The organism is Cognaticolwellia aestuarii (genome assembly GCF_002000025.1).
GTDB lineage: Bacteria > Pseudomonadota > Gammaproteobacteria > Enterobacterales > Alteromonadaceae > Cognaticolwellia > Cognaticolwellia aestuarii.
Genome location: NZ_MUZV01000007.1, coordinates 173015 through 230685 on the forward strand (window position 1 = coordinate 173015; position 57671 = coordinate 230685).

The 57671-nt window shown below is 39.1% G+C and carries 55 protein-coding genes and 1 tRNA gene (2 of these 56 running past the window's edge); 41 read left to right on the forward strand and 15 right to left on the reverse strand.

Annotation, left to right across the window (positions count from 1 at the left end):
* A protein-coding gene (locus B0169_RS12375) for an isocitrate lyase (RefSeq protein ID WP_077286293.1) crosses the window boundary here: on the forward strand, positions 1-527 show its end. The gene continues 1063 nt to the left of window position 1, outside the view; 527 of the gene's 1590 nt are visible here — the last part of the coding sequence; its start codon lies off the left edge, out of view; the stop codon is at positions 525-527.
* A 536-nt stretch (positions 528-1063) separates the two neighbouring features.
* Here the strand turns inward: B0169_RS12375 and B0169_RS12380 are convergent.
* The 8 genes from B0169_RS12380 to B0169_RS12415 form a co-directional block, all read right to left on the reverse strand.
* The gene (locus B0169_RS12380) at positions 1064-1843 is read right to left on the reverse strand and encodes a DUF481 domain-containing protein (protein ID WP_077286294.1); all 780 of its coding nucleotides are present in this window, start codon (positions 1841-1843) and stop codon (positions 1064-1066) included.
* Complete coding sequence (locus B0169_RS12385; RefSeq protein WP_077286295.1) at positions 1833-2663, reverse strand: mechanosensitive ion channel domain-containing protein; 831 nt, start codon at positions 2661-2663, stop codon at positions 1833-1835. The genes B0169_RS12380 and B0169_RS12385 overlap by 11 nt, the downstream gene beginning before the upstream one ends.
* A 190-nt stretch (positions 2664-2853) precedes the next feature.
* Positions 2854-3918, reverse strand: a complete 1065-nt coding sequence (fba, locus tag B0169_RS12390) for a class II fructose-bisphosphate aldolase (RefSeq protein WP_077286296.1) — start codon at positions 3916-3918, stop codon at positions 2854-2856.
* A 275-nt stretch (positions 3919-4193) separates the two neighbouring features.
* Complete coding sequence (locus B0169_RS12395) at positions 4194-5372, reverse strand: phosphoglycerate kinase (protein WP_077286297.1); 1179 nt, start codon at positions 5370-5372, stop codon at positions 4194-4196.
* Positions 5373-5448: 76 nt separating this feature from the next.
* The gene (epd, locus tag B0169_RS12400; RefSeq protein ID WP_077286298.1) at positions 5449-6468 is read right to left on the reverse strand and encodes an erythrose-4-phosphate dehydrogenase; all 1020 of its coding nucleotides are present in this window, start codon (positions 6466-6468) and stop codon (positions 5449-5451) included.
* A gap of 155 nt (positions 6469-6623) precedes the next feature.
* The gene (tkt, locus tag B0169_RS12405) at positions 6624-8603 is read right to left on the reverse strand and encodes a transketolase (RefSeq protein WP_077286299.1); all 1980 of its coding nucleotides are present in this window, start codon (positions 8601-8603) and stop codon (positions 6624-6626) included.
* A gap of 550 nt (positions 8604-9153) precedes the next feature.
* Positions 9154-9229: transfer RNA gene (locus B0169_RS12410), tRNA-Arg, on the reverse strand.
* Positions 9230-9394: 165 nt separating this feature from the next.
* Complete coding sequence (locus B0169_RS12415; protein ID WP_077286300.1) at positions 9395-10558, reverse strand: flagella assembly protein FlgT; 1164 nt, start codon at positions 10556-10558, stop codon at positions 9395-9397.
* Between the two features lie 362 nt (positions 10559-10920).
* On the opposite strand from B0169_RS12415, the gene B0169_RS12420 reads away from it, so the two are divergent.
* A complete protein-coding gene (locus tag B0169_RS12420) occupies positions 10921-11565 on the forward strand; it encodes a FlgO family outer membrane protein (protein ID WP_077286301.1) in 645 nt (214 codons plus the stop codon).
* A gap of 23 nt (positions 11566-11588) precedes the next feature.
* Positions 11589-12053 (forward strand): LPP20 family lipoprotein, encoded by a 465-nt coding sequence (locus B0169_RS12425; RefSeq protein WP_077286302.1) that lies wholly within the window; start codon positions 11589-11591, stop codon positions 12051-12053.
* A 187-nt stretch (positions 12054-12240) separates the two neighbouring features.
* On the opposite strand, the gene flgN is transcribed toward B0169_RS12425, so the two are convergent.
* From flgN to flgA, 3 genes are all read right to left on the reverse strand, one after another.
* Positions 12241-12672 (reverse strand): flagellar export chaperone FlgN, encoded by a 432-nt coding sequence (gene flgN / locus B0169_RS12430; protein WP_077286303.1) that lies wholly within the window; start codon positions 12670-12672, stop codon positions 12241-12243.
* A 25-nt stretch (positions 12673-12697) separates the two neighbouring features.
* Positions 12698-13015, reverse strand: coding sequence for a flagellar biosynthesis anti-sigma factor FlgM (gene flgM / locus B0169_RS12435; RefSeq protein ID WP_077286304.1), 318 nt, complete (start codon positions 13013-13015; stop codon positions 12698-12700).
* Between the two features lie 74 nt (positions 13016-13089).
* Positions 13090-13782, reverse strand: coding sequence for a flagellar basal body P-ring formation chaperone FlgA (gene flgA, locus B0169_RS12440; protein ID WP_158077089.1), 693 nt, complete (start codon positions 13780-13782; stop codon positions 13090-13092).
* Positions 13783-13948: 166 nt separating this feature from the next.
* On the opposite strand from flgA, the gene B0169_RS12445 reads away from it, so the two are divergent.
* The 24 genes from B0169_RS12445 to B0169_RS12560 all read left to right on the forward strand — a co-directional run bounded on the left by B0169_RS12445 (position 13949) and on the right by B0169_RS12560 (position 36615).
* Complete coding sequence (locus tag B0169_RS12445; RefSeq protein ID WP_077286306.1) at positions 13949-14884, forward strand: chemotaxis protein CheV; 936 nt, start codon at positions 13949-13951, stop codon at positions 14882-14884.
* A gap of 39 nt (positions 14885-14923) precedes the next feature.
* Complete coding sequence (locus B0169_RS12450) at positions 14924-15754, forward strand: CheR family methyltransferase (RefSeq protein ID WP_077286307.1); 831 nt, start codon at positions 14924-14926, stop codon at positions 15752-15754.
* A gap of 66 nt (positions 15755-15820) precedes the next feature.
* Positions 15821-16216, forward strand: a complete 396-nt coding sequence (flgB, locus tag B0169_RS12455) for a flagellar basal body rod protein FlgB (RefSeq protein WP_077286308.1) — start codon at positions 15821-15823, stop codon at positions 16214-16216.
* Between the two features lie 5 nt (positions 16217-16221).
* Complete coding sequence (flgC, locus tag B0169_RS12460; protein ID WP_077286309.1) at positions 16222-16641, forward strand: flagellar basal body rod protein FlgC; 420 nt, start codon at positions 16222-16224, stop codon at positions 16639-16641.
* A gap of 19 nt (positions 16642-16660) precedes the next feature.
* Positions 16661-17350: a flagellar hook assembly protein FlgD gene (locus tag B0169_RS12465; protein ID WP_077286310.1), complete on the forward strand. Its 690-nt coding sequence runs from the start codon at positions 16661-16663 to the stop codon at positions 17348-17350.
* A 45-nt stretch (positions 17351-17395) separates the two neighbouring features.
* On the forward strand, positions 17396-18748 hold the full coding sequence (flgE, locus tag B0169_RS12470) for a flagellar hook protein FlgE (RefSeq protein ID WP_077286311.1): 1353 nt from the start codon (positions 17396-17398) through the stop codon (positions 18746-18748).
* A 177-nt stretch (positions 18749-18925) separates the two neighbouring features.
* Positions 18926-19669 (forward strand): flagellar basal-body rod protein FlgF, encoded by a 744-nt coding sequence (gene flgF / locus B0169_RS12475; protein WP_077286312.1) that lies wholly within the window; start codon positions 18926-18928, stop codon positions 19667-19669.
* Positions 19670-19691: 22 nt separating this feature from the next.
* Complete coding sequence (flgG, locus tag B0169_RS12480; protein WP_077286313.1) at positions 19692-20480, forward strand: flagellar basal-body rod protein FlgG; 789 nt, start codon at positions 19692-19694, stop codon at positions 20478-20480.
* A gap of 16 nt (positions 20481-20496) precedes the next feature.
* The gene (gene flgH / locus B0169_RS12485; protein WP_077286314.1) at positions 20497-21204 is read left to right on the forward strand and encodes a flagellar basal body L-ring protein FlgH; all 708 of its coding nucleotides are present in this window, start codon (positions 20497-20499) and stop codon (positions 21202-21204) included.
* Positions 21205-21216: 12 nt separating this feature from the next.
* Positions 21217-22311 carry a flagellar basal body P-ring protein FlgI gene (locus B0169_RS12490; protein ID WP_143323540.1) on the forward strand — a complete coding sequence of 365 codons (1095 nt, stop codon included), beginning with the start codon at positions 21217-21219 and terminating at the stop codon, positions 22309-22311.
* A gap of 16 nt (positions 22312-22327) precedes the next feature.
* Complete coding sequence (flgJ, locus tag B0169_RS12495) at positions 22328-23323, forward strand: flagellar assembly peptidoglycan hydrolase FlgJ (RefSeq protein WP_077286316.1); 996 nt, start codon at positions 22328-22330, stop codon at positions 23321-23323.
* A 52-nt stretch (positions 23324-23375) separates the two neighbouring features.
* Positions 23376-25373, forward strand: a complete 1998-nt coding sequence (flgK, locus tag B0169_RS12500; RefSeq protein ID WP_077286317.1) for a flagellar hook-associated protein FlgK — start codon at positions 23376-23378, stop codon at positions 25371-25373.
* Positions 25374-25384: 11 nt separating this feature from the next.
* Positions 25385-26590, forward strand: a complete 1206-nt coding sequence (flgL, locus tag B0169_RS12505) for a flagellar hook-associated protein FlgL (protein ID WP_077286318.1) — start codon at positions 25385-25387, stop codon at positions 26588-26590.
* A 134-nt stretch (positions 26591-26724) separates the two neighbouring features.
* On the forward strand, positions 26725-27543 hold the full coding sequence (locus tag B0169_RS12510; protein ID WP_077286319.1) for a flagellin N-terminal helical domain-containing protein: 819 nt from the start codon (positions 26725-26727) through the stop codon (positions 27541-27543).
* Positions 27544-27835: 292 nt separating this feature from the next.
* Complete coding sequence (locus B0169_RS12515) at positions 27836-28651, forward strand: flagellin N-terminal helical domain-containing protein (protein WP_077286320.1); 816 nt, start codon at positions 27836-27838, stop codon at positions 28649-28651.
* An 84-nt stretch (positions 28652-28735) separates the two neighbouring features.
* Complete coding sequence (locus B0169_RS12520; protein ID WP_077286321.1) at positions 28736-29200, forward strand: flagellar protein FlaG; 465 nt, start codon at positions 28736-28738, stop codon at positions 29198-29200.
* 22 nt (positions 29201-29222) lie between these two features.
* Complete coding sequence (gene fliD, locus B0169_RS12525; protein WP_077286322.1) at positions 29223-30584, forward strand: flagellar filament capping protein FliD; 1362 nt, start codon at positions 29223-29225, stop codon at positions 30582-30584.
* A 40-nt stretch (positions 30585-30624) separates the two neighbouring features.
* On the forward strand, positions 30625-31059 hold the full coding sequence (gene fliS, locus B0169_RS12530) for a flagellar export chaperone FliS (RefSeq protein ID WP_077286323.1): 435 nt from the start codon (positions 30625-30627) through the stop codon (positions 31057-31059).
* A 1-nt stretch (position 31060) separates the two neighbouring features.
* Positions 31061-31375 carry a hypothetical protein gene (locus B0169_RS12535; RefSeq protein WP_077286324.1) on the forward strand — a complete coding sequence of 105 codons (315 nt, stop codon included), beginning with the start codon at positions 31061-31063 and terminating at the stop codon, positions 31373-31375.
* Positions 31376-31436: 61 nt separating this feature from the next.
* Positions 31437-32423 carry an NAD-dependent 4,6-dehydratase LegB gene (locus B0169_RS12540; protein ID WP_077286325.1) on the forward strand — a complete coding sequence of 329 codons (987 nt, stop codon included), beginning with the start codon at positions 31437-31439 and terminating at the stop codon, positions 32421-32423.
* 23 nt (positions 32424-32446) lie between these two features.
* Complete coding sequence (gene neuC, locus B0169_RS12545; protein ID WP_077286326.1) at positions 32447-33607, forward strand: UDP-N-acetylglucosamine 2-epimerase; 1161 nt, start codon at positions 32447-32449, stop codon at positions 33605-33607.
* Between the two features lie 32 nt (positions 33608-33639).
* Positions 33640-34725, forward strand: a complete 1086-nt coding sequence (gene neuB, locus B0169_RS12550; RefSeq protein WP_077286327.1) for an N-acetylneuraminate synthase — start codon at positions 33640-33642, stop codon at positions 34723-34725.
* Positions 34726-34826: 101 nt separating this feature from the next.
* On the forward strand, positions 34827-35894 hold the full coding sequence (locus tag B0169_RS12555) for a nucleotidyltransferase family protein (protein ID WP_077286328.1): 1068 nt from the start codon (positions 34827-34829) through the stop codon (positions 35892-35894).
* Complete coding sequence (locus B0169_RS12560; protein WP_235838566.1) at positions 35881-36615, forward strand: acylneuraminate cytidylyltransferase family protein; 735 nt, start codon at positions 35881-35883, stop codon at positions 36613-36615. The genes B0169_RS12555 and B0169_RS12560 overlap by 14 nt, the downstream gene beginning before the upstream one ends.
* Positions 36616-36731: 116 nt before the next feature.
* Here B0169_RS12560 and B0169_RS12565 read toward each other — a convergent pair whose 3' ends face one another.
* The 4 genes from B0169_RS12565 to B0169_RS12580 are packed head-to-tail and all read right to left on the reverse strand — an operon-like array spanning position 36732 to position 42061.
* Complete coding sequence (locus B0169_RS12565) at positions 36732-39215, reverse strand: 6-hydroxymethylpterin diphosphokinase MptE-like protein (protein ID WP_077286329.1); 2484 nt, start codon at positions 39213-39215, stop codon at positions 36732-36734.
* A gap of 9 nt (positions 39216-39224) precedes the next feature.
* Complete coding sequence (locus B0169_RS12570) at positions 39225-40823, reverse strand: B12-binding domain-containing radical SAM protein (protein WP_077286330.1); 1599 nt, start codon at positions 40821-40823, stop codon at positions 39225-39227.
* Positions 40824-40834: 11 nt separating this feature from the next.
* A complete protein-coding gene (locus B0169_RS12575; RefSeq protein WP_077286331.1) occupies positions 40835-41851 on the reverse strand; it encodes a 6-hydroxymethylpterin diphosphokinase MptE-like protein in 1017 nt (338 codons plus the stop codon).
* A 27-nt stretch (positions 41852-41878) separates the two neighbouring features.
* Positions 41879-42061 (reverse strand): hypothetical protein, encoded by a 183-nt coding sequence (locus B0169_RS12580; RefSeq protein WP_077286332.1) that lies wholly within the window; start codon positions 42059-42061, stop codon positions 41879-41881.
* A 344-nt stretch (positions 42062-42405) separates the two neighbouring features.
* Between B0169_RS12580 and B0169_RS12585 the strand changes: the two genes are divergently transcribed.
* From B0169_RS12585 to fliO, 14 genes are all read left to right on the forward strand, one after another.
* Positions 42406-43881, forward strand: a complete 1476-nt coding sequence (locus B0169_RS12585) for a sigma-54 interaction domain-containing protein (RefSeq protein ID WP_077286333.1) — start codon at positions 42406-42408, stop codon at positions 43879-43881.
* A gap of 202 nt (positions 43882-44083) precedes the next feature.
* Positions 44084-45334 (forward strand): sensor histidine kinase, encoded by a 1251-nt coding sequence (locus tag B0169_RS12590; RefSeq protein WP_143323538.1) that lies wholly within the window; start codon positions 44084-44086, stop codon positions 45332-45334.
* On the forward strand, positions 45321-46661 hold the full coding sequence (locus B0169_RS12595) for a sigma-54-dependent transcriptional regulator (RefSeq protein WP_077286334.1): 1341 nt from the start codon (positions 45321-45323) through the stop codon (positions 46659-46661). The genes B0169_RS12590 and B0169_RS12595 overlap by 14 nt, the downstream gene beginning before the upstream one ends.
* A 237-nt stretch (positions 46662-46898) precedes the next feature.
* Positions 46899-47243: a flagellar hook-basal body complex protein FliE gene (fliE, locus tag B0169_RS12600; protein WP_077286335.1), complete on the forward strand. Its 345-nt coding sequence runs from the start codon at positions 46899-46901 to the stop codon at positions 47241-47243.
* A gap of 72 nt (positions 47244-47315) precedes the next feature.
* On the forward strand, positions 47316-49040 hold the full coding sequence (fliF, locus tag B0169_RS12605) for a flagellar basal-body MS-ring/collar protein FliF (RefSeq protein WP_077286336.1): 1725 nt from the start codon (positions 47316-47318) through the stop codon (positions 49038-49040).
* Positions 49033-50088, forward strand: a complete 1056-nt coding sequence (gene fliG / locus B0169_RS12610) for a flagellar motor switch protein FliG (RefSeq protein WP_077286337.1) — start codon at positions 49033-49035, stop codon at positions 50086-50088. The genes fliF and fliG overlap by 8 nt, the downstream gene beginning before the upstream one ends.
* Before the next feature lie 24 nt (positions 50089-50112).
* The gene (gene fliH, locus B0169_RS12615; RefSeq protein ID WP_077286338.1) at positions 50113-50907 is read left to right on the forward strand and encodes a flagellar assembly protein FliH; all 795 of its coding nucleotides are present in this window, start codon (positions 50113-50115) and stop codon (positions 50905-50907) included.
* Between the two features lie 41 nt (positions 50908-50948).
* Complete coding sequence (gene fliI / locus B0169_RS12620) at positions 50949-52304, forward strand: flagellar protein export ATPase FliI (protein WP_077286339.1); 1356 nt, start codon at positions 50949-50951, stop codon at positions 52302-52304.
* Between the two features lie 27 nt (positions 52305-52331).
* Entirely contained in the window at positions 52332-52766 is a 435-nt protein-coding gene (gene fliJ, locus B0169_RS12625) for a flagellar export protein FliJ (protein ID WP_077286340.1), read from the forward strand.
* Positions 52767-52905: 139 nt separating this feature from the next.
* Positions 52906-55059 carry a flagellar hook-length control protein FliK gene (locus tag B0169_RS12630; RefSeq protein ID WP_077286341.1) on the forward strand — a complete coding sequence of 718 codons (2154 nt, stop codon included), beginning with the start codon at positions 52906-52908 and terminating at the stop codon, positions 55057-55059.
* A gap of 131 nt (positions 55060-55190) precedes the next feature.
* Complete coding sequence (fliL, locus tag B0169_RS12635) at positions 55191-55730, forward strand: flagellar basal body-associated protein FliL (protein ID WP_077286342.1); 540 nt, start codon at positions 55191-55193, stop codon at positions 55728-55730.
* Positions 55731-55772: 42 nt separating this feature from the next.
* A complete protein-coding gene (gene fliM, locus B0169_RS12640; RefSeq protein ID WP_077286343.1) occupies positions 55773-56834 on the forward strand; it encodes a flagellar motor switch protein FliM in 1062 nt (353 codons plus the stop codon).
* Between the two features lie 111 nt (positions 56835-56945).
* Positions 56946-57338: a flagellar motor switch protein FliN gene (gene fliN / locus B0169_RS12645; RefSeq protein WP_077286344.1), complete on the forward strand. Its 393-nt coding sequence runs from the start codon at positions 56946-56948 to the stop codon at positions 57336-57338.
* 6 nt (positions 57339-57344) lie between these two features.
* Positions 57345-57671, forward strand: the 5' portion of a protein-coding gene (gene fliO / locus B0169_RS12650) for a flagellar biosynthetic protein FliO (protein WP_077286345.1). Its footprint extends 138 nt past the window's final position; 327 of the gene's 465 nt are visible here — the first part of the coding sequence; its start codon is at positions 57345-57347; its stop codon lies off the right edge, out of view.

A 57671-nucleotide genomic window follows, 5' to 3' on the forward strand; every position in this document is an offset into this window, starting at 1 on the left:
CCGTTCACGAAATTGCAGGCATGATGAATGACGTGCGTAAAGTACACCCAGATGCGAAACTTGTTTATAACAACTCACCATCTTTCAACTGGACACTAAACTTCCGTCAACAGACTTACGATACTATGGTTGAAGAAGGCAAAGACGTTTCTGCTTATGACCGTGCTAACTTAATGAGTGCAGAGTATGACGATACTGAACTATCAGCTATCGCTGATGAACGTACACGTACTTTCCAAGCTGATACTGCACGTGAAGCGAATGTATTCCACCATTTAATCACATTGCCGACTTACCATACAACAGCATTATCTGTTGATAACTTAGCGAAAGAGTACTTTGGTGAACAAGCTATGCTTGGTTATGTTAAAAATGTTCAACGTGAAGAAATTCGCCAAGGTATTGCCTGTGTTAAACATCAAAACATGTCAGGCTCTGATATGGGTGATGACCATAAAGAATATTTTGCCGGTGAGAATGCCTTAAAAGCAGGTGGTGCAAAAAATACTTCTAATCAATTTAGTTAAAAATTTATGACAAACTAATCATTTGTTAAACAAGTTCCAACCAAAGTAAAAGGCTCTACTGATTCAAGTAGGGCTTTTTTTATTTCAGGTGACATAGGCGAGTAATATAACGCTTTAATACGGTTATTAGATCTTAATAGTCGTTCTGAGTTGCAGTAATTAGTAAAGCTAAGGTGCGCCGGTAAATGGCCAAGAAACGATTAGAAATAATTGTTATAGACAGTAACTAATCCGAACTCGGATAAGTAGTTGCTTTACCATCTAAATTATTGATTTACTTTATAAGGCACTCATTATCCAGGGTTCAGGTTAACTATAAGTAGCCAGCATAACAATGAGACTTAGGTGTCACGAGTACAGCTCTTGCTATATAGCTGAAGTTAATGCGCTATAGTAGTGAGTGTGTTTTAGAGCATGGTGCTTGATGAGTCTAACGCAGCACTTTTCAATAACTGTAGCTATTAAAAAAGCCAGAAGAGCAACTCCACTGGCTTTTGTATTCACTATTTAGTGATGAGGTATTTAGTAAAGAAAAATTAGAAGCTATACACTAAAGTCATTGCTGTTTCAGTATTTAAGTTCTCTTTGTCTTCATCAACTTCGGTATTGTAATCCAAAGTAATGCTGAACTTCAGTTGTAATGTTTCAATTAACTTTGTTGAAATTGAAGTTTTAGCTTTATAAGTACTATTTTCGTCACTTTTTGGTGAGTACTTTGCTACTAATAACTGTTTAAACAATACATGTTCATTGATTTGGCGAGTGTACAATGCTTGTGCCTGAACGATAAAAGATGATTTAGTTTCTTCATCTTGGGTGTCAGTCTGACGAATAACATCGCGCTTAAAGCCTGGACCAATATCAGCATCTAAGGTTGCTTTCTCTGTTTCGAACCAACGACGACCCCAACCCGTTGAAATTGAGCTCTGGTTGTCAAAACTACTAAAGCGGTTGTCTTCATAAGAAACATTAGCATAAATGTAATTTGGGCTAGCTTTATCAAGTGTATAGTTAGTTTGACCTACTAGCGTCCACTTTTGATCACTAGTGTTGAAGTGCTCTTCGCCTTCTTCATCTTCTTGATCACTTTTCTTAACTAAAAGATCCAGTTGTACCGTTGATTTCCAAGCCGCTTCTTCGTGAGCAAAATCAAAGCCTGCTTTAACATCTGCACTGTTGGTATCACCGGTTTTGAAAAGCATACCTAATTCTGCTGATGCAGTGTATGGTGATTTTTCTTTCTGTGTGGTTGCTTCTTCTGCTACTGTTGCTAGTGAAACACAACACAACGCGGCTGATATTAACTTAAGACTCATTTTTTTCCTCTTTATTCATATGAACAGATAATTGTGGGAATGGGATTTCGATGCCTTCGTTGTCCAATTCAGTTTTAATTTTTTCAAGTAAATCGAAGTAAGTAGGCCAGTAATCAGAAGATTTAACCCAAGGTCTTACTACGAAATTAACACTGCTATCAGCTAGTTCTGAAACACCAACAGTGATCGCTTGATCTTTTAATACGCGTTCATCGGCACTGACAACTTTGTGTAAAAGTGCTTTAGTTTTCGCGAGGTCGGCATCATAACTCACGCCGATAATCAAATCTATTCTTCTTGTTGGTTTTGTTGAGTAATTAGTAATAGTGCCGCTAGTAATAGAGCCATTGGGAATAATAACGGTTTTATTATCACCAGTTCTTAACTCAGTTGAAAAAATTAATATTTTCTCAACAATACCGGTAACACCTGATACTTCAATAAAATCGCCAGACTTAAATGGCTTAAATACAATTAATAATACCCCTGATGCAAAGTTTGATAACGAACCTTGAAGTGCTAAACCAATAGCTAAACCAGCAGCACCAACGATAGCAACTAATGAGGTGGTGTTAAAACCTAGATGTGATATTGCCGCAACAATCACGATAAAGAATAACATACCGTATAGCAGGCTACTGATGAATGAAATTATCGCATCATCCATACCCTTGTGACGCATCACCTTTACGACACCTTTACGTACCATATTAGCAATAAATTTACCTATGATAACGATTGCTAAAGCGACAAGTAGTTTGATGGAAAAATCTATTAACATTTGCTGATTATCTATAAGCCAGTTTTGAGCTATATCCATTTTTTACCTTAAAAGCTATTTTAAAGGCTGAATTATAATCAACATGAAAAAAAATGACATTAAATTGTTCATCGCAAGATGGAAATTATTGGCCTAGCTTACAATTGGCATATTGAGAGAAATGTAGAAAACTAAAAAGGCGACCTAAGGTCGCCTTTAAAATAAATTTGTTGTTAGCTAATTAAAATATTTATTTAATTATAGCGTCTAATTTACCACTGGCATATTGCATAAACATATTGTCTAAAGAAATAGGTTTGATTTTTGATGCTTGGCCAACGGTACCGAACGCTTCGTAACGCGCTTTACAAATATCAGACATTGCTTGGGTTGATGCCTTCAAAAATTTACGTGGATCAAATTCACTTGGGTTTTCGGCTAAGAAACGACGAACAGCACCCGTAGAAGCTAAGCGTAAGTCAGTATCTATGTTAATTTTGCGTACGCCATTTTTGATGCCTTCTTGAATTTGCTCTACAGGCACACCGTAAGTTTCTGGAATTTTACCGCCAAATTCATTAATAACGGCTAACCAGTCTTGTGGTACAGAAGAAGAGCCATGCATAACTAAATGCGTGTTAGGAATGCGGTTATGAATAGCTTTAATGCGGTCAATAGCTAAAATATCGCCAGTAGGTGGGCGAGTAAATTTATAAGCGCCGTGCGATGTACCACAAGCAATAGCTAGGGCATCAACTTGAGTTTTTTGTACAAAATCAGCTGCTTCTTCTGGGTCTGTAAGCATTTGATCCATAGTAAGCTTACCAACAGCGCCAATACCATCTTCTTCACCAGCTTCACCAGTTTCTAGTGAGCCTAAACAACCTAATTCACCTTCAACTGACACACCACATGCATGAGCCATTTCAACGGTACGTCGAGTAACATCAACATTGTATTCATAGCTTGAAGGGGTTTTGCCATCATCCATAAGTGAACCGTCCATCATTACAGATGAAAAGCCTAACTGAATTGAGCGTTGACAAACACTTGGTGATGTACCGTGATCTTGATGCATAACGACAGGAATATGAGGGAACTCTTCGATTGCCGCTAAAATTAGGTGACGCAAGAATGGTGCACCTGCATATGCTCTAGCGCCTGCTGAGCCCTGAAGGATCACTGGGCTATTGGTTTCATTAGCGGCAAGCATGATGGCTCTAACTTGTTCTAAATTGTTAACGTTAAAGGCAGGGATACCGTATCCATTTTCGGCGGCATGATCTAACATTTGGCGCATAGAAACTAAAGCCATGAACTAACTCCTGTGATTATAATAATGGTAAAATTGTTTTGCATAAGTTTCACTGTGAAACTTAACGCTTTCATATCGTAATTGTATCAGATGGATTTGGTAATTTGCACTAGAAAAAATACCTAATCGCCCTGAGCAACATAATTTTTAAATGAGGTTTCAACTTTCTTTGCTAATGGGTCATATAATAGCAAGTAAATTAAATCCTACATGGTATTAATAGCTGACAGCAAAATGATAGAGCTATTGCTGTCAGCTTATTGTTTAAAAGTGAATTAGCCTTTTGCTCGGGCTTCTAAAATTTCTACTGCAGGCAATTTTTTGCCTTCTAAAAACTCAAGAAAAGCACCACCACCAGTAGAAATATAGGATACTTGCTCAGCAATGCCATATTTATCAACCGCCGCTAATGTGTCACCGCCGCCGGCAATAGAAAACGCTTTGCTATCAGCAATAGCGCGTGCGATGGTTTCAGTGCCTTGGCCAAATTGGTCGAACTCAAATACACCAACGGGGCCATTCCATACTACAGTACCAGCATTAGCGATAATTTCTGCTAAGGCTTTTGCGCTGTCTGGACCAATATCAAAAATCATATCGCCATCGGCAACCTCGTTGACATTTTTCAATGTTGCCTGAGCTGTCTCAGAAAATTCTTGGCCAACCACAACGTCTGTTGGCACTGGAATTGAGCCGTTGTTGTCATTAGCTTGTTTAGTTAGACGTTTTGCTTCATCAATTAAGTCTGCTTCGAATAAAGATTTACCCACGTTGTGGCCTTGTGAAGCAATAAAGGTATTAGCAATACCGCCACCAACAACTAACTGGTCAACAATACCCGCTAGCGAGTCTAAAACGGTAAGCTTAGTGGAAACTTTAGAGCCACCAACAATAGCAACTAATGGGCGGGCAGGGTTATCAAGTGCTTTTGATAATGCAGCTAACTCACCCGCTAATAATGGGCCGGCACACGCTGTTGGGGCATACTTTGCAACACCATGGGTACTGGCTTGTGCACGGTGAGCGGTGCCAAAAGCATCCATGACGAATACGTCACAAAGGGCCGCGAGTTTTTTAGATAACTCGTCGTTATTATTTTTTTCGCCTTCATTAAAGCGAATGTTTTCAAATAATACTAACTCACCAACGTTGACTTCTACGCCATCTAAATAGCTTTTTGCTAAACGAACCGGCACATTCAGCGCGGCTGCAAGGTAATCAGCTACCGGCTGTAAAGAAAATTCAGGATTGTATTCGCCTTCAATTGGGCGGCCTAAATGTGACATTACCATGACTTTTGCACCGGCTTCTAAAGCGAGTTTTAGTGTTGGTAAAGCCGCTCTTAAACGTGCATCAGACGTGATTTTGCCATCTTTAACTGGCACATTTAAGTCTTCACGAATTAGCACTCGTTGGTTGCTTAATGCTAAGTCGGTCATTTTGATTACTGACATGTTTATTCCCTGTTGGTAGAAGTTTAACTGTTAAGTAAATTTTAATAATGTAATGTTTTGATGATCTTGTGTCGAATTATTTTACCGTTGTCATAGCCATAGCTAAGGCAGTGTCGAGTAAGCGGTTTGCAAATCCCCATTCGTTATCGCACCATATTAGTAACTTAACTAAGCGCTTATGGCTGACACGGGTTTGATTACCATCAACGATGCACGAATGTGGATCATGGTTAAAATCAATAGAAACCAACGGCTCAGTGGTATAACCTAAAATACCCGCTAAACCATTATTTTGTGCTTCGACAATAGCTTGATTGATATCGTTAATGCTTACGTCGCTTGATAAATTTAAGCTTAAGTCCATCGCGGTGACATTGATAGTTGGTACGCGAACAGCGATGGCTTCGAAGCGACCGGCAAACTTAGGTAAAATGCGTTCAATACCTGCCGCAAGCTTAGTATCAACCGGAATTATTGATTGGCTTGCTGCGCGCGTTCGGCGTAAGTCAGGATGATATGCGTCGATAACTTGTTGATCGTGCATTGATGAATGAATCGTCGTTATTGCACCACTTTCAACACCAAAGGCTTTATCTAAAACTTGAATTACCGGTACAACACAATTGGTTGTACAAGAGCCGTTTGATACCACTTCATCTGTGGCAGTAAGTTGCTGATGATTGATACCATAAATAATGGTTGCGTCTAAGTCTTGTGCTCCAGGATGCGAAAAAAGCACTTTTTTTGCACCTTGTTCGATATGCGCTTGACCGTCAGCTTGAGTGCCAAAAATGCCAGTACAATCAATAACGATGTCAACATTATGTTGTTGCCATGGCAAGTTGCTGATGTCGGCTTCATGACTAAGTGCGACTTCATCACCAGCAATAAATAATGTATCCCCGTCTTGTTGCACCGCAAATGAAAATCGACCATGGGTAGAGTCATATTTTAATAAGTGTGCGATACCTTCGGGGTCAGCAAGTTCATTTATAGCGACTAACTTAAAATCATGGTTTCTGGCATTCTCATATAGCGCACGAACAACATTTCTGCCGATCCTGCCGAAGCCATTTATTGCAATATTAATTGACATATATTTCTGATTTATAGCGTTCTATGTTGAGTACAGTACGGATTTAATGTGAGTTAAGCGAAATGTACTCGACATGAATTGTGACTTTATTAATCATTTAATAGCCAGTTAAGCAAACTCAACTGGCTATAACATTATGATTATTGCATTAAGACTTAAAGGCTATTAACTGTTTTTACAACGTTTTCTACAGTAAAACCAAAGTGCTCAAATAAAACATTGCCCGGCGCTGATTCGCCAAAGGTTGTCATACCAACAACGTTGCCGTTTAGGCCAACATATTTATACCAAAAATCGGTATGAGCAGCTTCAATTGCTACACGTTTAGTAACGCTAGTAGGCAATACTGACTCTTTGTAAGCAGCGTCTTGTGCATCAAAAATATTGGTTGATGGCATAGAAACAACACGAACTTTATCACCTAATGCTTCTGCTGATTTTAATGCTAATGATACTTCTGAACCTGTTGCGATTAAAATCACTTCTGGTGTACCAACACTGTCTTTTAAGATGTAACCACCTTTAGCTATGTCAGCTACTTGAGCTGCATTGCGGCTAAGCGCCGGTAAACCTTGGCGAGAAAAGATTAACGATGTTGGGGCGTTTTGACGTTCAACAGCATTTTTCCAAGCTACAGCAGATTCAGTTGCATCTGCTGGACGCCATGTCACCATATTAGGTGTAGTACGCAAGTTAGTTAACTGTTCTATAGGTTGATGTGTTGGACCATCTTCACCCTGGCCAATAGAATCATGCGTATAAACAAAAATGTTTTGAATACCCATTAATGCTGACATACGCACTGCGTTACGAGCATACTCCATAAACATCATGAATGTTGCACCGTAGTTAATAAAGCCGCCATGTAGCGAAATACCATTCATGATACCGCTCATGCCAAATTCACGTACGCCGTAAAAAATGTAGTTGCCAGCAGCATCGTCTTGAATGCCTTTTGAACCAGACCAAAGCGTTAAGTTAGAGCCCGCTAAGTCGGCAGAGCCCCCTAATAATTCAGGTAAAATTGCACCAAATGCTTCAATCGTGTTTTGTGATGCTTTACGTGAGGCAACATTTTCAGCTTTTTCTTGGCAAGCTAAAATGTACGCGTTAGCTTTTTCTTCAAACTCTGCAGGTAAATCCCCTTTGATAACTCGGCGTTCATACTCAGTAGCTAACTCTGGGTATGCTGCTTGGTAAGCGGCAAATTTATCATTCCAGCTTGCTTGCTCAGCATTGCCTTTGTCTTTTTGATCCCAATCTGCATAAATATCGGCTGGAATTTCAAAAGGCGCATGAGGCCAATTTAATTTTTCACGGGTTGCGGCAATTTCATCGTCACCCAAAGGTGCACCATGACAATCGTGTGTACCTTCTTTATTTGGCGAGCCAAAGCCGATAATGGTTTTACAACAAATCATTGATGGTTTATCAGTGACTGATTTTGCTTCAACTATAGCAGCGGCGATAGCTTCTGGGTTATGACCGTCAACACTGACAACATGCCAACCATAAGCGGCAAAGCGGGCAGGCGTATCATCAGTAAACCAGCCTTCAACATCACCATCAATTGAAATACCATTATCATCCCAAAAAGCAATTAACTTGCCTAAGCCTAATGTGCCAGCTAGAGAACAGGCTTCATGAGAAATACCTTCCATTAAGCAACCGTCACCTAAAAATACATAAGTGTTGTGATCAACAATGTTGTGACCTTCACGGTTAAATTGTGCCGCTAAGGTTTTTTCAGCGATAGCCATACCAACAGCATTAGATACACCAGCGCCTAATGGGCCTGTTGTCGTTTCTACGCCAGGTGTGTAGCCGTATTCTGGATGACCTGGTGTTTTAGAGTGCAATTGACGGAAGTTCTGTAATTCATTAATCGGTAAATCATAGCCGGTTAGGTGCAATAATGAATAAATCAACATTGAGCCATGACCATTCGATAGTATAAAACGATCGCGGTCTGCCCAATTTGGATCTGTTGGGTTATGTTTTAGGAAGTCACGCCATAAAACTTCAGCGATATCTGCCATGCCCATCGGGGCTCCAGGGTGTCCTGATTTAGCTTTTTGCACGGCATCCATGCTTAAAACTCGAATTGCATTGGCCAGTTGTTGACGCGACGGCATAATTGCTCCAATTATTGTAAAATTTGAAAGGATGAAAATTGTGCTTATTTTCGCCTAGACTACCCCCCCACTGCAAATTTTATTGGCACTTTTCTATGATTATTTTTAACTTAATGCTCACTCAGCACATTTCTGTAATGTTAGTGGGATATTATTGCTTTTTTGCTCTGTGAATATGTTATTAGAAATTATATTTTTAAATTAACTCTTAAATTTTAACTAAGCTATTGAAATAAAAATGAAGATCCTATAGGGTGAATTGGTTGTATGTACAAATAATAATAAAAAGATATAACCTGACATAGGATTGAATAATGAACAGGTCGTCGTCACGCGGAATTAAACTGACTACCGTAATATTAGCAGTAGCAATATTAGCAGTGTCAGCCCTGTTGAGCAGCGGTTCATCAGCAGACGACAAGGACGTTGTAGTAGAGCAAACTAATACAGAGCTAGTTAACTAGTTCGAGACTAAAAAACAAACCTCGCAATTGCGGGGTTTTTTTATTGCTTGAAAAAGGCAAGAGGTCTGTTAGATGCATTTAAACGATGGCGTCCTCACCAGGACTCGAACCTGGAGCAGCGGCTTAGGAGGCCGCAGTTTTATCCAGTTAAACTATGAGGACTAATATATAACGGCGCTATTTTATAAACTATCCGTTAAAAATCAATATAAAAGATCATCTTTGCCGTAGTTTTATGATCTTTTATTGGCAAGGTTGTGCTCATATAGCGTTAATGATGTTTATCTCATTCAAATAAGGTTAATGATAATACTTGCGGCAATAGCCTTAGTACCTAACTGCTAAGTCGTTAATTTGAATATTATCGAGTATATGTTGCTCGGTAGTAGTTGCATGCGCGCTGTCTTGGCTAACAGAGTTAACAATAATTTTGTAAGGGCTGATATGTAAGCTAGGGTAACTGCGCTTATCATCACTAATGAAGTTATTTAAATGTAACAGCGAAAATTCGTCACCTACTTTTACACCGTGTCTTTTCCCTAAATTGAAGGTTAAAGAATTCCCCTTAACTTGCACAATTCTGCCCTGGGTTGGCTGACACATCATGCTTTCATCAATATCACTAACGATGTTGTCTAATGTAGTGCTAATTTTTTTGCCATATTCACTTTGCCAAAAATTCTTACTTGTAACGTCGACTTGCTTGCGTTTATCAAAGTCCCACGGTGCTGAGCTTTGATAATGCTTATCTAAAATTCGCTCTCCTGTTGCGCCATCATGAACATAAAGCGCAACATTGAATTGACGTTGGTAGATATTATTTTGCCAAAATTGCCAATGATTATTTTCGTCGTTGGCCATTGAAAGATCTTGAATCTCAGAAAATAAAACATATTGACTGTTCGACATGTTTGCTAATGACATAGCTAAATTTTTTAAACTTTGTATTTGTAAACTTTGATTAAGGCGTGAAAATTCTGTTTTAGATTTAAGGGCCAATTTTGTATCTAAATAAATACCTTGATGCTGTATTTTTTTAGCAAGTTGTTCGATCAATACTCCATCAATTGCGTAGATACTACCAATATTGGCTTGCTCACGATGTAATACATTGCTACGTGTTAGTAGCATTGATTTTTTGTAATCTGCAGCAAAGCACTTCTTTTCCTGTGAAAAAATATCAGCACGAATAGTAACTGTAACTACATTATCAGTGTAACTCTCGCTAATGAGTTCTAAAGAGTTCACACTGCCACTCGCTCGAATATTAATCTCGTCTTGAGTCAATAAACCGTTTACCACCTGACGAACACTTGACACTGATGCACCAGCTACTAATAGGGCTTTTTTTAATGCATTTTGCACTGCCTGGTTTTTTGCCGCTTTACTGTCATTGTGCTTTATTGTTGCTACACCCTGTGACTCATACCATTGTCCAAAAGTTGAGCCGCTATATATCGCAAAGCAAAGGCATAATAAACATAGACGCATAAGTATCTCTTTTTTAAAAATTGGTTCGATCAATATGTACAAATATGCAGGTTTTGTGCCTACTTATAAAGTCACTGGAACTAAGGCCAAGCAGCCAGAAAGCATAAGTTACATCATCAGGTGCTAAGGGGGTGGGGGCTAGAAGCGATTCCTTGTCATCTGGTCTGTATAACTAGAATCGCTGTTTGAAATAAACGTAATGTCGTTATTTTTACGTATAATCGTTATGGCGAAAGTTATTTTTTTAATTTCAAGGTTAAATTATCAGGCTAGAAAATAAACATAAAGTTTCATGTTGGCGTGAATCCTGCTTTAACATTTGCATATGATTTATGATGTTTTCACTATTTGAGGGGAGCTCAATGAAAAATTGGCTTATTGCAATATTAATACCGACAGTAATGTCTTGCTCTACGGGATCTAATGATGATTTTTATCGCTCTTCTTATGATGACAAGCAAGAAATTAACAGCTTTAAGTTACCTCGTCATGCCATTAATGATGTAGTAAAAGGACTCGCTTATCAAATGTTGAAAAGTAGTTCATTTGTTAGCCCTAAAACACCTATTGCTATTGCATCATTTGTAGATTTAAAGAATTTAGAATCAACAAATTGGCTAGGTAATCAACTTTCTGAAAGCTTTGTTCATGAGATGCAACGTCATGGGTTAGTTGTTATTGACTTTAAAACCACTGGTCATATTCGGGTTACGGCAGATGGCGATTATGTATTTAGTCGTGATTGGAAAGAGCTGCCTGAACGTCAGATAATTGACTATGTCGTTACTGGCACTATGATGCAGCAAGAGGAAGGTATTCTCGTTAATGCCCGTATGATCGGTATGCAATCTCGGGTTGTCGTGGCTACTGCCCAATCTTTTATTCCTGCTTGGGTGGTTGGTGATGATTTTAACCACCATGAAAATGTCAAAATGAAAGATGGCATGATTTTACGTGATAGTGCGATGTTGGTTGATGACGCTCGTGCTATTGAGATACAGCAATAGCATTAACTGAAAGAGTATTGGACATGAAAATTTTATTTAGTTGCGCTGGGGTTTTATTCAGTACGTTAGTGTTAAGTGCATGTTCTTCGGTATTTGATAAACATGTAGAGTGGCAAGCCGTTAAGCCGAAAAGTTTTCCAGTATTAACAGCTATTGGCCAAGCACCGATTAGTTTGCAAAAATCAGCGCATAAAACACAACGTATGTTGATGGCGATAAACGCTTCCAAGATTGCAGCTTATGCTGAATTAGCCGAACAAGTTTACGGGCAGAATATTGATGGTAAAACTACCATGTCGAATTTACTTATCGATAATCAGCAATTAAAAGCAACAGTGCAAGGGGTTATTCGCGGTGCAAAGGTAGTTAAAAGCTACCCTGTTGGTGATAGTTACACTACCGAATTGAGCTTGGACTTTAAAGACGTTTATGACATATATATTGCATCATCAAATCGTCAAGAGATAAAGAAGGTTTCATATTACTAACAAGTTAAACTGTGATACACCTATTTATAAGCCAGCACTTGCTGGTTTTTTTATATTCAGAGTAAAAAAATGCTATGGAGCTATTTAGGGAAAACGGTTTTCATGATGCTCAGGATCGAATCGTGATATTAAGTATATGTGTTGTGCTGAGGATTGGATAACAAGCTGGTTTTTGTTTGCTATTTAATTAGGCTTTTATGCCTAAGCTACTAAGACCGCTTGAGGTTTTACCTTTATTATCATAGGTCATTGACGACTTATTGTGGTTAACTAATAGTGAGGTTTTCATTCTATCAACCGCTATTTGTGATTGATGAATTATTAAGCCATTAACTTGGTTTTGTTTCTTACTACGCTCTAAACTGGCCTTAATTTCTGCGAGTTCATTACTAAAGTTACCGGCTAACTTTTCTTGCTTAAACTCAAAGCTTTGCCCAATAGCATTATCAACATCTTGTATTGCTAAAAGTAGGGCGTTCTTGTCAGCAGTAATTTTAATGAGTGCGTCAGGATCTTGCTGTTGGAGTATTTCTTTTTCTGTGTTTAACAATGCCTCTAATTGTGCCAATTGTGATAACTGATGAGTGACCAATTGTTGTGGCGTTACTTTTTCAGACATGTGTTTACTCCGCTATAGCGTTAAGTTAACCGAGCTCAAATTCGAAATTGGCGATACTTGAAGCAAGCTTTTCTGGGTTGATTTTGTAATCACCAGCGGTGATCGCACTTTTTAATTCATCTATTTTTTTCTGGTTAAGCGCGGGCGAAGAGTCAGTAGCTTTTTTTTGCAGTTCACTCATTTGCTTTGCTTGAGGGGTGATTGATACTGAATCACGTGTAGCTAATTTAGCTTGTTGTGAAATATCAGTACTTTGAGTAACTTGCTGTTTTGTCTGTACTTGCTGTTCAAGTTTTTGCTTTACTTGATTGGTGTTATTCAAGTTGTTGATATTTATAGCCATTATTATGTCCTATTTACAACAGTTATTGGTTTCTGACCCTTTATCGGCAAAACAGTATAAAACTTAAGAAATTATTATAAATTAATTATTACTTGGTTAATAGCGTTAACTTGTCCTTGAACTACGCGGCCTGATTTCTTATTTTTAACAGGGATCAGCTCACCTAAACTACCGTCTTTTAAAGCAATACCAAAAGATTTAATTTCGAAACTCGTTGATTTAGCAATAATGTTTACTGGCTGCCCTTTACAAACAAAACAAGTATTTCTATTTGTTATGGCACTACCTTGAGATAAGTTTCGTTTAATTCTCGCACCAGTAACAAGCTTGGGATCCGTTAATACTGTTCCTCTTACTTGACTACTGTCTTTAAAAATGACTTCCATATTGGAGCTGTCGAGCAAGGTACCTTTAGATACACGCATTCGAGTAACTAATATTGGCACGATAGTTTGGATTTTAACCGGAATAAATAGTTGCCAAGAGTCTTCGTCGGGGCAAACAATTTTAACATTTACGTTCCTACCATTATGTTTTTCAGGTATATTTGCCGTTAATGGTGATAGGCAAGGCTGTAATGAAATTCTTGGATCGATTGGAGATACTTCAACGTTTAGTTTTCCCTGAGCTGGTATGCTCACATTGCTTTCAACATAAGATTTGATGTAGTTGTAAAGATAATCACGGTCGAATGTCATGGCTGTACTTGAATTGAGTACAGCTAAGTAAATAACGGCAAACTTTACTAATATCTTTAATTTACTCATAATTTTTTTGATCTGGCTGCTAGGGAAATAAAAATACTCGTCTATGCTTAACTGAATACAATTTAACATATATAACGTCAAAACATTTACGTTATTGCTTAATTGGGAATACAATCAAGAATTGTGCCTTTGTTAATTTTTCATTGGCATAACTAAAGAGGTTTTTATGGCAGGTATATTAGACTCAGTTAATCAGCGTACTCAATTGGTTGGTCAGAACCGACTAGAGTTACTATTATTTAAACTTATTGGCAGGCAGCGCTTTGGGATAAATGTTTTCAAAGTGCGTGAAGTTATGCCTTGTCCTCGACTGACATTGTTACCGAAACAGGATAAGTTCATTAAAGGTGTGGCACATATTCGTGGTCAAACGATTTCTGTCATTGACCTAAGTAAAGCTACAGGTGGTCCTGAAATAGTTCAAACAGAAAGTAGTTTCGTTATTATTGCTGAGTATAATCGCAGTGTGCAAGGGTTTCTTGTTGCCGGTGTTGAGCGCATTGTTACCTTGAGCTGGAAAGATATTATGCCACCACCAGAAGGGGCTGGTAAATCAAGTTACCTTACTGCCGTTACCGAAATTGAAAATGAAATGGTATCGATTCTTGATGTTGAAAAAATTCTCAATGAAATTAGCCCTATCTCAACTGAGTTAAGTGAGGGGGTAGCTGATGTTACTGTTGGTGAAGATATTGGTGACCGCGTTATTATGATCGCTGATGACTCAACGGTTGCTCGAAACCAAGTTAAGCGAGCCCTAGAGCCTTTAGGCTTGAATATGTTATTGGCGAAAAATGGTCAAGACGCATTGAATCAATTACAAGGTATTGCTGAAGGGTGTCAAAATAGTATCACTGAAAAAGTTGCTTTGTTAATTTCTGATATTGAAATGCCTGAAATGGACGGCTATACCCTGACTGCTGAAATTAAGCAAGATGAACGCATGAAGGATATTCCCGTGATTTTGCATACGTCTTTAAGTGGTGTTTTTAATAATGCTATGGTAGAAAAAGTTGGAGCAGAAGACTTTATTCCTAAATTTCATCCTGATGAACTAGCTACAGCGGTTAAAAAATGGCTAAAACATGATGAAGTTTCTTAATATTTATTTAGGTTATTTACATAAGGTGGATTATAGCTAGTGTTAACTAAGCAACTTGATGATAAGAGTTATCATCAGTTTAGAACCTTTCTAGAGCAGCAATGTGGCATTGTTTTAGGTGAGAATAAGCAGTACTTGGTGAAAAGTCGCTTAGCGCCATTGATGATAAAATTTGACGTGCCATCGTTGTCTGATTTAGTTGCACAAACCCTTAACCCTGTTAAGCGGCAATTGCGTGCGGCAGTTATTGATGCCATGACAACCAATGAAACATTATGGTTTCGTGATGAATACCCTTTTGAGCTTTTGAAGAAACGCTTATTGCCTGAATTTAAGGGTCAGCGAACACCCTTAAAAATTTGGTCTGCAGCCAGCTCGTCCGGACAAGAGCCTTATTCAATTGCTATGGCTATTTATGAATACCAGCAAAGTAACCCAGGTGCATTTTCTGCAGGTGTTCAAATTATTGGCACTGATATCTCAAACACAATGTTGGAACATTGTAAATATGCGCATTATGACAGTTTATCGTTATCAAGAGGTCTATCTTTAGAACGGAAAAGGCAGTTTTTTGAAGCGGGTGATAATGGCATGTTAAAGGTCAAAGATATCATTAAGAAAATGGTCAGTTTCCGACAACTAAACTTACTAAATAGTTACAGTTTAATGGGACGGTTTGACTTGGTTTTTTGCCGTAACGTATTGATTTACTTCTCTCCTGAGCTAAAAAGGCAAATTATTTCTCAAATTCACGGTACATTAAATAATGATCGTTATTTATTTCTTGGCGCTTCTGAATCTCTTTCAGGTATTAGCCAAGATTTTAATATGATCCGTTGTAATCCTGGTATTGTTTACCAAAAAAAATAACACACCTCTAACACCTCTGGCATAAATATTGAATAAATACCTTCATTAACTTGGAGGTATTTTTTTATGGCTATTAGTTTTGAAAAAGCATTCGGCATTCATCCGCAAGGTTTACAAGTGCGTGCGCAGCGTGCTGAGCTGATTGCCAGTAATATTGCTAATGCGGATACCCCAGGCTACAAAGCTAAAGGAATGGACTTCCAGGCGGCGTTAGCCCAAGCAAGTTCCAAACAACAAACAGGTATGACTCGTACCAATGAGAAACATTTCGATGTTCGCATGGAGCTCAATAATGGCGTTGGTTTTAGAACGCCTAATCAACCTGATACAGGTGATGGAAATACCGTAGATGTACAAGTGGAACGAAACTTGTATCTAGAAAACTCTATGGAATACCAAGCAAGTCTGCAATTTCTTGATAGTAAAATTAAGGGCTTGAAGAAAGCCATCACTGGAGGGTAAGAATTATGAGCCTATTTAATGTATTTTCTGTTTCTGGTTCGGGGATGAGCGCGCAGTCTGTGCGCTTGAATACAACCGCCAGTAATATAGCTAATGCGGATAGTGTTAGTAGCAGTGTCGATAAAACTTACCGTGCACGTCATCCAGTTTTTGCCGCTGAGATGCAAAAAGCTGCCGGAGGGCAAAATGAGTCGGTTGGTGTGCAAGTGCTCGGTGTGGTGGAAAGCAATAAACCACTTAATGTTGAATATGCTCCAGATCATCCCATGGCCGATGGTGAAGGATATATTTATAAGCCAAATGTGAATGTTATTGAAGAGATGACCAATATGATTTCGGCTTCACGCTCATATCAAACCAATGTGCAATTAGCGGAGTCAGCGAAAAATATGCTGAATAAAACGCTAACACTTGGCAAAAGCTAAGTTTATATAGGAATTAAACATGGAAACTGTATCTGGTTCTAGTCCATTAGACAATATTCGTTGGCAGCAAGAAACATCAACACCTGAGGCCGATCCAAATCGCGGTATGCTAACGCAAGAAGATTTTTTCGCGTTATTAACACAAGAGCTTTCGCATCAAGATCCAACAAAGCCAGTTGAAAACAACGAAATGATATCTCAAATGACCGCCTTTTCAACTACTGATGGCGTGTCAAATTTAAATGATCAATTTACTAACTTTGCTGCTTCTATGTCATCTAGCCAAGCTTTACAAGCATCGTCTTTAGTCGGACGGAGTGTTTTAGTTGACGATAACGTATTTGGCATGGAAGAAGGGGAAGAAGTTAAAGGCAAACTTGTTACTGATAAAGCGGCAAGTAATGTCAATATTTACGTTGAAAATGTTGCTGGGGAGATCGTTCAAACGGTTCCTGTAGGTAACGTTAAAGCAGGTGAGTTTACCTTTACATGGGATGGGCAAGGGGCTAATGGCGAACCTGCTCCAGAAGGCGCTTATCGCTTTAGAGTCGCAGGGCTTGTTGAAGGTGAAGCTAATGAATTACAAGCGATGACCTACCGCAAAGTTGACAGTGTCACTTTAGCAGGTGCAGGCGGCAGTATTTTATTAAACCTTAATGGTGGCAGTTCGATGAAATTATCGGATGTTGTTGAAGTAACACAAGGCTAACTTTTACTGTAGTTAGCTTAACAAAATTTTTTACGAGGTGAAATTATGTCATTTAATATCGCATTGAGCGGATTGAACGCGGCTCAAAAAGACTTGGATGTTACATCCAACAACATCGCAAACGTCAATACAACAGGCTTTAAAGAGTCTCGTGCAGAGTTTGTTGATGTTTATGCTGCATCTTTATTATCATCAGGTAAAACGAAAGTCGGTGACGGTGTTTTGACGGCAGATGTTGCACAACAGTTTTCACAAGGTAGTATTCAGTTTACTAACAATGCTTTAGATCTAGCTATTACCGGTAATGGTTTTTTTGCTACGGTACCTGAGCTTGGTAGCTTAGAAACATCTTATACCCGTGCTGGCCAATTCAAATTGAATCAAGATAACTTCATTGTTAATTCGCAAGGCGGCCATTTATTAGGTTTCCCTGTTAATGCTGATGGAACTTCTGCTTCAGTAAGTTTAAGTACTGCAGAGCCTATTCGCATACCGACAGCTTCCGGTGCTCCGCAGAAATCGTCAGAGGTTGATATTAGAATGAACCTGCCTGCGGGTGATTCCTATATCACAGGGGCCCCTGGTAACTTTGATCAAGATGATCCACTCACCTTCAATCATTCAACGTCAGTAACAATTTTTGACTCATTAGGCGATAGCCATGTAATGACTTATTATTTTGTCAAAGATAACCCGTCAACAAATCCGAACGAATGGATGGTATTTGCGGGTGTCGACGGCACTATGGTTGATCTTGAGACAGATCCTGGGGCAACTAACCCTACTGCCGGTGTTGCAGGCATTGTAGGTGGTAGACTGACATTTAGTTCATCAGGTGATTTTATCTCTCAAATACCAAGCTTGGCAGATGGCGGCCTTATTACTACAGCGCTTGGTTCGTCAATTTTATCAAATGGTGCTGATGATACACAGACCATTAAAATTGATTTTAATTTAGATGTATTATCTCCTAACCCAAATGAGCCTACGCAGTTTGCTTCTAACTTTGAAGTAACTTCATTGCAGCAAGATGGTTTAGCTGTGGGACGATTAACGGGTATTGATATTGGAACAGATGGCTTAGTTAGAGCAACTTATAGTAATGGTACATCAGAGCCATTATCACGTATCGCTATGGTTAACTTTGCCAATGAGCAAGGTTTAACACAAGTTGGTAGTACGAGTTGGAAAGAAAGTATTACTTCAGGTGAAGCGTTAGCAGGTGAGGGGGGGTCAGGTACTTTTGGTACGATTAACTCATCAGCATTAGAGCAATCAAATGTTAACTTAACTACAGAGTTGATTGATTTAATTTCAGCACAACGTAACTTCCAAGCCAACTCTCGTGCATTAGAAGTTGATAACCAGCTGAACCAGACTATCTTACAAATTCGTTAATTTAACTGATAAATAACGACAAAAAAAGCCAGGTTCTCACATAGGGATAACTGGCTTTTTTCATTTTTATATCCCCCCTAATAACCTTCAACCGCAAGGTTAATACTTATTTTTTATTCTTTTGGCACTTTACTTGCTTTAGTTAAACTATGACTAATTTTATTGAGGAAGTTCATTATGGATAGGATGCTGTATATCGCGATGAGCGGTGCCAAGCAAAACATGCAAGCCTTATCAGTGAATGCTAATAACCTCGCTAATGCCAAAACTACTGGCTTTAAGGCTGATCTAGCAAATGCTAGAGCAATGCAAGCTTTTGGTGAAGGGCTGCCAACTCGGGTGTTTTCTATGACCGAACGAGCAGGCCAAAACTTTGACAGTGGCGCTTTACTGACCACAGGTCGTGACTTGGATATTGCGATTCAAGGTCAGGGCTGGTTAACCGTGCAAACTGAAGACGGTAGCGAAGCCTATACTCGTAATGGCCAATTAAAACTCAATGATAATGGCGCACTTGAAACATCAAGTGGTGATTTAGTTATCGGAGATAACGGTCCTATTTTCCTACCGCTGCCAGTTAATAATATTAATATTTCTGCTGATGGCACCATTATGGTACAGCCTGAAGGTGCACCCAGTTCGGTGCAGGAAGAAGTTGGGCGTATAAAATTTGTTAACCCAGACAACCGCTTGATTGAGAAAGGCAACGACGGCTTATTTCGTCGTAAAGATGGCAATATCGAACCGGCTGATGTCACGGTTCAAGTGGCAAGTAGGTCTTTGGAGTCAAGTAATGTCAATCCTATCGGTGAGATGACCGATATGATTGCGCTGCAGCGACAATTTGAGATGCAATTAAAAATGATGAAAACCGCCGAAGAAGTTGATTCAAGTGCATCTTCATTATTACGTGCGTTCTAAATAAATTATTTCGAGGTGATGTATGAACCCAGCATTATGGATCAGTAAAACAGGCTTAGATGCGCAAACGAAAGAGATTGCGGTTATTTCTAATAACTTAGCTAATGCCAGTACCGTTGGCTTTAAAAAAAGTCGAGCAGTATTTGAAGATTTACTTTATCAAACGATTAATCAACCAGGCGGACGCTCAGCACAAGATACTGAAATGCCATCGGGCTTAATGCTAGGTGCTGGTACCAAAGTGGTCGCGACACAAAAAATCCACACTCAGGGTGATATGCTCAATACTGATAACGCTTTGGATATGATGATTCAAGGTGAAGGCATGTTTGAAATTTTAATGCCTGATGGCTCTTCGTCCTATTCTCGTAATGGTCAGTTTACTATGGATGAAGAAGGTAACATCGTGACACCAGGCGCAGGTTATTTAATGCAGCCGCAAATCACCATACCTGAAGATGCCTTAAGTATTATTGTCTCGCAAGACGGTGAAGTTTCGGTGACCTTACAAGGGCAAGCTGAACCTGCTGTTGTGGGACAAATTAATACGGTTAACTTTGTTAACCCCACCGGCTTACAGCCGATTGGTCAAAATTTATATGTTGAAACCGCTGTCAGTGGCGCGCCACAACAAGGCGTACCCGGCTTAGAAGGGTACGGCATGATAGTACAAGGTGCGCTAGAAACATCTAATGTAAATACCACTGAAGAGTTAGTTAATCTTATTGAAAGTCAGCGGGTGTATGAAATGAATTCAAAAGTAATTTCAGCTGTTGACCAAATGCTTAGCTATATCAATCAACAATTATAAGATTGAGGAGCACATCATGAAAGGCCAACAAGTTTCGTTAACCTCAAAACTCATTACCTTAAGTATCGTGGTTATGCTATTCACTGGCTGTGCGAGTGTTGAACAAGCAAAAACGCTACCTAATGACCCTGATTTTGCGCCAATTCTGCCTGAAATGGAAGATGAGCCCTTAGTGCCAACCGGCTCTTTGTTCAGAGTTAACTACATTAATAACATTTACTCAGACTCTAAAGCTCATCGCGTTGGCGATATTATTTCTGTGGTTTTAAGTGAAAGTACACAAGCACAAAAGAGTGCCAAAACAGAATTAAAAAAAGCTAATAGTGCAACGCTCAATCCTATTACTGGTTTGGGTGGCGCAGCCATTAATATTAAAAATCAAGCAATACAATTTGGTTATGACCAAGAGTCTGATTTTTCAGGTGACTCAAAGGCTAATCAAGGTAACAGTTTATCCGGTAATATTTCTGTTCACGTATTGAGAGTACTGCCTAATGGTAACTTGATGATCCGTGGTGAAAAATGGATGTCATTAAATAATGGTGATGAATATATTCGCTTAACCGGTGTGGTACGTTCACAAGATATTAGTTCAGAAAATACTGTGACATCGAGCAAAGTGGCTAATGCACGTATCGAGTATGCTGGTACTGGCACTTTTGCTGATATACAAGAACAAGGATGGTTATCTAAATTTTTCAGTAGTTCGTGGTGGCCTCTTTAGCGGAACAATATGATGAAAAAATACTTATATAGCTTTTTATACTTAGTCATTTTGACCTTAACGTCAGAAGTAAATGCACAGCGTATTAAAGATTTAGCTGACGTTGCGGGTGTTCGTAGTAACCAATTGATTGGTTATGGCTTAGTCGTAGGCTTGCCTGGCACCGGTGAACAAAGCCCATTTACTGAACAGAGCTTTAAAACCATGCTGAGTAATTTTGGTATCAAAATGCCAGCTAATTTAAAACCAAAAATTAAAAATGTTGCAGCTGTTGCTGTTCATGCCGAACTGCCTGCATTTGCCAAACCAGGACAAAAAATTGATGTGACAGTTTCTTCTATGGGCAGTGCCCAAAGCCTGCGCGGTGGTACCTTAATTCAAACGATTTTGATGGGGCTTGATGGCAATGCGTATGCTGTGGCTCAAGGTAGTTTAATTGTCAGTGGTTTAGGTGCTGAAGGGCTTGATGGTTCGAAAGTAATAGCAAATACACCAACAGTGGGTCGGATTGCTAATGGGGCGATGGTTGAGCGAGAAGTCTTGTCGCCATTTACTTCGGGTGATCATATTACTTTTAATTTACATAATGCTGACTTTACTACTGCAAAACGCTTGTCAGATACCATTAATAATTTGATAGCCGGCTCTGCACGAGCTGTTGATGCTGCGTCGGTAAAGGTGACAGCGCCGCGTGATGCTGCTGACCGCGTTAGCTTTTTAGCTACCTTGGAGAATTTAGAATTTGAACCGGGTTCACCATCGGCAAAGATTATTGTTAACTCTCGTACAGGCACTATCGTTATTGGCGCTGATGTGCGTTTACTACCAGCGGCAATTACTCATGGTGGTATTACCGTGACAATAAATGAAATGGAGAATGTTTCTCAACCTAATGCTTTTGCACAAGGCGAAACGGTGGCAACTAACCAATCAATTATAGATGTAAAACAAGATGATTCGCGGATGTTTGTTTTTGATCCGGGAGTGACTTTAGATGCCTTAGTGAGAGCGATCAACCAAGTTGGAGCCGGTCCAGGTGATGTGATGGCCATTTTGGAAGCGCTAGATCAAGCAGGGGCATTACGTGGAGATTTGATCATTATTTAATGGTCTTATAAAACTTATGACGACACGTATTGCTGACGCACAAAACTTTTTAGATGTTAATGGCTTGAATTCAATTCGCCAAGATGCGAAGACTGGCGATAAAGCCAGTAAAGAAGCCGCGCTAGAACAAGCAGCAAAGCAATTTGAAGCTATTTTTGTGCAAATGTTAATGAAAAGTATGCGTAAAGCTCAAGATGTGTTGGAGTCTGACAGCCCGCTTAATTCAGAGTCGACAAAGTTTTATCGTGACATGCATGATCAACAAATGTCGTTAGAGCTGTCTAACAATGGTGCTTTAGGTCTTTCTGAGCTTATTGTTCGCCAACTAGGCGGTGATAGTGAGAACTTTACTCCACATTCCGTTTTACGTTCAGATGGTAACCTTGATAGCCGAGCGAATATTCGTGTTAGCGACTCATCAGTAATTAACACTATCAGTTTAGCCAATAACTCGACGGCTGAGCAGGATCCTAATAACGATCGTCAAACAAATGGCTCAATTGTTGCCCAAACGGCGACAAGTTTACTGCAAGCCCCTGTTTTTGAACAACCCAAAGACTTCGTTACAGCGTTAATACCAGAAGCAAAACGTGTGCAAGAGAAAATCAATGTCCCCTTTGAAGTTGTTATTGCCCAAGCAGCACTCGAGACAGGCTGGGGACAGAAAATTATTAAAACAGATAACGGTGAAAGTTCTAATAATTTATTTAACATCAAGGCTGATAGCCGCTGGGATGGCGAGCAAACACAAAAAGAAACACTTGAGTTTGAAAACGGCGCCATGGTTAAAAAGCGTGAACCGTTCAGAGTGTATGAATCACTGTCACAAAGCGTTAATGACTACTTAAAATTATTAACAGGTAGTGAAAGATATCAAGGTGCTTTGGAAAATTCGACAGATGTGGAGCAGTTTTTGCATAACCTACAAAGTGCTGGTTATGCAACCGATCCCAATTATGCTAAAAAAATTATGGGAACACTTCGGACAGTAACCAGCTTATTAAATAAATAAGTTTATCGATAATTTCACTGTTGAAATTAAGGTTACTGCGGGAGTTTAGGTCATGTCGATTAGTCTATATCAAACTGGTGTTAGTGGTTTATTAGCCGCACAACAGCAGTTAGCGACTGTAGGTCACAATATAGCCAATGTTAACACTGAGGGTTACAACCGCCAGAGAGCAGAGCAAGGCGCTTCTCAAGGGCTAATAAACGGTGGTAACTATATTGGTGGCGGAACCTACGTTCAAGATATTACTCGCATTTATGATCAATTTTCCCATAAAGAACAGCTACTAAGCCAAAGTAATCTTGGTAATGCTGACTCGCTAAGTATCAACCTAAACCAACTAAACGAAATCATGACATTTTCCGGTGATGCTATTGGTGGATCGATCGATCGATTTTATCAAGCCATGAATGGTATTGCTGATAATCCTAGTGATTTGGGCTTGCGTAATATTGCGTTAAGCCAAGCAGAAATAATGGCTAGTGACTTTAATACCTTAAATGCTAATTTTGATCAGTTAGAAAAGTCTACCAACGGCGAAATTGAGCAAATGGCCAGTAAGATCTCTCAAATATCTTTAGAAATAGCAAAGATCAATGAACAGGTTCTACAAAATAAAGATATAACGATAGCTGGCCAACCGAATGATTTACTTGATAAACGAGATCAGCTTGTTGGACAACTTGGTGAGTTTACCTCAGTTAATACTATTCAGGACACTCATGGTGTGATGACCGTGATGATCGGTAATGGCGCCACGCTTGTTGCAGGTATTACCCCTTTAACCGTCAGTGTGCAAGCGGGAGATCCAGATCCGCTACAAACGCAACTACAGATAAATAGCCGTAACGGCAGTGTTGCTATTGATGCTAGTAAACTTGGAGGTGCGATTGCTGCAAAAATGGAATATCGTGACGAACACTTAATGAGTGCTCGTAGTGAGATAAATCGTTTAGCTATGGCTATTTCAAACACCTTGAATGAAGCACAAGCACAAGGGCTTGATCTAGACGCCCAACAAGGTCGTGAAATATTTACCGATATTAACAGTAGTGGCTTGCAAGCAGCACGTGTATTAGAACATACAACGAATGCTGGTAACTTGAGTGGCGCTGTCAATATCACAGATGTGTCTTTAGTGCCAACAGATGAGTTCGAAGTTAAGTTTGATGGTACAGACTACATCATGACTAACAATAATAATGGCACTGAAACAAACTTAGGTGCTCCAGGATCTGGAACTTACGCAACGGCCTTTGGTTTTGAATTCAATGAATTATCAGGTACCCCTGCTACTAATGATAAGTTTACTATTCGCCCAACAGAGAATAGTGCTTCACTAATAAAAGTAACACTTACCGATAGTAAAGGTATTGCTGCAAGTGCTGCTGTAGATGTAAATGCAGATGCAAATAATGTCAGTGATGGTGCGGTTAATATTATTAATGTAACAGATCCTGTGATAGCAAGGGCGTACACCGAGGGTAGCAATACAAAATTAACCGTTGATGTATATGAGAGTGCTCCTGGAACATTTGACTATCGGGTTTATGATGCGGCTAATCCGCCACCTGCACCAGTGATTGCATCTGGAAACTTTGCTGCCGGTGCTTCAGCTGTCATTGATATGCCTCCAGCGCCTGCGACAGCAGCTTTTCAGATTGAAATTACAGGAGCACCTGTAGGGCAAGGCTCGTTGGCTCGTGAAAAGTTCACGATTTCCGATGTATTTGGCCCTGGTAATGGAAGCAATGCCGGTTTTATTTCTGCCACACAAGAGCAAGCTATTGTTGGCAACGGTACGCAAACATTTAGTCAAGGCCTAGCGGTAACAACTGCTGATATAGGATCGAAAGCAAGTTCAGCAGAGCTTGTTGCCAATACTGCCCAAGCCTTATTTACGCAAGCCTACAACCGTAATCAATCTACGTCAGGTGTTAATCTTGATGAAGAAGCGGCAAATATGATTAAGTTTCAACAAGCTTATCAAGCCTCATCACGCATCATATCGGTAGCCAATACCATTTTTGATACTTTATTAGCCGCGGTCTAAGAGGAAATATTATGAGAGTTTCAACAGCACAGTTTTATTTTCAAAATAGTCAACAGTTAACGAGTAAACAGTCTAGTGTCAATGAACAAGTTAACTACTTATCTAACGGTAAAAGGGTACTTACTGCTAAAGATGATGCTGTAGCTTACGGTACGCTTGCCGGTTATAAAGATGAGCTCGCAAGTATTGAAAAATATAAGCGTAATATTACTCAGGCTGAAAATAGAAATTCATTACAAGATACCTCTTTTGGCAATGCCGAAAATTTAATGCAAGAGCTTAAACGTATCTTCACACAAGCAAATAACGGAACGTTATCAAGTGCTGACCTTACATCCTTAGCCGAACAAGCAAAAAATTCTCAGTCGCAGTTACTCGATATTGCTAATACTAAAGATGAAACGGGAGGATACATATTTGCTGGTTTTCAAAACCATAAAGAACCCTTCGCTTTACAGCTCGATAATACAGTTATATATCAAGGTGATAGTGGCGTTAGAGAATTGCAAATAGCAAAAAATGTTTCTGTTGCAACTAGTCAAGCTGGTGATGTGGCATTTTCAAATATTCCAAATGAGATCGGTGATTTTAGCGCTAATTATATCAATAATCTTTCTGGTTTTAGTGTCAATAATGCGACGATCACAGATCCCAGTAGCTATGATACTGCTACAAATCCACCAGATTACAAGTTCGCTTTTAGCTTGCCTAATGACCTAACTGTAACTGATGGTAACGGAACTGTTGTTGTGCCAACAGCTACTTATGTCGCAGGGCAAACCATTGCCTTTAATGGAATAGAAGTTCAATTAAGTGGCAACCCTTTGCCGGGTGATGAAGTGGATATATCCCCAGAGCAAAATATCAACATTTTTAACACGATTAAACGCGCCATTGATTGGATGGCAAGTGGTAGTACACCTAGTAATCCACTGCAACATGAAGTTGATTATGCCGAGATTCTATCGCAGTTAGATCAAGGCCTTAACCACATGACAACACGTCGAAGTGAGGCTGGCATAAGGCTTCAACTTATTGAAAGCCAAGAAAATAACCACTTAGATGCCGAACTGTCGCTTGCCGCAGGCCAATCTAATATTGAAGACTTAGATTTTGCAAAGGCTGTTGCGAATTTTGAACAATCAAAAGTCGCATTACAAGCCGCTCAGCAAAGCTTTGTGCAAGTGAAAGATCTAAGTTTATTCAATTATATTTAATTCATTTAAATCAAAATAAACTTTGGCACGAGATATGCTTTATCTATGTTGTGTCAAAAAATTAGAAACGTGGTTCCACCAATGTGTTGTTATCAGCAATAGAGCCACACCCTAAAACCTAGGAGATGATAGCAATGGCTTTAGTCGTAAATAGTAATATCGCATCTTTAAATGCGCAACGTAATTTGGGCGGATCGACCAACGATTTGCAAACTAACTTTGAGCGTTTATCTTCTGGTAAACGAATCAATAGTGCGAAAGATGATGCTGCTGGTTTGCAAATATCCAGTCGTCTGACCGCGCAAATCAATGGTTTAAATCAGGCTGCACGTAATGCCAATGATGGTATTTCATTATCACAAACCGCAGAAGGGGCATTGGATGAATATACTAATGCCTTGCAACGAATGAGAACACTGTCGGTACAGTCATTAAATGGCTCTAATAGTGATGCAGATAGGAAGGCGCTTGATGCTGAATTTACCGAGTTGGAAACAGAGCTAACACGTATTTCTACTGATACTGGCTTTGCTGGTGAAAAACTATTAAATGGTAGTTATACATCTAAGTTCTTCCAAGTGGGAGCAGATGCGGGTCAAAAAATAGAAGTGAGTATTGGTCAAAACTTCGCTGCAGCATCAACGATATCAACCGTCGGTATTTCTGCCGCGAGCCAAGCTTCACGGGCACTAGTAAAAATTGATAGTGCTTTAGCATTAGTCACCAGTACACGAGCTGATTTAGGTGCTAAGCAAAACCGTTTTGCATCTGTTATTAGAAGTAATGATAATACTGCGCAGAACTTATCAGCTTCACGCTCGCGTATTGAGGATACCGACTATGCATCAGAAAGTGCGCAGCTTGCCAGAAGTACAGTACTACAACAAGCATCAAGCTCTATGTTAGCGCAAGCTAATCAGCAGCCGCAAATAGCCTTGTCTTTATTGCAGTAATCATTTCGTCGTAAAGTACAAAGCCATATTTTTAAAAGCCTCCTCGGAGGCTTTTAACTGTTCTGAGGAAATACTTTTATTAAGTTTTAAACTTGTAAAATAATTTTAATAATAAAAAACTAGTAAATACAATGGATTATTTCTTTTTTTTTGTAATATGAAAAAAAAACTCAAAAAAAACTAAAGTTAAATAGCTGTGGTCCGATAAAGGTTTCAAGAAGCATTTATCAATTATGATTAACCGCTTCGCCAATTAACAACTTTGAAGGGCAATTAGCCCAGGAGCATCACCATGGCTTTAGTCGTAAATAGTAATGTCGCATCATTGAACTCACAACGTCAATTAGCTAGTTCAACCAATAGCTTGTCAACCAACTTTGAGCGTTTATCATCAGGTAAGCGTATCAATAGTGCTAAAGATGATGCTGCTGGTCTACAAATTTCAAGTCGTTTAACAGCACAGATTAATGGCTTAAACCAAGCTTCACGTAACGCTAACGACGGCATTTCTCTAGCGCAAACCGCTGAGGGTGCATTAGATGAGTATACTAATACATTACAACGTATGCGTACTTTATCAGTGCAATCGTTGAACGGTTCAAACAGTAACGCTGACCGTACAGCACTAAACTCTGAGTTTTCTGAATTAGAATTAGAATTGACACGTATCTCAACGGATACAGGCTTTGCCGGCGAGAAGTTGTTAAATGGTTCTTACACAGGCAAATTCTTCCAAGTAGGTGCTGATGCCGGTCAACGTATTGAAATTAGTATTGGTAAGAACTTTGCTGCTAACTCTGTACTCTCTACAATAGGCATTTCAGCAGCAAGTATGGCATCAAGAGCGTTAGGCAAAATAGATACAGCATTAGCGTCAATTAACAGCACACGTGCCGACTTAGGTGCTAAGCAAAACCGTTTTGCGTCAGTTGTTCGTAGTAATGAGAATACCTCTCAAAACCTTTCAGCATCACGTTCACGTATCGAAGATACTGATTATGCCGCAGAAAGTGCTGCGTTAGCACGTAGTACAGTTCTACAGCAGGCATCTAGCTCAATGTTAGCTCAAGCAAATCAACAACCACAAATTGCGCTATCACTACTATAATAAGTACTGTAGTGTTATTGAAAGTGAAATGGCACTCAAGTTGAGTGTCATTTTTGTTTTTATATCTATAATTTGGAGGTTTGTATGAGTACGCAAATTAATGCAACACAAAGCAGCTTTGCAAATCAAGCAACGGAGTTTAACGCTACTAGGAAAAATAAACCACAGCCGATGGTTGATGAAGCATTAAATAAAGTTACTAAAGAAGCTGAGCTTGATGAAACTAAAGTGAAGCAAGTTAAAGAACCGCAAGAAATAAACAGTAAGTATCTAAATAGTGAAGAGTCATTAAGTGAGCAAAATGAGCCGTTAGTTATTGATGAAGCACTTGAGTTAATCGCTGACTTTATGCAACTATCATCTCGAAATATTAATTTTCAACAAGATGATGCCAGTGATAAAACCGTGATCAAATTTTTTGATGCTGAAAGTAAAGAGTTGATCAAGCAGTTTCCTTCAGAAGAGGTCTTAGAAATTGCGCAAAAAATTGTTGCACTTAGACAAGATGTTGGAGAGAAAACTGGCATATTTCTTGAAGAAAAAGTTTAATAGTAAGTAACCAGGAGGTCTAATGAATATTACATCGGCAGGTATTGGTTCTGGACTCGATCTAGAATCAATTATAACGGCATTTGTTACTGCAGAGTCTGTACCCACAGAGGTGAGACTGCAAAATAAAGAAGACCGAATTACGTCAGAACTTTCTGGTTTAGGCACTTTTAAATCAGCGTTGTCTTCATTTCAAAGTGTGGTAGATAAATTAAAGACTGTTGATGATTTTAACGAACAAGTTATTAATGTCGGAAATGACGATATTTCTATTACCACTAATGGCTTTGCTAGCAATGGTGCTTTTGAAATAAGCGTAATTCAGCTTGCAGAAGCAACACGTATTCAAACGCCAGATTTTGCAAGTGCGAGCACAACAGTTGCTGCTGGTACATTAACATTCGGTGCTGGTTCTGACTCATTTGATGTCGCTATTGATGCCACTGACGACCTATCTACGATTCGTGATAAAATAAATGCTCAAACTGACAACTTTGGTGTTACTGCATCTTTAGTCAATAGTGATTCAGGTACTTATTTAAGCTATACCTCTAATACTACAGGTACGGCTAATGAACTTTCAGTCACTACTGCTGATTCAGCGCTTGACAATTTAGCCACTAACGCTACTACAACCAGAAATGCTAAAGACGCTATCATTGAAATTGATGGTGCAGGTAATACTGTTACGAGCTCTAGTAACGAATTTAAAAACACCATTGAAGATGTCACCATTGTTGCTAATAAGGTCAGCACATCAGGCGCTGCAACGTTAAATATTTCTCAAAACACCGAAATAGCCACAGATTTGGTGAATGAATTTGTTGCTGCCTACAATACCTTGTCAGATAGTTTAGATGTTTTATCATCACCTAAATTTGGTAAGTTGGCATTTGACTCAGACTTGCGCTCTATGAAAGGCCAGCTCAATGATATTTTAACAAACTCTGTTACAAGTATGGCAGGTGGAAATGTTCAGTCATTGATTGATATTGGTGTAGGCTTTAATAAACTTGGTAAGTTAGAAATATCGACAGTTGGTATTGGCACACTAGACAGTGGCGTAGAAACATTAAATAAAAGAGTTACAAATGACTTAGATGAACTTGGCCAGCTTTTTGCTTCATCAGATGGTATCGTCAGTCAATTGACATCGTTAATAGATAACTATAACGATAGTGACGGCGCGTTGACAAAAAGGCAAACGGATCTAAGTGATGATTTATCTAGCATTTCAGATGAATACGATAACTTGGAAACACGTTTAAGAGATTACGAAGATACATTAAGAAAACGTTTTTCTTTTCTTGATTCGACCGTTGCAGGTTATAACGCAACAGCGAGCTTTCTTACATCAGCATTAAAATCATCATCGGATGATTAAAGCGACTTCGTAACACATAAGCAATAGCAGGAGTAAAGTGATGAGACAAAATTTAAAAGCTTATAAACAGGTTAATGTAAACAGCAGTTTATTAGAATCAAACCCGCATCAAATTATTTTGATGATGTTTGATGGCATGCTGCAAGGTATTGCCGTAGCTAAAGGTGCTATTGAACGTAAAGATCTCGAATTAAAATCTCAGTCTCTGACAAAGGCAATCAATATCTTAGAAGCATTACGCCAGTCACTTGATTTTGACAATCAACCTGAAATTTCAAAAAACTTTGACGTTATGTACAGCTATTGCATTGATAGGCTCGCAGATATTAGTATTTCTTTAGATGTTGACGCATTTTCAGAAGTTGTTGATATGTTAAAGCCCCTTCGAGATGCATGGTTTGCTATGCCCGAGTCAGGTAAGCAAGAAGGGTTATCCTTACTTGCGGAAAAAAATAAGCTTGCTGAAGGCGCATAATGTGTCGTTTGACGATTTAACAAGTAAAATAAACACTTTATCGGCGCAAGTTGAAGCATTAATTTTAGCAAACAATGAAGAGCAATGTTCTGAGCTATTAGAACAGCGCCTCGCGTTATTGCAAGAGCTTGATTTATTAATGAATAACGATAAATCTATGTTGGATCAATATCACGAATTTCTACTAAGTATTCAGCATAGAGATCGCCATGCTGTTGAGATGGTTAACGCTAGCCAAAATAAAATTCTTTTAGATGGTAGCCATCAAAAAAAGCGTACTAATGCTTTGAATGCCTATCAAAAATTTAGCGAGTGATTACATTAAATTAAATCAATGATATTATTAATAAACTTACTAAATTTTTAGGTTTATAGTTATGCTGAAAAAGCGAGTGTTAGTTACTGGAGCAGATGGTTTTATTGGCTCTCATCTTGTTGAGTTGTTGTTAGTTAATAATTATCAAGTTACCGCATTGGCACAATATAATTCATTTAACTCCTGGGGTTGGCTAGATAGTATTTCAGCACATCCAGACTTAACAGTGGTTAGTGGCGATGTTCGTGATCCACACTTTTGTCAAAAAATTAGCCAAAATATTGATGTGATATTTCATTTAGCGGCGCTAATTGCAATTCCTTATTCTTATAGCGCTCCACAAAGTTATGTTGAAACTAACATTAGTGGCACTTTAAATTTGTGTCAGGCAGCAGTAGACAATCAAGTCAGTCGCTTCGTACACACATCGACAAGTGAAGTTTACGGTACGGCTCAATATGTGCCAATTGATGAGAAGCATCCACTACAAGCTCAATCACCATATAGCGCTTCCAAAATTGGTGCTGACGCGATGGCGATGAGTTTTTATAATGCTTTTGACTTACCCCTAAGTATCGCTCGACCATTTAACACTTATGGCCCTAGGCAATCAGCCCGTGCAATTATTCCAACCATTATTAGTCAAATAGCTAACGGTGAAAAAAAAATAAAATTAGGCGATTTAACACCAACGCGTGATTTTAATTATGTCGCTGATACTTGTCGTGGTTTTTTGGCCATCGCCGAAAGTGAGCAAGCGATTGGTGAAGTAATTAATATTGGTTCAAACTTCGAAATTAGCATGGCAGATACCTTAAATTTAATTAAAGAAATTATGCACAGCGATGTCGAATTTGTTACTGATATGCAAAGAATTCGACCTGAAAAATCAGAAGTTTTTCGTCTTTGGTGTGACAATAATAAAATAATAGACTTAACAGGCTTTACACCAAAGTTTTCAATCAAAGAAGGCCTGACTGAAACGGTTAATTGGTTTTTAAAGCCTGATAATCTAAAGCAATACAAACACAATATTTATAATGTCTAAACTGTGATTTGAGGCAAGATAAGATGAGGAATATTGCAGTTTTTACTGGTACTCGTGCTGAATATAGTTTGTTGTTCTTTTTATTAAAACTCTTGGAAAATGATGAAGATATTAACTTACAGCTTTTTGTCGGGGGCAGTCATTTATCGTATAAGTTCGGTCATACCGTTGATCAAATCATACTGGATGGCTTTGAGATAACGCAAAAACTCGATTTTCTTTTACCCTCAGAAGACGAGAATACGGTGGCAAAGTCTTTAGCATTAGCAATAACTACCGCATCCGATGCTATTGTTGAGCACTCGCCAGAAGCGATCGTTTTATTAGGTGATCGGTATGAGGCATTAGGAGTTGCTCAGGCTGCTATGTTAAATAGAGTACCTATTGTGCACATTCACGGTGGAGAAGTCACAGAAGGTGCCTATGATGACGCGATAAGGCATGCAATTAGCAAATTATCTCATATTCACTTCACTGCTACTGAAGTTTATCGACAAAGAGTAATTCAGCTTGGAGAAAACCCAGAGCATGTCTTTAATGTTGGTGCGCCAGGCATTGACAGCATTAAACAGCTGAGCTTATTGAGTCGTGAAGAGTTGAGTACACAATTGGCTAATAGGTTGGTAAAACCTTATTTTTTAGTGACATACCATCCTGTAACACTATCAAAAAACGGTGCTGTTGATGGCTTGAAACACTTGTTACTAGCGCTGGAGCACTTCAAAGAATTTCAAATAATCATCACATATCCGAATGCTGATCATTTTGGTAATGAAATTATTGAATGCTTAAATCGTTATGCCAAACAACATCAAGAGCGAGTGGTATTAGTGAAAAGTTTAGGGCAATTGCGTTACCTTTCAGCGATAAAACATGCCGCAGCTGTGGTGGGTAATACTTCGAGTGGGCTTATAGAAGTTCCTTCGTTCAACGTACCTACCGTTAATATTGGTAATCGACAAAAAGGTCGTATCGCTGGCGCAAGTGTTATTCATTGTGAGGATAATTTTGAAGCTATTTTATATGCGATAAAAAAGGCCATTTCAAGCGGTTTCAAAAATGCGATTGCCTCAACGTCCAATCCGTATGGTCATGGCGGCTCTTCACAGGCTATATACAGCAAAATAAAGACTACTAAGTTTGACGGTATTATCCATAAAAAATTTTTTGATCTTTCTTTTTAATAAACTAATCATACTTGTCTAAAGAGGTTCATGTGAGTTCGACATTAATTATTGCAGAAGCAGGTGTTAATCATAATGGCCAGCTAGACCTTGCATACCAACTTGTCGATGCAGCTGTTAAAGCCGGTGTCGATATCATAAAATTTCAAACCTTTAAGGCCGAAAATCTTGTAACGCGAGAAGCTGAGCAAGCAGATTATCAAAAAATTAACACCGATATAGTGGAGTCACAATACACTATGTTGAAAAAACTTGAGTTAACCTTTGATGAGCACTTGTTAGTGCACGATTATTGCCAACGTCAAGGTATTGCCTATTTATCTACAGCATTTGACGCCCAAAGCTTAGAATTTTTAATACAAGATATAGACTTAGCGATATTAAAAATACCGTCAGGTGAATTAACTAATACGCCTTTACTTCTTGAGCATGCCTATACTGGGCGACGTTTAATTGTTTCAACTGGCATGGCCACTTTAGCTGATATTAAGTTAGCACTAGGTGTGATAGCTTTTGGTTTTTTGAATCGCACAGATAAAACGAGTGAGCCAAGCTTAGCGGCATTTAGTGCTGCGTATGACAGCGCTGCAGGGAAAAAGCTACTAGCAGAAAATGTGTCGCTTTTGCACTGCACTACAGAATATCCTGCGCCAATAGAGGAAGTTAACCTGAACGCTATGGCACTGATGCATGATGAATTTTCTTTACCTATTGGTTATTCAGATCACACAAAAGGGATATTAATTCCTGCTATAGCGGTGGCAAAAGGCGCTGTTATTATTGAGAAGCATTTTACTTTGAGTCGAAATATGCAGGGGCCTGATCATAAAGCGTCTTTAGAGCCAGAAGAATTAGAGCAGATGGTAAAAGATATAAGGCAGGTGGAGCTAGCACTTGGTCGTAAAGTTAAAGCACCTACCATTAGCGAGCAAAAAAACATTGTGGTTGCTCGCAAAAGCATTGTAGCAAGCCAGTCGATTAAACAAGGCGAATACTATAGTGTTGATAATTTGACGGTATTAAGGCCTGGAGGTGGCATCTCGCCAGTTAATTATTTTAATTTATTGGGTACTCAAGCGAATAAAGATTATGATTCAGGTGAGTTAATTACATTGTAGAGAGTTAATTGGCTCAAAAATTGTATTGAATTATTATAAATGTAAACAAGCCCGTCAATAATCGCTTTGATAGTGCGAGTAAATTATATGTGGAGCAAAGCATGGGACATAAATGGCAGGATATCTTGGTATCGCCCACAACGTCTATGGAAGAAACGATTACAGTTATAGACAAAGGCGCACTAAAACTTGCGTTAGTTGTCAATAATGATAATCAACTACTTGGTGTGGTGACAGATGGTGATATTAGACGAGCGCTAATAAAGCATCTTAGTATGGATTCCGAGATCCAGTTGGTTATGCATACCACTCCATTGATAGCGCCGCCAGACACTTCGCGTACTAAATTGCTTAATATGATGAACGCAAAAGGGCTTACGGCTATCCCAATTGTAAAAAATTCTCGAGTAATTGGTTTAGAAACTTTACAGAAAGTTATGGATGCCAAACGTTACGATAACCCTGTATTTTTAATGGCAGGTGGCTTTGGTACTCGGCTAAAACCTTTGACAGATAACTGCCCTAAGCCACTATTAAAATTGGGTGACAAGCCGATACTGGAAACTATTCTAGAGAACTTTATTAGCTGTGGATTCCACCAATTCTATATCTCAACGCACTATATGCCTGAAGCAATACGCTTGCACTTTGGTGATGGTGAAAAGTGGAATGTTGATATTCACTATGTTCATGAAGATACACCTTTAGGTACTGGCGGAAGCCTTGGTTTACTGCCAAATAACTTACCTGATTTGCCTATTATTATGATGAATGGTGATGTACTCACTAAAATAGATTTTGAACAACTTCTAGAGTACCACAATCAACACCAGCCACTTTGTACTATGTGTGTTAGAGAAGATGAATACCAGGTACCTTATGGGGTGGTTGAGGCAGATGAGAGTCGTATCATAAGTTTAGTAGAAAAACCTATCCATAAGTATTTCATTAATGCTGGGGTTTATGTCGTTAGCCGACAGTTGGCCAACACAGTGAGCGAAAATCAGCGAGTTGATATGACAGACTTAATCGAAACAGCGATTACTAATGATCACTATATAGCCATGTTCCCTGTGCATGAATATTGGTTAGATATTGGTAAAATGGTTGATTTTTATCAGGCACAAAAGGACGTAATGCAAGGTGGGCGTTTTGATGGCGGAAACTAGTGATATGAAGCCTGGACAGAAGCAAGGTTCACGAATTTTAGCGATTATTCCTGCGCGTGCAGGTAGTAAAAGGTTACCGGGTAAAAATAGTAAATTATTATGCAGTAAGCCTTTGATTCAATGGACTATTGAAGCAGCAAAGCAATCGACACACTTGACTGATATTCTAGTCAGCACTGATAGCGAAGAAATTGCCTGTATTGCACAAAAATGCGGGCTAGCAGTGCCTTTTATGCGACCAGAAGTTTATGCGGGCGACAAATCAACGGCTATCGATGTGATTGAACATGTTGTTAGCCACCTACGTCAAGAGCGTAAACATTATGATTATATTCTTTGGTTGCAACCCACTTCACCACTAAGGACAAATGATGATATTGATGGTGCGGTAGAGTTTCTAATGGCAAAGAATGCTGATGCTGTAGTGAGTGTCTGCGAATGTGATCACTCCCCATTATGGAGTAATACACTTGACGCTGAGCAGAGTATGGAAAACTTTTTGGATCCATTTGTTAAAAATAACCCACGCAGTCAGGCCTTACCTGAATACTATCGGTTGAATGGCGCTATATACATAGCTCGAACAGAAAGATTGTTAGAGGAAAAAAGTTTCTTTTTAGAACGCAATATTTTTGCTTATAAGATGGCTAAAGAATCATCGGTAGATATCGACAGTGCCTTGGACTTCAAGCTTGCTGAATTACTATTAGCTGAACGCTAAAGTAAATAGACTCATACTAAATTTAGCTTTACCACTTTAAACATAACGACAATACTTTTACTTTTGTCTTGATGAAAAGTCTTGTCGTTAATAACGTTAATAACGTTAATAATTTATTATTTATTGCGTTGTATCTTTTCCATATATACTTTTGCTCTGACATGTTCATTATCTTGTGCCAGTACCATCTCAAAGGCTAATTTTGCCGCTTCTGATGCACCATTTTCGAAGTAAAAAACGCCTAAATTACACCACATAAAAATATCACCGGGGTGGCTTTGTAGAAAGTCAGTATAGCATGCGGTTGCTGCTTCTTTATCACCCAACAGCAAGAGTAATTTTGCATATTGAGGAATATAGATATTGGCGATGCTTGTTAAGTGTTTAAGGCAAGCTTTAGCTAAGTCATAATTTTCTAATTTAAATGCAATACTGGCAATTTGTTGCAATTCATCTTCAAGGATTTCTTCATCGGGTAATTGTTCAAAATACGCTAAAGCTTGAGGTTCATCTTTAGTCGCCGTAAAAAAATAAGCTAAACATAAATGATATAAAGATGTTGCTTCTTGGTTAGTTTGCGTAAGTAACTTTAAACTTTGCGCTAAGGTTTGCAGAGCCGCAATATTTTTTTGATGAAAAAGCGTGATAACTTTTCGCCTAACACCGTATAGTGACGCTTCTTTTTTGGTTCGCTCTAAATGGCGAGTATTCTCATTTGCTATTATGTCATTAAACTGCTGCTCAAATGAGCTGAACTTTGCTCGTAAATCATCTGACAATGTTTCTTTTTGTATAGCCTGCTTAGTTAACCAGTTTTTGGCGCGACCCACGTTGTTATCTTGTTGCCACTGCTCAAGTAATGCCGCAATATTTGGTTTTGCTTTTTGCTCTTCAATACGACTTAATATTCTGCTACGCGTACTATCTAAATGGAAGAGCAAAGTTGAGCAAGTATCAATATATGCTTGATAATATAACTGCCCTGTCTGCTCTAGTTTTTCATCAGACCATTCGGCTGAAGAATTTGTTTGTGCAGATTTAATAAACTTGTCAATGCCAAAGTTTTTCACAAACTTTGCTGCTCTCTTATATTTAGTATTTAACTGCTGCTCAATTTTGTCCATGATGACTTTGTGTTTAAAGTTATCACTTTCTTTACCTTTGTCTTTAAACAGTTGTTCATTCGCTTGCAGAGCATCTTGCGCAAGTAAACTGATTTTTTTCACGTGCGCTAATATTTTTTCCACTTGCTTAAGCACAACATTATAATCTTGAGTAATGACATTGTTGGCTTTTTCTGGAATTAATTGATTGATTTTACCTTTAAAGTTGCACTGCTCATCAACAAAGCTTAGCGCCTCGGTTGGTATGTAATTAATATTATCAACTTTTGCGGCATTAGCTGATAAGTTATAAATATCGGTATTGTTGTTTTTTGCTCTTAATGCCTCAATAGCTAACCCTTCAGCAGCTTGTTCAAAAACAATTAAGGTTTCAACTGTCTTTGCACTGTATGTTTCTACCCACTTACCAGATTGCCCAAGTGTCGGTCCTATTTTTGCTTCATTACTTCCTGATGCATGGGTAACACCTTTATCTGAAAAACACAGATCAACACCGGATAGCAAAATATTGCTAAACCCCATATCAATAGCAACTTTTAGTGCGGTATTTGTAACGGTTGGCCCGCATGACATTAAGTTCTGATCATCATCCTTAACATCCCAAGGATATCGACGGTCCATGTAAACACTTTTGCCAGGCCATTGCCCAAGCAACAAAGGTGTGACGTTATTACTATGAATAAAAAGGACTGTATTAGGAAAAAGTAATTGTTCTTTAGAGACGTCAAAACTTATTTCAAAAGGATCAACAGAAACTACAATGTCAGGTGTAATGCCCACTTGTAATAGTTTTTTTGCGATGCGAGATACGGCCATAATAACCACATGTTGATGGTTCTGCTTTAGCCACTCAATATTCTCATCTAATGAAGGTCCGCCAGCGAGTAATACACAAGTTTCAGTGGTGAACTGACCTTTAAGCGTACTAGCAGGAGTATTATTCTCACAAATGTTTGTTAACTGTGTACTCATAAAAGGCGACACAGCGAGTGCGGCACGTGTAAAAAAACGCAAGCTTTCAAAACTCTGCTCAAACGACAGAATAGCGCTAGTGTAATCAGGCAAGAAAGAGTCAATTGCAGCTAAAGATTTAATAAACTGACAATTATCTTTAAATAAATATAGTTCTATACCAAATACTGCAGCTTGATCTTGCCAGTCATCTATTGCGCAGATGGCAATATGTTCGGGCAAGTCATCAAGGTCAATTTTACGTCCAAGTGACTGAAGTATTTGGGGTAATTCGATAAACAGGTAGCGAGTGTCGTCAGGTAGAGGCTGTTGTAATATATAATTAAATAACAAACCTGAATCAGTACCTAAAATAATATAAAAGCTATGTTCTTTTTCTAGCTTATCTTTATAAAGCCTTTTATATACAGATGCAGATGGTTCTTTATTAAAGCTGTTACGGTTAACCGTATATAAATACTCTTCATTAAATGAAGACGTTAAAAAACTTTCATTTACGTCCATGGTACTCTCTTACTTAACGGCAATTGGCTCAACATTCACAACAGGTATTGCTAATGGGCCGGATACTCTTAGTGGCTTTAAATTAAAGGTAACTTTTGGCGCTGCCAACGGAGTAGTTAATGCTTGTGCATTACCCCAATGTTGTTCAGATTGCGCTAATAACCTAAGATCTTTTAAATAAACAATTTGCTGTAAGCCTAATAATTGCAAGGCAGAAAACTCATGTGAAATAACGGCAGTGATCTTACTTGCATCACCCAAATCCATAATGTAAGCCTCTAAATCACCACTATATTGTTCTAAAATAGAGTCTTTATATTGATAATACCATTCTGATCCTGGATACGGCGTTGCAAAATGTGGTTTAGCGGTAATACCAAGTTTTTTTATGGCTGTTATTGTGTTTCTAACACTTTCAAAGCTTTCTTCTGGAAAACCGATAATTATATTAGGGATTGGTTTTATACCTGACTCTAAACATGTCGCAATACTATTGAAATTTTTTCTCGCGTTTGAGCCTTTACCTAAATTTTTCAAAATATTGGGATCGAAAGATTCTAGACCATAGACAAGGTGAGTACAGCCAGCTTCATGCATCAATTTTAATGTTGCTGGACGATGAAGGCCTGCGTGACTTGTACCATTCCAATGTACGCCTCGACAGTTTTCATCGTGCTCAATACCCTGTGCTCGACAAGTTGGTTGTAAACCAGCCTCAATCCACTTAGCACAAAGCTCTTTTAACCATGTTCCTTTACTTGCTACATCCATTGTCATTAAGTTTTCGTCAATAAAAGCTGCAAAGTCAATGTCATAGGTTTCATGTAAATGCTTCACCATGCTAACAATATAGTCAGGGCTGTGATATCGAATATTACGACCATAGGTAAAAACTACATCATTGTCGCCATCGTCATTAGGCTCTATCAACATGTCGCCTGTTGTGCCAAGGTGCCAGCAATATTTGCAGGTTAAACCACAGCCGAAGCTACCATTAATATCCATTCTACGCTTAGAGGTGAATGATTCTTCGCTAAATAATGAGGCAGAGTTTTCGAAATAAATATCGAGAGGAAATAACTCCCATGCAGGCCAAGGGAGCTGGTCTAAATCGTGAATATTGGGTCTGACATTGGTTAAATGTGACTTTCCTGTCGTATCACGGTAAATTACTCCAAGTATTTTTGAAAAATCTTTGTCATTATTATCAAGGCTTTTTAGTACTTCTGGAAAAGTGACAAAAGACTCTCCAATGCAGCCAACATCCAGCTCAGGAACCCAGCTGAAAATCTCATGTGGCATGCTAGTTAAGAAGCCACCACCAGCAATGATTGTTGCCTTAGGACTGGCCTTGCGAATTAATTTACAGGCTTGTTTTATATAATTGTATGACGTTGTTAAACCACCGATGCAAATGGCGTCCCACTCATCTGCTTGACAGACTTCTGAGATGGTCTCAATGGGTAAGCGCCAAGCATTAGCATCATAAACCTGTACTAAATGACCTTCTTTCATGGCAATCGCAGATAGCAGTGCTATACCGTATGGAATATGCCGTGGTACATCTTCTTCGCGAACTGTGGGGTTAATGAATAAAATTTTAGCCATTTTGAATGTACCTAAGTCATGAATTCGTTAAGGGTTTTGCAAGGTAAATTATCATCAAACAATGTGCCTGATTCTGTGCAGTTGAAAGTTTCACCGTTTGCTTGTTCTAAAAGTTGCAGAAAGTTATGTCGATACCAAAAGTAAGTTGGGTCGGTATAAAAAACCTCACCAGTTAATGGAAAAGTAAACTTTGGAAATAATGCTTCAAGTTCCTCTCTAGAGTTAACAAACTCTAATAACTCATAATAAGTTTGGGTCATCTCTATCGGTGTCTCGAGATGATAACCCAAGTCCATGCCAGTTAAAGCAATACGGGGTGTTTTCAGTATAGCATTGGCGAATACCCAAGCGGCCGTGCCAACATTTCCACCAGTATTCATGCAAGGGTATTTATTAATCTTGTATATTTCTCGGGTTAAACTGTTTTCTTGTTTAGGATCATCGACGATAGGGTTCCACCAGTACAGTTTAAAGCCGGCTTCTTGTACTCTCTTTACTACGTTTTTTGGTGCTGATGAGCAAATAATAAGTTTTATTTTTGATGCATGCTTATTAATCAGCTCGATATTTTCTTCATTTTCTTTGATGGAGTTATTTCTAAAATTCACATCAAGATCTTGTCGGCTAAAGTAATCATCATTACGTGTGTTTTCAATAAAGTCATCATCACCAAACCAGCGGATCATTCTAGTGGGGTGTGGGTCAAGCGTTAAAACATAATCAGGAATTATCCCGCTTTTTAAACATTTTACTAAAGAGCCATCTATAGCGACAATTGTGCCTTGATAATTGGACTCTTTGATTTTTTTTAGCACCCCTTGTTTGTGTAAACTGGGTCCTGCACTTACAATAATGGCCTCTTGTTGCTTAGCTATATCAAGTGAAGGTAAATCTTTTAGGCTATTTTTAGCATATGGTGCATTGTATTTAGCGTTAATAAGTAAGTCACTTGAATGCCAAGCCTTACCTATATCGGTTATTTGAGATACAACCTGCTTAAAAGATTCGCTGAAATTTTTATCTTGCATCGTATTACCTAAGTTTAAAAAGTGGGCTTATTCATCTTCATCATCACCAGACCAAGTGAGATCTGTTCGCTCTACATAAACCATGCTGCCGCCTATAGAATTTAATGCTGCTTTTTTAAATTCACTTTGTAAGCTCGTGCTTTCAGTATCGTCTTGCTTAGCCTCCACTTGTTTCTTAGTTGTGAAGTTTCCTTTTAATAAATTACTCATAAATTTCTCGCTGACTAAAAAGGTTATTGTTACTGATAGGTCATTGTTATAGCACTTTTCATAGCATGCATTAAGTATAACTTTCACAATTACCGTATATTGTTTTTTGTAATTATCATAACTTAAGCAGGATTCATGCCGTAGGTTTCACTGTACTCTGAGGAGTGAATAGTTATATAGGTATTATTAAGGCATATAGTATTGCCCTAAACGCCCTATATGAAAGTCAATAATATGACGTGTAAGTGTCAATTTTTTGTTGATTAATCACAATAGCAAGTTAATATAACTAATATATATGATTTTAAGTGGTTTATCAGGGCACTATGTTGTTAGGACAAAAAATGCAAGGACAAAAACAGATTTTAGTCGTCGACAATGACGCCGCAAGACGCCATCAAATTGAAACCGTTTTAGCTTTTGTTGGCGAGCATTTTCATGTTTTCTCTGAAGATGAAATTGATAAGCAACTTGTTGCAGTAGAAAATATTTTGACCATTATTTGTTGTGGTGAAATATCGCCTAAACTACAAACTATTATTAAATCGCACCCAGCTTGTCCTTTTATTTACCATGATATAGCCGATAAACAGCAAATAAACGGTTATGTTAATGTTATTGGTGAATTAACCACACCACTCAACTATGCACAATTAACGGAACTTGTGCACCATAGTCATCAGTATCACAATAATTTACCTTCAAAACGCAGCGTTAATGGTCCTAACCCATTATTTCGCTCATTAGTCGGCACGAGTGAGCCTATGCAGCAAGTGCGATTTTTGATTGAACAAGTGGCAAGCACGGCTGCTAATGTATTGATCTTAGGTGAATCAGGAACAGGCAAAGAAGTTGTTGCGCGTAACATTCATAATTTATCTGATAGAAGTAAAGGCCCTTTTGTGCCGGTAAATTGTGGGGCAATCCCCGCCGATTTATTAGAAAGTGAATTGTTTGGGCATGAAAAAGGGGCTTTCACCGGTGCTATTTCTACCCGGAAAGGGCGTTTTGAAATGGCGGAGGGCGGTACCTTATTTCTCGATGAAATTGGTGATATGCCGCAGCCTATGCAGGTAAAACTACTGCGTGTTTTACAAGAACGAACTTTTGAACGTGTTGGCGGAGCAAAAAGTATTAAAGCCAATGTTCGTATTGTCGCGGCCACTCATCAGCATTTAGAAGATATGATTAAAACTAATCAGTTTCGTGAAGATCTTTATTATCGTTTAAATGTTTTCCCGATAGAAACACCGGCGTTAAGAGAGCGAAAAGAAGATATTCCGTTATTGCTACAGGAACTTATTTCACGATTTTCTGCTGAGCAAGGACAATCTGTTCGCTTTACCGATAAAGCCATTGAGTCGCTGCAGGAGCATCCTTGGGCAGGTAATGTGCGTGAGTTATCTAACTTAATTGAACGCATGATTATTATGTATGGTGAACAAGTGGTCAATGTTGGACAACTACCGCTGAAATATCGACATTTAGATATTGATGATTATCAACCTGAATATCCTGAAGAATTGCAAGAACGTGAAGCGATTAACGCCTTATTTTCAGGCTTTGACTACGATGATGATGAAGATGATACACCGCAAACTAGCGAGCAAGACACTGCTGGGTCTGCGCAAGGTAATACCGTTGATATCTTGCCAAATGATGGTCTTAATCTAAAAGAGTACTTAGCTGAATTGGAAGTATCTTTGATCAAACAAGCGCTGGATAAAAATGATTGGGTTGTCGCTCGCTCGGCTGAACTTTTAGGAATGCGCCGCACCACGTTAGTGGAAAAAATGCGTAAATATAGCTTACAAAAGTAAGCGTAAATTAGTTTATTAGATAATAATTTTACGCTGCAATTTTCCCCTATGTACTCGTTGAATTTAATTATTTTCACCGTCATACTGCTACTTTATTTCATGACGCTTATTAAGCGTCAGCCATTTTATTGACAGCTCACCTTTAGACTAAAATAGTTTGTTAGCTATTGAATAATATGTGTTTAATTGGTTGGCATAGTTCATGCTTTATCCGAGTGTACTTCATTACTCGGGTGAAAATATTATGGCACTTGCCTATTCGACATCGACCAACTCTTCATCAGCCAGTCCAGTGCTGAATCGTGTATTAACGTCATTTGGTGAGGTTAATTTAAAGCATGAGCAAACTAATCGATTAGAAAGCGAAAATTACGCGGGTGAATTGGCATTTTTACGCCAACAAAATAAACAGCTACAGCATGTTATTGATGTTATGCCGACAGGCATGATTATGCTCAATGGTAATGGCATTGTAGTGAAAATTAATGATACTGCGAGATTGTTGCTTGATGAGCCAATTTTAGGTCAACCTTGGTTTGATGTCATCAAGCGCTCTTTTAAGCCCCGTGCCGATGATTGGCATGAGGTTTCTCTTAATGACGGCCGCCGTGTCAAATTAGAAATTACTGCCTTAGGTGATCAGCCAGGGCAATTAATCATGATCACCGATTTAACCGAGACCCGTTTATTGCAAGATAAATTGGGCCAACTACAGCGTCTTTCATCTTTAGGACGTATGGTTTCGAAATTGGCACACCAAATTCGCACTCCGCTTTCTGCTGCAATGTTGTATGGTGCAAATTTGCGCAATAAAAAGCTAACTAACGATGCGCGAGTGAATTTTCAAGATAAATTAATGCTGCGTTTACATGACTTAGAGCAGCAAGTAAATGACATGTTACTGTTTGCTAAAAGTGGCAAGCAAGCGGTGGTTGAACCCTTAAATATTAATCAACTTATTGAAGGGGCAAAACAAGCTATTGAACCGCAAGTGAATCAAGTTGGGGCAAAAGTAAATTTACATTTTTGTTCGCAAGGCTGTGAGGTTTTAGGTAATGCGACAGCATTATCAGGCGCTATTCAAAACCTGATTAACAATAGTCTATCAGTAATAAAAACAGCTGCTGTTATTGATATCAGTGCTTATTGTCATGACGATTATGCTTATATCAGTGTTCGTGATAACGGTCCTGGTATTAGCGCTGACCTTGCCGATAAAATATTTGAGCCTTTTTATACCTCAAGAAGTCAAGGTACAGGTTTAGGCTTGGCTGTTGTGAAGTCAGTTACAAATGCTCATCAAGGCGAAGTTAGTTTATTGAGTAAGCCTGGTGAAGGTGCACATTTTTGTATGAAAATTCCTAAACTTACGAGTAATCAAACTGATGTTGAGTCAAACCATAAAGACAAAGAGCAAGCTTTGTCAAAGGAGTTAACTAATGACCACAAGTAAAATCATGGTAGTAGAAGATGATGCCGGACTAAGAGAGGCACTTGTTGATACTTTGTTATTGGCAGGCTACGAATGCTTGGCAGTTGATTCAGGCGAAGATGCATTGATTACACTAAAATCACATAGTGTTGATTTAGTCGTGAGTGATGTACAAATGGGCGGTATGTCTGGGCTCTCACTATTAAAAAGTATTCGTCATAGCTATCCAAAATTACCGGTATTGATTATGACCGCATACGGTACTATTGATGACGCAGTACAAGCCATGCAAGATGGGGCTTGTAATTATATGGCTAAGCCATTCGCGCCAGAAGTATTACTTAATATGGTGAATCAATATGTGCCGTTACAAGTTAATGAAGGCTGTGATCCTGTAGTTGCTGACGAGCAAAGTCTTGAATTGCTGAACTTAGCAAAGAAAGTTGCTAAGACAGAAGCCTCGGTTATGGTGCTAGGGCCAAGTGGCTCAGGTAAGGAAGTACTTGCTCAGTACATTCATAACTACTCCCCGCGTAGCCATGCGCCATTTGTTGCTATTAATTGTGCTGCTATCCCTGAAAATATGTTGGAAGCAACATTATTTGGTTATGAAAAAGGCGCCTTTACTGGGGCTATACAAGCTTGTCCTGGTAAGTTTGAGCAGGCACAGGGCGGCACTATTTTATTAGATGAAATCACTGAGATGGATTTGGGCTTGCAAGCAAAAATATTGCGAGTATTACAAGAGCGAGAAGTTGAACGTCTTGGTGGTCGTAAAACCATTAGTTTAGACGTTCGTGTCATTGCAACAAGTAACCGAGACTTAAAAGATGCAGTGCAAGAAGGCATTTTCAGAGAAGATTTATATTATCGTTTAAATGTTTTCCCATTGACTTGGTTACCACTAAACGAACGCCGAGGTGATATTTTACCTTTGGCTAAGCACTTAATTTCAAGAATCTGCCAAAAAGACGGTAATGTTATTCCTGAGTTTACCGCTGCAGCTCGTAGTAAGTTATTGGCTTATGATTGGCCTGGTAATGTTCGTGAACTTGATAATGTAATACAACGAGCATTGATCCTACAAAGCGATCGTTGTATTGATGCGGGTGACTTGCTGATTGATAACTTTCAAACAGCGAAAGTACAAAGTGAAGCGGCTGAGCCGAGTAAAGATGATAAATTAGGAAGTGAACTGAAATTACAAGAGCATCAAATAATATTAGATACTTTACACGCGTGCCAAGGTAGTCGAAAAGATGTAGCCGAGCGTTTGGGTATCAGTCCACGAACACTGCGTTATAAAATTGCTCGTATGCGTGATAGTGGTATACAAATTCCATTGTAATTTGACGATTTAAAAATTTAAAATCGACTTTAACGCAAATAAAAGGCAACTAAAACCTAGTTGCCTTTTTAATATTTAAAACAATAAAAATCCTCTTTGTTATTGATTATTAATGTAATATTTTTAATTTGTGACTTGGCTTTATCAGCTAGCTTTCCTTTGTATTTACCTTGGCACTATGCTTGCTTATTCCTTAGTTATATTAAGTAACAAGAAATTGACGCAAGCGAGTAAACTATGGATATTAAAACCAATTCTCTTTACGCACAAATGCAAAGCATGTCGATGGAAGCAATGGGAAATAGACTTCCTATTGGTGATGAAAGTGGTATGGGCACACCGCCAGTTGCCAAAGCGGGTAGTGACTTTGGTAGTTTATTAAAAGACGCTGTGAACAATGTTAATGAATTACAACAAGATGCTGGTGCAAAACGCACCGCTTTTGAAATGGGTGATCGTAGCGTAACACTCGCTGATACTATGATTTCAGCCTCGAAAGCGGGCATCGCTTTTGATGCAACCGTACAAGTACGAAATAAATTTGTTGAAGCATATAAAGAAATTATGAGTATGCCAGTATAGCGACTCAGTGATTAATGACTTAAGTACAAGTTGATATTTAAGAATATAGTAGCAGTAATGCGGAGAAAGTAAGTGGCAGATTCAACAGACAACACAAATTTAATGCTGGCAGATGGTAATAACGATCTGGTTGCTAATGATGGCGCCGATGGTGTTGTTGCTGAACAAAAGTCAGGTTTAGCTGGTGCTATGGGCAATGTCGATTTTCTGCGCCAAATTACGATTGTGATGGCACTCGCTATTTGTTTAGCTATTGCCATTTTTGTCATCATGTGGGCTAACCAACCTGAATATCGCTTTCTAACTAAATTGCCGACTGAGCAACTGATCAAAACCATGGACTTTCTTGACAGTAATAAAGTGGACTACCGCCAAGAAAATAACACCATATCTGTACAAAGTGATGAGTATCAAAGTATCAAGCTAATGCTAGCACGTGAAGGTTTAAGTGAAGGACCATCTGAAGGCAGTGAAATATTGATGCAAGATATGGGCTTCGGTGTTAGTCAACGTCTTGAAAGCGAGCGCTTAAAACACTCAAGAGAGCAGCAACTGGCTCGTACAATTGAACAATTACAAACTATTTCTAGAGCGCGTGTTTTATTGGCCATTCCTCGTGATAATGTTTTTGCTAAGCGGGAAAAAAATCCATCAGCAACAGTGGTCTTAACCTTACGTCGTGGTCGCTTACTTTCTGAAGAAGAAGTTGACTCAGTGGTTGATATTGTTGCATCAGCAGTACAGAGCCTTGATCCAAATCGTGTGACCGTTACGGATCAAAATGGTCGTTTACTTAATTCTGGCTCGCAAGACTCTGTCTCTTCACGTTCACGCAAAGAGTTTGAAATTGAACAGAAGCGCGAAAAAGAATACATGGATAAAATTGATTCGATTTTAATTCCAGTCATTGGTTTAGGCAATTACACCGCTCAAGTCGACGTGGCAATGGACTTTACTAACACCGAAGAAACTCAACGTCGCTATAATCCAGACTTACCCGCTTTACGCAGCGAAATGAAAGTTGAAGATAACACTATTGGTGGCTTATTGGGCGGCATTCCGGGAGCATTAAGTAATCAGCCGCCATTGGAGAGTAATATTCCTGAAGATGCGACAGGCACTGGTCAACAACAAGCTATGCCTGGTCGTAAACATACCGAGTCAACTCGTAATTATGAGCTTGATGAAGCTATTAGTTATACCAAGCAGCAAACCGGCGTTATTCATCGAATTAGTGTCTCGGTTGCTTTAGATTATTTACCAGGCACTAACGCGGAAGGTGAATCTGTACCTACGCCACGCTCAGTGCAAGAAATGGCTAATATTCGTCGTTTACTGCAAGGTAGTATCGGTTTTGATTTACAACGTGGTGACTCACTTGAAGTTGTTACGTTACCATTTTCTCGTCCAGATATTATTGATGTTGAACAACTACCTATGTGGCAAGAACCTTGGTTCTTAAAACTGTTAAAACTTGTTATGGGCGCTATTGTTATTATCGTACTGATTTTAGCTGTTGTACGTCCGATGTTGAAACGCTTAATTTATCCGGATCAAACACCAAATGATTATGGTGATAAGTCGTTGGATAGTCATATTGACTTGGGCGATGAGACCATGGATATGCTAACATCAGATTTCGATGCCGGCGCAGTTGGCTTCGCTCCAGATGGTAGTTTACAATTACCTGATTTACACCGTGATGAAGATGTCTTAAAAGCTGTTCGAGCACTCGTTGCTAATGAGCCAGAATTATCGTCGCAAGTAGTTAAAAGTTGGTTGAACGAAGATGAGTGATGAAAACCAAGAGCTAGCAGAAACACAATCATCAGGGGGCTTTGATGTTAATAAGCTTGATGGTGGTGAAAAAGCCGCAATTTTATTATTGAGCCTATCAGAAGAAGACGCTGCACAAATATTAAAACACTTAGAGCCGAAGCAAGTGCAAAAAGTGGGTATGATCATGGCCGGTATGGAAGATTTTACTCAGCAAAAAATTACTGCGGTGCATAAGTTGTTTATTAATGAAATTCAAAACTTCTCTACCATTGGTTTCCAAAGTGAAGAGTTTGTTCGTAAAGCCTTAACTGCTGCATTAGGTGAAGATAAAGCGGGCAACCTGATTGACCAAATTGTTATGGGTGGTGGTGCAAAAGGGCTTGATTCATTGAAATGGATGGATTCAAAGCAAGTTGCCAATATTATTCGTAATGAGCATCCGCAAATTCAAACCATTGTTTTATCCTACTTAGAGCCTGAGCAGTCAGCTGAAATAATGACGCAATTTGCTGATAAAGTGCGTTTAGATTTGATGATGCGAATTGCAAACTTAGAAGAAGTGCAACCAGCAGCATTACAAGAACTGAATGAGATCATGGAGAAACAATTTGCCGGCCAAGCGGGCGCACAAGCAGCGAAAATGGGCGGCTTAAAAGCCGCAGCTGACATCATGAACTATTTAGACACTAACGTTGAAGGCATGTTGATGGATTCAATTCGTGAACATGACGAAGAAATGAGTCAGCAAATTCAAGACTTAATGTTTGTCTTTGAAAACCTTGCAGATGTTGATGATAGAGGCATTCAAGCTATTCTCAGAGAAGTTCAGCAAGATGCCTTGATGAAAGCGATTAAGGGTACCGATGAAGCCTTAAAAGAAAAAATTATGGCGAATATGTCTAAACGTGCCGCTGAAATGTTAGCGGATGATCTTGAAGCCATGGGGCCTGTTCGTATTAGTGAAGTAGAAGCCGCACAAAAAGAAATTCTTTCGGTTGCTCGTCGACTATCTGATGCCGGTGAAATTATGTTGGGTGGCGCAGGTGGTGGCGATGAATTCTTATAATAAAATAGCAATGGCCTTAGCATTATGAAACCGCTTTCTCCCTTGAGTAATGCGGCGATAAGCCCAGAAGAAAGCCAGCATGTTGATAGCTGGACTGTGCCTAATGTGGAAGCAAAAAACTTACAAGACGAGGGCAAAACTAATGCCCTTGGTAAATCACGTAATTGGCGATATGAGCCGCCAGAGGAAACCGAAGTTGCTGAGCCCGCCCCGTTAACCGCAGAAGAAATCGAAGAAATTCGTCAAGCGGCATTTGACGAAGGTTTTGAGCAAGGTAAAGCTGATGGTTTCTCTAAAGGATTTGAAGAAGGCAGAGCCGACGGACACCAAGAGGGCTTAACCTCAGGCCATCAAGAAGGCCTTGAGCAAGGTCTAGCGCAAGGTAAAGAAACCATCGAACAACAAATTACGGCTATGCAAACCTTGTTAGATCAACTTCATCAGCCTTTAGCAAATGTTGAAAAGAATGTTGAAGCACAATTATTACAACTTGTGGTGCAATTAACACAAGCAGTGACCAAGCATGAAGCTAAAACCAATCCGGATATTTTATTATCTGCAATTGCTGAAGGTGTTAAGGCCTTGCCAGGGCAGGAATCGCAAATACAAATCTTATTGAACCCACAAGATATTAGATTAGTTGAAGAGAAATTTGGTGCTGGACATATACAGGCGCAAGGTTGGCAATTGCTTGCAGCGCCACAGTTGAACCCTGGTGGTTGTCAAATTGAAAATAGCACTTCAAATATTGATTTGAGTGTTAAATCGCGCTTGAGCGAGGTATTGGAATCATTTTTGCAAGAAGCATTACATCAATAAATTATAGTCAATAAACTCTATTTAAGCAGCGTGAAACTTCTATGGTTGATATAAACCGCATTACAGAACGTTTAAAAAACTGTGAAAAACTCATACATCCCCATAGTGTCTCAGTAGCAGGGCGCTTAGTCCGTGTTGTAGGGTTAACCTTAGAGGCCGTGGGGGTCAAAGCCCCCGTTGGTAGTCAGTGCTTAGTGGAAACATCGCAGGGCGATCTGATTGCTGAAATAGTTGGCTTTTCACAAGATATAACTTTTCTGATGCCTGAACAAAGTTTGCAGGGGGTCTTACCTGGTGCGCGAGTTGTGCCACTATCGACTAAGGCACGCTTACCACTTTCTATGGACTTGTTAGGTCGAGTTATCGATGGTGTTGGCAAGCCACTTGATGGTAAAGGGCCGATAAAAACGTTAGAAAATTATCAATATGATAGTAAACCCATTAATCCTCTGTCGAGGCGTGCTATTAGTGAGCCCCTTGATGTTGGGGTACGCTCAATTAACAGTTTCTTGACCGTTGGTGTTGGCCAACGTATGGGATTATTTGCAGGCTCGGGTGTTGGTAAGAGTGTACTGTTAGGCATGATGACACGTGGTACTAACGCTGATGTGATTGTCGTTGGTTTAATTGGCGAGCGTGGCCGAGAAGTCAAAGAATTTATCGAAGAAATTCTCGGTGAAGAAGGTCGTGCACGTTCAGTGGTGGTGGCTGCTCCCGCTGATAATTCTGCACTTATGCGGCTTAAAGGTTGTGAAACCGCAGTGCAAATTAGTGAGTATTTTCGTGATCAAGGCTTAAAGGTTTTACTCTTAATTGACTCAATTACTCGCTATGCCCAGGCACAGCGAGAAATTGCATTGGCAGTAGGTGAACCGCCTGCAACCAAAGGTTATCCACCTTCGGTATTTTCTAAATTACCTCAGCTTGTTGAGCGGGCGGGTAATGGTGGCGATGGCCAAGGCTCGATCAGTGCTTTTTTTACCGTTTTAACTGAAGGTGATGACCTGCAGGATCCTATCGCTGATGCGGCACGTGCCATTTTAGATGGTCATATTGTCTTATCACGTAAATTAGCCGATGCTGGGCATTATCCTGCGGTTGATATCGAAGGCTCAATTAGTCGTGTTATGCCAATGGTGACGAGTGAAGAGCACCAGCAACTTGCTCGACAATTACGTCAAGTTTATGCCTTATATCAAGAAAATAAAGATCTAATCTCAATCGGTGCCTATAGTAGAGGGACAGATCCTCGAATTGACCAAGCGATTGACTTGCAGCCCGTTATACAGTTTTTCTTACAGCAAAAAATGCTAGAAGTTATTCCTTATGATCAAAGCTTATCACAGCTGCAGGAAATTTTAGCTGCGGCGCAAGCTCATGCCCAGAAAAACCAGTAAGCCACTTAACGCATAAACGGTAAGCCAATGAAGCAGTTAAATACTTTATATAAATTTGAACTTGATAAAGAGCAAAAGGCCTCACAAGCCTTACAAGCGGCTGAGCTCGATTATCAACAAAATAAAGAACGTTTGAAAAGCGTTAGTGATTATCGCTTAGAATATATGAGACGACTTAATCAGCGTTCAATCGAAGGTATAGATAGCGCGACTTATAGCCATTTTCATGCTTTTATTGCCAAACTTGATAATGCCGCTCAACAGGTCAAAATTGCTGCACATCAAGCTAAAGCGTTGGTTGAAACTAGAAAAAAACAGTGGTTAGAGCAAAGAAGAAAAATACAAGCAGTTGAGTTGTTGCGTGATAAAAAGTTAGCACAACTTAGGCTAATAGCCGATAAGCAAGAGCAAAAAATGTTTGATGAAATTGCGACTCAACAATTTGTTCGGCGTCAGCGATAAGTGTTATCAGTACTGCGCTTAAATTAATAATTAAAAAACGAATAATTTACTGTTTAGTTGGAATAAAATTTGCTTGTATCCCAGTATTGTTTACAAGGTTAATGCTGCTACTTTAAGTCTCCAGTAAAAAAGGTTTGTTATGTCTCAAGTAAATTTATTGTCTGTTGATGTTGGCCAAAGCCCTGATATGAAAGGGAGTAAAGGTAATTCATCGATAAAAAATCAAGCGAAAGGCAGTGCTTTTTCTGATGAAATGGCACAACATTACCCTAAAAAAAACCAAGCTGAATCGGATGGTGATATAAACCGTAACGGCAAACTTGTGTCTAAAACGGCAATTGAACAAGCCAAGAAGGTTAAAGCTGAAGATGCTCATATTTTGCCGGTACCGATCGATCGAGATGATAAGTTAGTAAAGGTCACAGTTGATACTATTGATGACCAACACACTCTACCTGTTCCAGTAACGCCAGAAACAGAAGCCTTAAATACTAAAGCAGAAACTGCTGATGACCAGCACATTTTACCTGTTCCTGTCGCCGCTAAAAGCGAAGTTCTAAATGTTAAAGCTGATGCAGTTGATGACCAACATACTTTACCCGTTCCGGTAACACCTGAAAACGAAGCTTTAATTATTAAAACTGATACCATTGATGACCAGCACACCTTGCCTGTTCCGGTAACGCCAGAAACCGAAGCTTTATATGCTAAAACTGCTGCCATTGATGATCAACACACTTTGCCTGTTAATGCTATAACCGAAACTGAAGCAGTAAATACCAAAGCGAGAGTAAGTGATGATCAACATACCTTGCCTGTACCAATAACCCCATTAGCAGGTGAAAATAAAGCCAAATCCGTTACTGATAAAGGTGCCATTGATAGCGCTAGTGTCGCGGTGTATCAGCAAAAACAAACGATTGATGGTCAAGTGGGAAATGGAGCGACTGCAAGCACTGAAAACGATGATACGGTCAATTTATTAAATATGTTAAATGGTGCGCAAAAACTGTTGGCGAAGTCGAATGAAGCACAAGCGAGTATCGAGAAAGAGAGCAACAGTTCGCTGCAACAAGCACAACATGCATTAGTCAATAATAAAAGTGAAATGCACGGTAAGCCCCTAACAACACAGCAGTATCAAGGTTCATTAGCAAAAAACATGGTTGATGATGTGATGCCAGCAAACAGCAAAGTAGATGGCGTGTTATCAGGTGATATCAATGAGTCTGATAATGAGCCAGAAATAACCACACCAACGCAATTAACTCCACAATTACTTGCGCAAGAGGCTGACTCAGCATCGGCTAGTAAACAAAATGCCATACCAGAATCAAAAGATAATAAGCTAGAAAGTGAGTCATTAAATAAAGCGCAAGAAGTAGTCGCAGCTCAAAAGTCACTGTCAGCTGCATTAAGCGCTGAAGAGAAAGCCGAGGTTGTAGAAGGTGAAGCTATTAGCCTGCAAAATGTTAAGCAAACTAATGTCGTTGAATTTAATTCAACTACCGACAAGGAGCCAAAGCGTAATATTAATCAAAAAACGATAGCGGTTGCTGCAACATCACCAGCAGAAAGCCAACTTGATACTGAGCAAAATAAAGTGATGAGCGATGCTAAAGAGGCAACATTAAGTACAGAACCTGATGTTGAGTTAATGGGCAAAGCGGAAAGTGAAAAGCAAGTATTATCAGCTGATAAGGTAGCATCAAGCTTTAACCAAACCCTAGATGCTCATGCAACTAGGTCAACTCCAAGTTCAGGCGAGTTAAGCGCACAACAAGAGCAAAGTTATCAGAATACGCTTGATAAATTAACCTCCAATACAGTACAAACACAAAAATCAACTACAGTATTGCAGACAGAAACTATTGCTATTTACCGTAAAGACTTTGCTGATGCGGTTAAAGATAAAGTGATGGTAATGATAAACCAAAAAATTCAGCAAGTAGATATTCAGCTTGATCCACCTGAGATGGGTAATATTCACGTCAGAGTGAATTTGCAAAATGAACAAGCAGCAGTGCAATTCATTGTTCAAAACCAACAAGCAAAAGATGCATTGGAACAAAATATTGGTAAGTTACGCGATATGTTAGCTGACAATGGCGTTGATGTTGGTGATGCTAATATTGAGCAACGTCAAGCACAAGAGCAAGGTGGTAATGCTTTTAATGGTCAGCGTGCAAATGGTTCAAATGGTGGTGTTAGTGATGGTACGAGCAATGAAGTTGAACATACGGTTGTCAATTTGACAAAAGCTTCATCAACGGGTGTTGATTACTATGCTTAAAGTGAAGTTAATCGTCCTGAGCTAGGGACAAAGCGAATTGAATTGGTATAATTGGCAAAACTCGTTGGATTAGCCGCTATTCAAGGATATAGTTCAACTATAGATATACATACTATTTAAAGGCAAGAATCATGGCTGATGAAAAAGAACTTGAAATGGATAGTTCGGGTAAGAAAAAAAAGCTAATCATAATTATCGCTATTGTTGTGATTTTAATCGCAGGTGGTGCGGCGGCATTTTTTCTGCTTGGTGGTGAAGATGAGGTTTCGCAAGCTGAGCTTGATGCCGCTTTAGATTCAGGTTCAACAGGTCAAGTCGCTGAAACTACTGCAGATGCAGATGTAAAACTTGGTTCAGCACTATATGTGCCTATGCCAAGACCATTTCGCTTTAATGTACCGGGTGCTTTACGTGATCGTTTTGTTGAGATACGTGTGCAATTATTAGTACGAGGCGCAGATAATGAAGAAGCGGCCAAAAAGCATGTACCGTTAATAGAGAGTACGTTATTGGCGGTGTTTTCTCAGTCAAATGCTGATGACCTTGCAACCAGTGCCGGAAAAACCTCATTAAAACAAAAATCCTTAGCGGAAGTTCATGCCATCATGACCGAAGTGGAAGGTAGTAAAATTGTAGAAAAAGTGCTGTTTACCGGCTTTGTAATGCAATAATTTTAAAGTGTAATTAAATTAATAAGATAAAGAGACTAGCGAGTGAGCGATTTATTATCTCAAGACGAAATTGATGCACTTTTACACGGTGTTGATGATGTTGAAGAAGAAGATGTAGAAGAGGAAGTTTCTCATGCAGAAGGGACTTCTGACTATGACTTCTCTTCGCAGGATCGTATTGTTCGTGGTCGAATGCCAACGCTTGAAATGGTTAATGAGCGTTTCGCTCGGCATATGCGTATTAGTCTGTTTAACATGATGCGTCGAACTGCTGAAGTTTCTATTAACGGTATCCAAATGATCAAGTTTGGAGAATATGTACACACCTTATTTGTCCCAACAAGTTTGAATATGGTGCGCTTTCGCCCGTTAAAAGGCACAGCATTAATTACCATGGAAGCTCGTTTAGTTTTTATTTTAGTTGATAACTTCTTTGGTGGTGATGGTCGCTATCATGCGAAAATTGAAGGCCGAGAGTTTACACCTACCGAACGTCGTATCGTACAAATGCTGTTGAAAATAATCTTTGAAGATTATAAAGAAGCTTGGTCGCCCGTTATGGACGTTTCATTTGAATACCTCGATTCAGAGGTTAACCCGTCTATGGCTAATATTGTTAGCCCGACAGAAGTGGTGGTTATTAGCTCTTTTCATATTGAACTTGATGGTGGTGGTGGTGATTTCCATGTCGCCTTACCGTATTCCATGCTAGAGCCGATCCGTGAACTGCTTGATGCCGGTGTGCAAAGTGATAAAGAAGACACCGATATGCGTTGGTCCAAGGCGTTACGTGATGAGATCATGGATGTGCCTGTTGAATTGTCGACTAAATTTTTAGAAGTAGAGCTATCCTTACAAAAAATTATGGACTTTAAAGCCGGTGATATTATTCCTATTGAAATGCCCGATCATATCACTGTCTTAATTGAAAACTTACCGTCGTTTAGAGCTAAGCTTGGTCGCAGTCGTGACAATTTGGCATTAAAAATTGAATCAAAAATTAGACGTCCAGAATCAGTGAAATCAGAGTTAACTATTCTAACTAAAGGTGGCAAACGCTTAGACAGTGATGCCGAATTGCATATGTTAGAAGATGACTTATAAGTACCAATACATAAGATGTGGTGTAAAAATCGCATAAGTAGATAATAGGTAAATAATAAATAAATAGCGTAGTCATTTTGACGCTATTGCGTAAATTTAAGGCGAGATAGTATGAGTACAGAAAACGAAGGTGATTTAGGCATGTGGGACGAAGCGATGGATGAGCAAGCTGCCGCAGAAGCTGCTGAAACCGTCGAGTTAGAAGATCTTCAAGAAGATAGCGAGCCAATTACCGGCGAAGAAAAGCGTAAGCTCGATGCTATTTTAGATATTCCCGTCACTATTTCTATGGAAGTAGGTCGTAGCCACATCAGTATTCGAAATTTACTCCAGCTTAACCAGGGTTCAGTTGTTGAACTAGATCGAGTTGCTGGTGAGGCACTTGATGTTTTGGTTAATGGTACTTTAATTGCCCATGGCGAAGTCGTGGTAGTAAACGATAAGTTTGGTATTCGTTTAACCGACGTTATTAGCCAAGTTGAACGTATTAAGAAATTAAAATAATTGCCAATGAAAAATTTTCTTTCGGCAATTATCATTTGGTGTACTTGTTTAGCCTTGGCTAATGCTGAAGAGCTTGTCAAAGATGTGACTGCTGTAGATATTGCCCCTGTTGAAGTAGGTAAGCATGTAGCAACGAATATGGATGCTATGAGTATGATCCTTTCATTATTCATGGTGTTAGCGGTAATTTTTGTTAGTGCTATTGTTCTCAAACGTTTTCAAGGTGTGCGCCACTCTATTAATGGTTTAAAAGTAGTCACCAGTATGCATTTAGGTGCAAAAGAAAAGCTTGTTGTTGTGCAAGCTGGCAAACAGCAATTATTACTTGGTGTC

Excerpts from the sequence above, each read along its gene's own strand:
- flgL (WP_077286318.1), top strand. The coding sequence starts at position 25,385 with ATGAGAGTTTCAACAGCACAGTTTTATTTTCAAAATAGTCAACAGTTA.
- B0169_RS12580 (WP_077286332.1), bottom strand. The coding sequence starts at position 42,061 with ATGAGTAATTTATTAAAAGGAAACTTCACAACTAAGAAACAAGTGGAG.
- B0169_RS12465 (WP_077286310.1), top strand. The coding sequence starts at position 16,661 with ATGGAAACTGTATCTGGTTCTAGTCCATTAGACAATATTCGTTGGCAG.
- B0169_RS12445 (WP_077286306.1), top strand. The coding sequence starts at position 13,949 with ATGGCAGGTATATTAGACTCAGTTAATCAGCGTACTCAATTGGTTGGT.
- flgB (WP_077286308.1), top strand. The coding sequence starts at position 15,821 with ATGGCTATTAGTTTTGAAAAAGCATTCGGCATTCATCCGCAAGGTTTA.
- B0169_RS12595 (WP_077286334.1), top strand. The coding sequence starts at position 45,321 with ATGACCACAAGTAAAATCATGGTAGTAGAAGATGATGCCGGACTAAGA.
- flgK (WP_077286317.1), top strand. The coding sequence starts at position 23,376 with ATGTCGATTAGTCTATATCAAACTGGTGTTAGTGGTTTATTAGCCGCA.
- fba (WP_077286296.1), bottom strand. The coding sequence starts at position 3,918 with ATGGCTTTAGTTTCTATGCGCCAAATGTTAGATCATGCCGCCGAAAAT.
- fliL (WP_077286342.1), top strand. The coding sequence starts at position 55,191 with ATGGCTGATGAAAAAGAACTTGAAATGGATAGTTCGGGTAAGAAAAAA.
- epd (WP_077286298.1), bottom strand. The coding sequence starts at position 6,468 with ATGTCAATTAATATTGCAATAAATGGCTTCGGCAGGATCGGCAGAAAT.
- B0169_RS12385 (WP_077286295.1), bottom strand. The coding sequence starts at position 2,663 with ATGGATATAGCTCAAAACTGGCTTATAGATAATCAGCAAATGTTAATA.
- B0169_RS12425 (WP_077286302.1), top strand. The coding sequence starts at position 11,589 with ATGAAAATTTTATTTAGTTGCGCTGGGGTTTTATTCAGTACGTTAGTG.
- flgA (WP_158077089.1), bottom strand. The coding sequence starts at position 13,782 with ATGAGTAAATTAAAGATATTAGTAAAGTTTGCCGTTATTTACTTAGCT.
- fliJ (WP_077286340.1), top strand. The coding sequence starts at position 52,332 with ATGAAGCAGTTAAATACTTTATATAAATTTGAACTTGATAAAGAGCAA.
- B0169_RS12630 (WP_077286341.1), top strand. The coding sequence starts at position 52,906 with ATGTCTCAAGTAAATTTATTGTCTGTTGATGTTGGCCAAAGCCCTGAT.
- B0169_RS12585 (WP_077286333.1), top strand. The coding sequence starts at position 42,406 with ATGCAAGGACAAAAACAGATTTTAGTCGTCGACAATGACGCCGCAAGA.
- B0169_RS12565 (WP_077286329.1), bottom strand. The coding sequence starts at position 39,215 with ATGGACGTAAATGAAAGTTTTTTAACGTCTTCATTTAATGAAGAGTAT.
- B0169_RS12490 (WP_143323540.1), top strand. The coding sequence starts at position 21,217 with ATGAAAAAATACTTATATAGCTTTTTATACTTAGTCATTTTGACCTTA.
- flgJ (WP_077286316.1), top strand. The coding sequence starts at position 22,328 with ATGACGACACGTATTGCTGACGCACAAAACTTTTTAGATGTTAATGGC.
- B0169_RS12570 (WP_077286330.1), bottom strand. The coding sequence starts at position 40,823 with ATGGCTAAAATTTTATTCATTAACCCCACAGTTCGCGAAGAAGATGTA.
- B0169_RS12515 (WP_077286320.1), top strand. The coding sequence starts at position 27,836 with ATGGCTTTAGTCGTAAATAGTAATGTCGCATCATTGAACTCACAACGT.
- B0169_RS12590 (WP_143323538.1), top strand. The coding sequence starts at position 44,084 with ATGCTTTATCCGAGTGTACTTCATTACTCGGGTGAAAATATTATGGCA.
- flgE (WP_077286311.1), top strand. The coding sequence starts at position 17,396 with ATGTCATTTAATATCGCATTGAGCGGATTGAACGCGGCTCAAAAAGAC.
- fliS (WP_077286323.1), top strand. The coding sequence starts at position 30,625 with ATGAGACAAAATTTAAAAGCTTATAAACAGGTTAATGTAAACAGCAGT.
- B0169_RS12540 (WP_077286325.1), top strand. The coding sequence starts at position 31,437 with ATGCTGAAAAAGCGAGTGTTAGTTACTGGAGCAGATGGTTTTATTGGC.
- fliN (WP_077286344.1), top strand. The coding sequence starts at position 56,946 with ATGAGTACAGAAAACGAAGGTGATTTAGGCATGTGGGACGAAGCGATG.
- flgN (WP_077286303.1), bottom strand. The coding sequence starts at position 12,672 with ATGTCTGAAAAAGTAACGCCACAACAATTGGTCACTCATCAGTTATCA.
- flgG (WP_077286313.1), top strand. The coding sequence starts at position 19,692 with ATGAACCCAGCATTATGGATCAGTAAAACAGGCTTAGATGCGCAAACG.
- flgC (WP_077286309.1), top strand. The coding sequence starts at position 16,222 with ATGAGCCTATTTAATGTATTTTCTGTTTCTGGTTCGGGGATGAGCGCG.
- B0169_RS12420 (WP_077286301.1), top strand. The coding sequence starts at position 10,921 with ATGAAAAATTGGCTTATTGCAATATTAATACCGACAGTAATGTCTTGC.
- flgF (WP_077286312.1), top strand. The coding sequence starts at position 18,926 with ATGGATAGGATGCTGTATATCGCGATGAGCGGTGCCAAGCAAAACATG.
- fliI (WP_077286339.1), top strand. The coding sequence starts at position 50,949 with ATGGTTGATATAAACCGCATTACAGAACGTTTAAAAAACTGTGAAAAA.
- B0169_RS12380 (WP_077286294.1), bottom strand. The coding sequence starts at position 1,843 with ATGAGTCTTAAGTTAATATCAGCCGCGTTGTGTTGTGTTTCACTAGCA.
- tkt (WP_077286299.1), bottom strand. The coding sequence starts at position 8,603 with ATGCCGTCGCGTCAACAACTGGCCAATGCAATTCGAGTTTTAAGCATG.
- B0169_RS12575 (WP_077286331.1), bottom strand. The coding sequence starts at position 41,851 with ATGCAAGATAAAAATTTCAGCGAATCTTTTAAGCAGGTTGTATCTCAA.
- fliD (WP_077286322.1), top strand. The coding sequence starts at position 29,223 with ATGAATATTACATCGGCAGGTATTGGTTCTGGACTCGATCTAGAATCA.
- B0169_RS12555 (WP_077286328.1), top strand. The coding sequence starts at position 34,827 with ATGGGACATAAATGGCAGGATATCTTGGTATCGCCCACAACGTCTATG.
- B0169_RS12520 (WP_077286321.1), top strand. The coding sequence starts at position 28,736 with ATGAGTACGCAAATTAATGCAACACAAAGCAGCTTTGCAAATCAAGCA.
- fliG (WP_077286337.1), top strand. The coding sequence starts at position 49,033 with ATGAGTGATGAAAACCAAGAGCTAGCAGAAACACAATCATCAGGGGGC.
- fliH (WP_077286338.1), top strand. The coding sequence starts at position 50,113 with ATGAAACCGCTTTCTCCCTTGAGTAATGCGGCGATAAGCCCAGAAGAA.
- flgM (WP_077286304.1), bottom strand. The coding sequence starts at position 13,015 with ATGGCTATAAATATCAACAACTTGAATAACACCAATCAAGTAAAGCAA.
- B0169_RS12510 (WP_077286319.1), top strand. The coding sequence starts at position 26,725 with ATGGCTTTAGTCGTAAATAGTAATATCGCATCTTTAAATGCGCAACGT.
- flgH (WP_077286314.1), top strand. The coding sequence starts at position 20,497 with ATGAAAGGCCAACAAGTTTCGTTAACCTCAAAACTCATTACCTTAAGT.
- B0169_RS12415 (WP_077286300.1), bottom strand. The coding sequence starts at position 10,558 with ATGCGTCTATGTTTATTATGCCTTTGCTTTGCGATATATAGCGGCTCA.
- B0169_RS12560 (WP_235838566.1), top strand. The coding sequence starts at position 35,881 with ATGGCGGAAACTAGTGATATGAAGCCTGGACAGAAGCAAGGTTCACGA.
- B0169_RS12395 (WP_077286297.1), bottom strand. The coding sequence starts at position 5,372 with ATGTCAGTAATCAAAATGACCGACTTAGCATTAAGCAACCAACGAGTG.
- neuC (WP_077286326.1), top strand. The coding sequence starts at position 32,447 with ATGAGGAATATTGCAGTTTTTACTGGTACTCGTGCTGAATATAGTTTG.
- fliE (WP_077286335.1), top strand. The coding sequence starts at position 46,899 with ATGGATATTAAAACCAATTCTCTTTACGCACAAATGCAAAGCATGTCG.